At 66.3% G+C, this 54,372-nt stretch carries 58 protein-coding genes (2 of these 58 only partly in view); 26 read left to right on the top strand and 32 right to left on the bottom strand.

Going from position 1 to position 54,372, the window contains the following annotated elements; all coding sequences use genetic code 11:
- The 9 genes from trpS to ACOYW5_RS14660 form a co-directional block, all read right to left on the bottom strand.
- On the bottom strand, positions 1–95 hold the 5' end (the start) of the coding sequence (trpS, locus tag ACOYW5_RS14700) for a tryptophan--tRNA ligase (RefSeq protein ID WP_423065637.1). The gene continues 949 nt to the left of window position 1, outside the view; 95 of the gene's 1,044 nt are visible here — the first part of the coding sequence; the start codon lies at positions 93–95; the stop codon falls past the left edge of the window.
- Between the two features lie 59 nt (positions 96–154).
- Entirely contained in the window at positions 155–1,714 is a 1,560-nt protein-coding gene (gene murJ / locus ACOYW5_RS14695) for a murein biosynthesis integral membrane protein MurJ (RefSeq protein ID WP_423065636.1), read from the bottom strand.
- Positions 1,715–1,735: 21 nt separating this feature from the next.
- Positions 1,736–4,537 carry a [protein-PII] uridylyltransferase gene (locus tag ACOYW5_RS14690; RefSeq protein ID WP_423065635.1) on the bottom strand — a complete coding sequence of 934 codons (2,802 nt, stop codon included), beginning with the start codon at positions 4,535–4,537 and terminating at the stop codon, positions 1,736–1,738.
- On the bottom strand, positions 4,518–7,193 hold the full coding sequence (gene mutS / locus ACOYW5_RS14685) for a DNA mismatch repair protein MutS (RefSeq protein ID WP_423065634.1): 2,676 nt from the start codon (positions 7,191–7,193) through the stop codon (positions 4,518–4,520). The genes ACOYW5_RS14690 and mutS overlap by 20 nt, the downstream gene beginning before the upstream one ends.
- 244 nt (positions 7,194–7,437) lie before the next feature.
- A complete protein-coding gene (locus ACOYW5_RS14680) occupies positions 7,438–9,066 on the bottom strand; it encodes a glycoside hydrolase family 43 protein (RefSeq protein WP_423065633.1) in 1,629 nt (542 codons plus the stop codon).
- A gap of 77 nt (positions 9,067–9,143) precedes the next feature.
- Positions 9,144–9,500 carry a VOC family protein gene (locus tag ACOYW5_RS14675; protein WP_423065632.1) on the bottom strand — a complete coding sequence of 119 codons (357 nt, stop codon included), beginning with the start codon at positions 9,498–9,500 and terminating at the stop codon, positions 9,144–9,146.
- Positions 9,500–10,807 carry a xylose isomerase gene (gene xylA, locus ACOYW5_RS14670; protein ID WP_423065631.1) on the bottom strand — a complete coding sequence of 436 codons (1,308 nt, stop codon included), beginning with the start codon at positions 10,805–10,807 and terminating at the stop codon, positions 9,500–9,502. Before xylA ends, ACOYW5_RS14675 begins: the two co-directional genes overlap by 1 nt.
- The gene (xylB, locus tag ACOYW5_RS14665) at positions 10,804–12,267 is read right to left on the bottom strand and encodes a xylulokinase (protein ID WP_423065630.1); all 1,464 of its coding nucleotides are present in this window, start codon (positions 12,265–12,267) and stop codon (positions 10,804–10,806) included. The genes xylA and xylB overlap by 4 nt, the downstream gene beginning before the upstream one ends.
- Positions 12,268–12,335: 68 nt before the next feature.
- A complete protein-coding gene (locus tag ACOYW5_RS14660; RefSeq protein WP_423065629.1) occupies positions 12,336–13,370 on the bottom strand; it encodes a LacI family DNA-binding transcriptional regulator in 1,035 nt (344 codons plus the stop codon).
- Positions 13,371–13,441: 71 nt separating this feature from the next.
- Here ACOYW5_RS14660 and ACOYW5_RS14655 point away from each other — a divergent pair, with 71 nt between their 5' ends.
- Together ACOYW5_RS14655 and ACOYW5_RS14650 are read left to right on the top strand one after the other, a co-directional pair.
- Positions 13,442–14,443, top strand: coding sequence for an aldose epimerase family protein (locus tag ACOYW5_RS14655; protein ID WP_423065628.1), 1,002 nt, complete (start codon positions 13,442–13,444; stop codon positions 14,441–14,443).
- Positions 14,443–14,982, top strand: a complete 540-nt coding sequence (locus ACOYW5_RS14650) for a DUF1697 domain-containing protein (RefSeq protein ID WP_423065627.1) — start codon at positions 14,443–14,445, stop codon at positions 14,980–14,982. The genes ACOYW5_RS14655 and ACOYW5_RS14650 overlap by 1 nt, the downstream gene beginning before the upstream one ends.
- Position 14,983: 1 nt before the next feature.
- Here the strand turns inward: ACOYW5_RS14650 and ACOYW5_RS14645 are convergent, their stop codons facing one another.
- Both ACOYW5_RS14645 and ACOYW5_RS14640 read right to left on the bottom strand, forming a co-directional pair.
- Positions 14,984–15,274, bottom strand: a complete 291-nt coding sequence (locus tag ACOYW5_RS14645; protein ID WP_423069473.1) for an ArsR/SmtB family transcription factor — start codon at positions 15,272–15,274, stop codon at positions 14,984–14,986.
- 4 nt (positions 15,275–15,278) lie between these two features.
- A complete protein-coding gene (locus tag ACOYW5_RS14640) occupies positions 15,279–15,626 on the bottom strand; it encodes a VOC family protein (RefSeq protein ID WP_423065626.1) in 348 nt (115 codons plus the stop codon).
- A gap of 137 nt (positions 15,627–15,763) precedes the next feature.
- Here ACOYW5_RS14640 and ACOYW5_RS14635 point away from each other — a divergent pair, with 137 nt between their 5' ends.
- The 5 genes from ACOYW5_RS14635 to ACOYW5_RS14615 all read left to right on the top strand — a co-directional run bounded on the left by ACOYW5_RS14635 (position 15,764) and on the right by ACOYW5_RS14615 (position 21,036).
- The gene (locus ACOYW5_RS14635) at positions 15,764–16,888 is read left to right on the top strand and encodes an epoxide hydrolase family protein (protein ID WP_423065625.1); all 1,125 of its coding nucleotides are present in this window, start codon (positions 15,764–15,766) and stop codon (positions 16,886–16,888) included.
- Positions 16,889–16,898: 10 nt separating this feature from the next.
- The gene (locus ACOYW5_RS14630; protein WP_423065624.1) at positions 16,899–17,609 is read left to right on the top strand and encodes a helix-turn-helix transcriptional regulator; all 711 of its coding nucleotides are present in this window, start codon (positions 16,899–16,901) and stop codon (positions 17,607–17,609) included.
- A 94-nt stretch (positions 17,610–17,703) separates the two neighbouring features.
- Positions 17,704–18,585, top strand: a complete 882-nt coding sequence (locus tag ACOYW5_RS14625; RefSeq protein ID WP_423065623.1) for an alpha/beta hydrolase family protein — start codon at positions 17,704–17,706, stop codon at positions 18,583–18,585.
- Between the two features lie 189 nt (positions 18,586–18,774).
- Positions 18,775–20,001, top strand: coding sequence for an epoxide hydrolase family protein (locus ACOYW5_RS14620; RefSeq protein WP_423065622.1), 1,227 nt, complete (start codon positions 18,775–18,777; stop codon positions 19,999–20,001).
- Positions 20,002–20,121: 120 nt separating this feature from the next.
- Positions 20,122–21,036, top strand: a complete 915-nt coding sequence (locus tag ACOYW5_RS14615; RefSeq protein ID WP_423065621.1) for a phosphotriesterase family protein — start codon at positions 20,122–20,124, stop codon at positions 21,034–21,036.
- Between the two features lie 65 nt (positions 21,037–21,101).
- On the opposite strand, the gene ACOYW5_RS14610 is transcribed toward ACOYW5_RS14615, so the two are convergent.
- Positions 21,102–21,659 carry a DinB family protein gene (locus ACOYW5_RS14610; protein WP_423065620.1) on the bottom strand — a complete coding sequence of 186 codons (558 nt, stop codon included), beginning with the start codon at positions 21,657–21,659 and terminating at the stop codon, positions 21,102–21,104.
- Between the two features lie 155 nt (positions 21,660–21,814).
- On the opposite strand from ACOYW5_RS14610, the gene cfa reads away from it, so the two are divergent.
- Positions 21,815–22,930: a cyclopropane fatty acyl phospholipid synthase gene (cfa, locus tag ACOYW5_RS14605; RefSeq protein WP_423065619.1), complete on the top strand. Its 1,116-nt coding sequence runs from the start codon at positions 21,815–21,817 to the stop codon at positions 22,928–22,930.
- Between the two features lie 131 nt (positions 22,931–23,061).
- Positions 23,062–23,574 (top strand): tetratricopeptide repeat protein, encoded by a 513-nt coding sequence (locus ACOYW5_RS14600; RefSeq protein WP_423065618.1) that lies wholly within the window; start codon positions 23,062–23,064, stop codon positions 23,572–23,574.
- A gap of 110 nt (positions 23,575–23,684) precedes the next feature.
- Here the strand turns inward: ACOYW5_RS14600 and ACOYW5_RS14595 are convergent, their stop codons facing one another.
- The gene (locus ACOYW5_RS14595; RefSeq protein ID WP_423065617.1) at positions 23,685–25,205 is read right to left on the bottom strand and encodes a YifB family Mg chelatase-like AAA ATPase; all 1,521 of its coding nucleotides are present in this window, start codon (positions 25,203–25,205) and stop codon (positions 23,685–23,687) included.
- A gap of 274 nt (positions 25,206–25,479) precedes the next feature.
- Here ACOYW5_RS14595 and ACOYW5_RS14590 point away from each other — a divergent pair, with 274 nt between their 5' ends.
- The gene (locus tag ACOYW5_RS14590) at positions 25,480–26,253 is read left to right on the top strand and encodes a GH25 family lysozyme (RefSeq protein WP_423065616.1); all 774 of its coding nucleotides are present in this window, start codon (positions 25,480–25,482) and stop codon (positions 26,251–26,253) included.
- 351 nt (positions 26,254–26,604) lie between these two features.
- Here the strand turns inward: ACOYW5_RS14590 and ACOYW5_RS14585 are convergent, their stop codons facing one another.
- A complete protein-coding gene (locus ACOYW5_RS14585; protein ID WP_423065615.1) occupies positions 26,605–27,246 on the bottom strand; it encodes a MarC family protein in 642 nt (213 codons plus the stop codon).
- Positions 27,247–27,469: 223 nt separating this feature from the next.
- Positions 27,470–28,027 carry a hypothetical protein gene (locus tag ACOYW5_RS14580; protein ID WP_423065614.1) on the bottom strand — a complete coding sequence of 186 codons (558 nt, stop codon included), beginning with the start codon at positions 28,025–28,027 and terminating at the stop codon, positions 27,470–27,472.
- Positions 28,028–28,034: 7 nt separating this feature from the next.
- Between ACOYW5_RS14580 and ACOYW5_RS14575 the strand changes: the two genes are divergently transcribed.
- Entirely contained in the window at positions 28,035–28,478 is a 444-nt protein-coding gene (locus ACOYW5_RS14575; RefSeq protein WP_423065613.1) for a DUF930 domain-containing protein, read from the top strand.
- Positions 28,479–28,500: 22 nt separating this feature from the next.
- Here the strand turns inward: ACOYW5_RS14575 and gshB are convergent, their stop codons facing one another.
- From gshB to rsmI, 3 genes are read right to left on the bottom strand one after another with little or no spacing between them, the layout of a single operon-like run.
- A complete protein-coding gene (gshB, locus tag ACOYW5_RS14570; protein ID WP_423065612.1) occupies positions 28,501–29,445 on the bottom strand; it encodes a glutathione synthase in 945 nt (314 codons plus the stop codon).
- A gap of 8 nt (positions 29,446–29,453) precedes the next feature.
- Entirely contained in the window at positions 29,454–29,861 is a 408-nt protein-coding gene (locus ACOYW5_RS14565; RefSeq protein WP_423065611.1) for a YraN family protein, read from the bottom strand.
- Complete coding sequence (gene rsmI, locus ACOYW5_RS14560) at positions 29,830–30,714, bottom strand: 16S rRNA (cytidine(1402)-2'-O)-methyltransferase (protein ID WP_423065610.1); 885 nt, start codon at positions 30,712–30,714, stop codon at positions 29,830–29,832. Before rsmI ends, ACOYW5_RS14565 begins: the two co-directional genes overlap by 32 nt.
- A gap of 110 nt (positions 30,715–30,824) precedes the next feature.
- Between rsmI and ACOYW5_RS14555 the strand changes: the two genes are divergently transcribed.
- Positions 30,825–32,024: a penicillin-binding protein activator gene (locus tag ACOYW5_RS14555; RefSeq protein WP_423065609.1), complete on the top strand. Its 1,200-nt coding sequence runs from the start codon at positions 30,825–30,827 to the stop codon at positions 32,022–32,024.
- Positions 32,025–32,055: 31 nt separating this feature from the next.
- Here the strand turns inward: ACOYW5_RS14555 and ACOYW5_RS14550 are convergent, their stop codons facing one another.
- The 3 genes from ACOYW5_RS14550 to ACOYW5_RS14540 all read right to left on the bottom strand — a co-directional run bounded on the left by ACOYW5_RS14550 (position 32,056) and on the right by ACOYW5_RS14540 (position 34,220).
- Positions 32,056–32,586: a hypothetical protein gene (locus ACOYW5_RS14550; RefSeq protein ID WP_423065608.1), complete on the bottom strand. Its 531-nt coding sequence runs from the start codon at positions 32,584–32,586 to the stop codon at positions 32,056–32,058.
- Between the two features lie 122 nt (positions 32,587–32,708).
- Entirely contained in the window at positions 32,709–33,317 is a 609-nt protein-coding gene (locus ACOYW5_RS14545) for a hydrolase (RefSeq protein ID WP_423065607.1), read from the bottom strand.
- A 72-nt stretch (positions 33,318–33,389) separates the two neighbouring features.
- The gene (locus ACOYW5_RS14540; RefSeq protein WP_423065606.1) at positions 33,390–34,220 is read right to left on the bottom strand and encodes a YgfZ/GcvT domain-containing protein; all 831 of its coding nucleotides are present in this window, start codon (positions 34,218–34,220) and stop codon (positions 33,390–33,392) included.
- Between the two features lie 52 nt (positions 34,221–34,272).
- Here ACOYW5_RS14540 and ACOYW5_RS14535 point away from each other — a divergent pair, with 52 nt between their 5' ends.
- Complete coding sequence (locus ACOYW5_RS14535) at positions 34,273–35,595, top strand: dihydroorotase (protein WP_423065605.1); 1,323 nt, start codon at positions 34,273–34,275, stop codon at positions 35,593–35,595.
- 3 nt (positions 35,596–35,598) lie between these two features.
- On the opposite strand, the gene ACOYW5_RS14530 is transcribed toward ACOYW5_RS14535, so the two are convergent.
- The 3 genes from ACOYW5_RS14530 to ACOYW5_RS14520 form a co-directional block, all read right to left on the bottom strand.
- Positions 35,599–35,877 (bottom strand): hypothetical protein, encoded by a 279-nt coding sequence (locus ACOYW5_RS14530; RefSeq protein WP_423065604.1) that lies wholly within the window; start codon positions 35,875–35,877, stop codon positions 35,599–35,601.
- A 119-nt stretch (positions 35,878–35,996) separates the two neighbouring features.
- Positions 35,997–36,368 (bottom strand): TIGR02301 family protein, encoded by a 372-nt coding sequence (locus tag ACOYW5_RS14525; RefSeq protein ID WP_423065603.1) that lies wholly within the window; start codon positions 36,366–36,368, stop codon positions 35,997–35,999.
- A 31-nt stretch (positions 36,369–36,399) separates the two neighbouring features.
- A complete protein-coding gene (locus tag ACOYW5_RS14520; protein ID WP_423065602.1) occupies positions 36,400–36,807 on the bottom strand; it encodes an NUDIX domain-containing protein in 408 nt (135 codons plus the stop codon).
- Between the two features lie 67 nt (positions 36,808–36,874).
- On the opposite strand from ACOYW5_RS14520, the gene ACOYW5_RS14515 reads away from it, so the two are divergent.
- Positions 36,875–37,624: an SOS response-associated peptidase gene (locus ACOYW5_RS14515; protein ID WP_423065601.1), complete on the top strand. Its 750-nt coding sequence runs from the start codon at positions 36,875–36,877 to the stop codon at positions 37,622–37,624.
- Here ACOYW5_RS14515 and ACOYW5_RS14510 read toward each other — a convergent pair whose 3' ends face one another.
- Positions 37,625–39,037 (bottom strand): FAD-binding oxidoreductase, encoded by a 1,413-nt coding sequence (locus ACOYW5_RS14510; RefSeq protein WP_423065600.1) that lies wholly within the window; start codon positions 39,035–39,037, stop codon positions 37,625–37,627.
- Positions 39,038–39,144: 107 nt separating this feature from the next.
- Between ACOYW5_RS14510 and ACOYW5_RS14505 the strand changes: the two genes are divergently transcribed.
- The 4 genes from ACOYW5_RS14505 (at position 39,145) to ACOYW5_RS14490 (ending at position 42,616) form a co-directional block, all read left to right on the top strand.
- Complete coding sequence (locus ACOYW5_RS14505; protein ID WP_423065599.1) at positions 39,145–39,948, top strand: enoyl-ACP reductase FabI; 804 nt, start codon at positions 39,145–39,147, stop codon at positions 39,946–39,948.
- 49 nt (positions 39,949–39,997) lie between these two features.
- Complete coding sequence (locus ACOYW5_RS14500) at positions 39,998–40,627, top strand: histidine phosphatase family protein (RefSeq protein ID WP_423065598.1); 630 nt, start codon at positions 39,998–40,000, stop codon at positions 40,625–40,627.
- Between the two features lie 52 nt (positions 40,628–40,679).
- Positions 40,680–41,786, top strand: coding sequence for a chorismate synthase (aroC, locus tag ACOYW5_RS14495; RefSeq protein ID WP_423065597.1), 1,107 nt, complete (start codon positions 40,680–40,682; stop codon positions 41,784–41,786).
- 227 nt (positions 41,787–42,013) lie between these two features.
- Positions 42,014–42,616 carry a hypothetical protein gene (locus tag ACOYW5_RS14490; protein ID WP_423065596.1) on the top strand — a complete coding sequence of 201 codons (603 nt, stop codon included), beginning with the start codon at positions 42,014–42,016 and terminating at the stop codon, positions 42,614–42,616.
- 17 nt (positions 42,617–42,633) lie between these two features.
- Here the strand turns inward: ACOYW5_RS14490 and ACOYW5_RS14485 are convergent, their stop codons facing one another.
- The 4 genes from ACOYW5_RS14485 to ACOYW5_RS14470 form a co-directional block, all read right to left on the bottom strand.
- Positions 42,634–43,371, bottom strand: a complete 738-nt coding sequence (locus ACOYW5_RS14485; protein WP_423065595.1) for a TlyA family RNA methyltransferase — start codon at positions 43,369–43,371, stop codon at positions 42,634–42,636.
- Positions 43,372–43,385: 14 nt separating this feature from the next.
- Positions 43,386–43,988 carry an SCO family protein gene (locus ACOYW5_RS14480; RefSeq protein WP_423065594.1) on the bottom strand — a complete coding sequence of 201 codons (603 nt, stop codon included), beginning with the start codon at positions 43,986–43,988 and terminating at the stop codon, positions 43,386–43,388.
- 98 nt (positions 43,989–44,086) lie between these two features.
- Positions 44,087–44,335, bottom strand: a complete 249-nt coding sequence (locus ACOYW5_RS14475) for an exodeoxyribonuclease VII small subunit (RefSeq protein ID WP_423065593.1) — start codon at positions 44,333–44,335, stop codon at positions 44,087–44,089.
- 28 nt (positions 44,336–44,363) lie between these two features.
- A complete protein-coding gene (locus ACOYW5_RS14470; protein ID WP_423065592.1) occupies positions 44,364–45,293 on the bottom strand; it encodes a histone deacetylase family protein in 930 nt (309 codons plus the stop codon).
- Positions 45,294–45,359: 66 nt separating this feature from the next.
- Here ACOYW5_RS14470 and ACOYW5_RS14465 point away from each other — a divergent pair, with 66 nt between their 5' ends.
- Complete coding sequence (locus ACOYW5_RS14465) at positions 45,360–46,289, top strand: L-threonylcarbamoyladenylate synthase (protein ID WP_423065591.1); 930 nt, start codon at positions 45,360–45,362, stop codon at positions 46,287–46,289.
- A gap of 45 nt (positions 46,290–46,334) precedes the next feature.
- Here ACOYW5_RS14465 and ACOYW5_RS14460 read toward each other — a convergent pair whose 3' ends face one another.
- Positions 46,335–47,294, bottom strand: coding sequence for a DnaJ C-terminal domain-containing protein (locus tag ACOYW5_RS14460; RefSeq protein ID WP_423065590.1), 960 nt, complete (start codon positions 47,292–47,294; stop codon positions 46,335–46,337).
- Positions 47,295–47,402: 108 nt separating this feature from the next.
- Between ACOYW5_RS14460 and pdxH the strand changes: the two genes are divergently transcribed.
- The 4 genes from pdxH (at position 47,403) to ACOYW5_RS14440 (ending at position 51,333) form a co-directional block, all read left to right on the top strand.
- A complete protein-coding gene (gene pdxH / locus ACOYW5_RS14455; RefSeq protein WP_423065589.1) occupies positions 47,403–48,035 on the top strand; it encodes a pyridoxamine 5'-phosphate oxidase in 633 nt (210 codons plus the stop codon).
- Between the two features lie 60 nt (positions 48,036–48,095).
- The gene (locus tag ACOYW5_RS14450) at positions 48,096–49,286 is read left to right on the top strand and encodes a DUF898 family protein (protein ID WP_423065588.1); all 1,191 of its coding nucleotides are present in this window, start codon (positions 48,096–48,098) and stop codon (positions 49,284–49,286) included.
- Entirely contained in the window at positions 49,286–50,422 is a 1,137-nt protein-coding gene (locus ACOYW5_RS14445) for a M48 family metallopeptidase (protein WP_423065587.1), read from the top strand. Before ACOYW5_RS14450 ends, ACOYW5_RS14445 begins: the two co-directional genes overlap by 1 nt.
- 92 nt (positions 50,423–50,514) lie before the next feature.
- Positions 50,515–51,333: a DUF1499 domain-containing protein gene (locus ACOYW5_RS14440; RefSeq protein ID WP_423065586.1), complete on the top strand. Its 819-nt coding sequence runs from the start codon at positions 50,515–50,517 to the stop codon at positions 51,331–51,333.
- A gap of 6 nt (positions 51,334–51,339) precedes the next feature.
- Here the strand turns inward: ACOYW5_RS14440 and ACOYW5_RS14435 are convergent, their stop codons facing one another.
- A complete protein-coding gene (locus ACOYW5_RS14435) occupies positions 51,340–52,242 on the bottom strand; it encodes an MBL fold metallo-hydrolase (RefSeq protein WP_423065585.1) in 903 nt (300 codons plus the stop codon).
- A gap of 87 nt (positions 52,243–52,329) precedes the next feature.
- Here ACOYW5_RS14435 and ACOYW5_RS14430 point away from each other — a divergent pair, with 87 nt between their 5' ends.
- Positions 52,330–52,983 carry a biotin transporter BioY gene (locus ACOYW5_RS14430; RefSeq protein WP_423065584.1) on the top strand — a complete coding sequence of 218 codons (654 nt, stop codon included), beginning with the start codon at positions 52,330–52,332 and terminating at the stop codon, positions 52,981–52,983.
- 120 nt (positions 52,984–53,103) lie between these two features.
- On the opposite strand, the gene ACOYW5_RS14425 is transcribed toward ACOYW5_RS14430, so the two are convergent.
- Positions 53,104–53,667, bottom strand: a complete 564-nt coding sequence (locus tag ACOYW5_RS14425; protein WP_423065583.1) for a hypothetical protein — start codon at positions 53,665–53,667, stop codon at positions 53,104–53,106.
- A gap of 112 nt (positions 53,668–53,779) precedes the next feature.
- On the opposite strand from ACOYW5_RS14425, the gene ACOYW5_RS14420 reads away from it, so the two are divergent.
- Both ACOYW5_RS14420 and ACOYW5_RS14415 read left to right on the top strand, forming a co-directional pair.
- Positions 53,780–54,298: a PepSY domain-containing protein gene (locus ACOYW5_RS14420; protein WP_423065582.1), complete on the top strand. Its 519-nt coding sequence runs from the start codon at positions 53,780–53,782 to the stop codon at positions 54,296–54,298.
- 6 nt (positions 54,299–54,304) lie between these two features.
- Positions 54,305–54,372, top strand: partial view of a response regulator transcription factor gene (locus ACOYW5_RS14415; protein ID WP_423065581.1) — the start only. It continues 598 nt past the right edge of the window; only the first 68 of its 666 coding nucleotides appear in the window; the start codon lies at positions 54,305–54,307; its stop codon lies off the right edge, out of view.

Below are 54,372 nucleotides of genomic sequence, written 5' to 3'. Positions count from 1 at the left end.
AGCGGCACGAAGCGCCGGATGGCGCCGAGATAGTTGCCGAGGTGCAGGTCGCCGGACGGCTTGATGCCGGAAAAGACGCGCGGAGTGAAAGGCATGGAGGAATTCCCGGAATAGAGGCAGGGCTTATCGCCCATCTACCGCGGCCTAGGCAAGCCTAGCGGCGTCGCTGGAGCCGCCGTAGCAACCCGCCAAGCGGCTGCAGGCGGGTGAGGTGGGCGAGCGCGAAGTAGAGCCCCGCACCGACGACGCAGAGCGCCAGCATCGCCAGCGCCTGAGCCGGGAAGAAGTAGCCGGGGTCGAAAACCGGGCCGAGGAGCAGCACCGTGCCCCAGAGCGCTCCGGACATGACGAGCGTCAGCGCCAGGATCAGCCCCTGCTGCTTCCATTCTGCTGCCGAGATGGTGAAGTGGCCGCGACGGGCAAGGAAGGTCGCGAGCAGCGCGACATTGACCCAGGCGGCGATCGAGGTTGCGAGCGCGATGCCGACATGCTTCAGCGGCCCAAACAGCGCCAGCGACAGCAAGATGTTGATGACGAGGGAGATGGCGGCGAACCAGGTCGGCGTCTTGGTGTCCTTGCGCGAGAAGAACCCCGGCTGCAGCACGCGGATGAGGACGAAGGCCGGTAGCCCGGCGGCAAATGCGATCAGCGCCTGCGAGACATTGACGCTGTCGATGGCACCGAAGGCGCCGCGCTCGAACAGCACGCGCACCACCGGCAGCGCCATCGCGATCAGCGCGCCGGCGGCGGGCATCGAGAGGAACATGGAGAGGAACAGGCCGTAGCTCTGGCTCTGCCGCGCTTCGACGTCGCGGCCGGCGCTGAGATGGCGGCTCAGGTCCGGCAGCAGCACCGTGCCGATTGCGATGCCGATGATGCCGAGCGGTAATTGGTAAAGCCGGTCGGCATTGTAGATGATCGACATCACCTCATTGGCGCCCGAGGCGATGATGGTGCCGACGAAGATGTTGATCTGGGTGATGCCGCCCGCGATGATTGCCGGCACGGCCAGGAGCCAGAAGCGGCGCACATCGGCATCGAAGCGCGGCAGGCGGATACGCGGCACCATGCCGGCGCGGCGGATGGCCCACCAGACCAGCGCCAGCTGCGCGATGCCGCCGAGCATGGTGGCGATCGCCACCCAGAAGGCGGTGTCGGGCGCCTCGAGCGTCAGGATGGCCAGCGGGATCAGCGCGCCGATATTGACGATGTTGAGCACGATCGGCGCGAAGGCGGCGGCGAAGAACCGGCCCATCGAGTTGAGGATCGCCGCATAGGCCGCCATCAGCGACATGCAGGCGAGATAAGGGAACATGATCCGGGTGAGAAACACCGTGAGGTCGAACTTTTCGGCGTCGCCGACAAAGCCCGGCACGAACGCCACCATGATCTGCGGCGCGAAGATTTCGACAAGGATGGTGACAACGAGGATCACCGCCACCAGCCAGCTCATGATCCGGCTCGCGAGCTCCTTCGCGCCGTCGGGGCCTTGTGTCTCGAGCGCGCCCGAAAACATGGGGACGAAAGCGGTGTTGAACGCCCCCTCGGCGAAGAGGCGCCGGAAGAGGTTGGGGAACCGGAAGGCGGCGTTGAAGGCGTCGGAGACCGGCGAAATGCCGAGCACGGCCGCCATCAGCGCATCGCGGACGAAGCCGAAGATGCGCGAGACGAGGGTCAGGCCGCCGACGGAGAGAAAATTGCGGGTGAGGCTCATGCGCGGGCTATGCGCCCCGCCTCAGCCATTCGCCACCTTGGCGGCCTTCTCCTCGACCGGCTGGAACACGGCCAGCAGCTCGTCGCGGATTTTTCTCTGGCGGGCCTTGGACTCGATTTTGTGGCCGGTGAGGTCGGTGACGTAGAAGACGTCGACGGCCTTTTCGCCATAGGTGCCGATATGGGCCGAGCCGATGGTGAGGTTGAGGTCACTGATGGCGCGGGTCAGCTGGTGGAGGAGGCCCATGCGGTCGAGGCCCATGACCTCGATGACGGTGAATTTCTCGGAGATCGTGTTCGAGACCGACACCTGTGAGGGCAGCGAGAAGGGTTTGAGCCGCTTGTTGTGGCGATCCTGCTTGCCGAGGTCGATCAGCACCTGGCGCTTGCCCTGGAGCAACTGCTTCACCGTATCGATGATGCGGGTGGCGCGGACTTTTTCGTCCTCGTCGGAGGTGAAGGAGCGGCGCAGGCGGAAGGTGTCGACGGCGCGGCCGTCGCGGGTGCCGAAGATCTGCGCGCCGATGATCGAGGCGTCGCACATGGTGCAGGCGCCGGCGATGAGCGAGAGCAGGCGCGGGTGGTCGGGCGTGTAGAACGAGACCTCGGTGATGCCTTCAAAGGCCTTGATGCGGATCGAGCCGGCGAACATCTGCCCGGCCTGGTCGGCGGCGCGGATCATCTTGGCATGCTCGAACTGCAGCTCGGGCTCTGCGCGCAGCCAGTAGTGGTCGTAGTGGCGGCCGAGATAGCTGTCGACCTCGGCTGGCGGCCAGCCGGAGAGCGCGGTGCGGAGCACGGATTTCGCCGCCTCGATGCGGTCACGCTGCGTCACCTGGCTGTGCCCGCCCGACAGCATCGGTTCGGTGGCATAATAGAGGGCGCGCAGCAGCGAGCCCTTCCAGCCGGTCCAGACGCCCGGGCCGACGGCGCGGATATCGCAGGCGGTGAGGATCATCAGCAGCGCCAGGCGCTGCGGCGACTGCACCACGTCGGCGAACGACTTGGCCGTCTCGGGATCCTGGATGTCGCGCGACTGGGCGATCTCGCTCATCAAGAGGTGATGCTCGACCAGCCAGGCGACGGTATCGGTCTCGGCCGGATCGAGCCCGAGGCGCGGGCAGAATTTTCGCGCGATGCGGGCGCCGGCGATCGAATGATCCTCCGGGCGGCCCTTGGCGATATCGTGGAGGAAGAGCGCCACGTAGAGCAGCCGCGTGTCGTTGAGATGCGGCAGCAGCTCGTGCGTCAGCGGCAGCTGGTCGCGCAAGCCCCCATTGGCGATATCGGCCATGACGCCGACGGCGCGGATCAGGTGCTCGTCCACCGTGTAGTGGTGGTACATGTTGAACTGCATCAGGGCGACGATCTTGCCGAAGTCCGGCACGAAGCGGCCGAGCACGCCCGCTTCGTTCATCTGGCGCAGGATGCGCTCGACATAGGTCGGGGCCGTCAGGATCTCGAGGAACCAGGCATTGGCCTGCCGGTCGTTGCGGAGGTCGTGCCCGATCAGCTTGAAAGCGCGGCGGATCGCCTTGATCGCATCGGGGTGCAGGTGCAGGTCATGCCGGCCGGCCAGCATGAAGCCCTTGATCAGGTTCTTCGGGTCCTTCTGGAATACGTCGGGACCCGCGACATTGAGGCGGCCGGAATCGATGACGAAATCGGTCTCGCCCTTGATCGCCACCTTGCCGCGCTTGAACGGGGCCAGCACCCGCCCGACCATGTCGAGCGGCTTGGCGTGGTCGAACTCTAGCGAAGTACAGAAGATACGGGTGAGGTCGCCGACGTCCTTGGCGACGAGGAAATAGCGCTTCATGAAGCGCTCGACGCCGAGCATGCCGGCCCGATCATTGTAGCCGAGGCGGGCCGCGAGTTCGGGCTGCAGGTCGAAGGTCAGCTTCTCGTCTGGGCGGCCGGTGAGGAAATGGAGGTTGCAGCGGATGGCCCAGAGGAAATCCTCGGCCCGCTGGAACAGCCGGTATTCATCGGCGCTCAGGACGCCCTTGCCGACCAGCTCGGCATTGGACTTCACGCGGTAGAAGTATTTGGATATCCAGAACAGCGTGTGGAGGTCGCGGAGGCCTCCCTTGCCGTCCTTGATGTTGGGCTCGACCACGTAGCGGGTATTGCCCATCTGCCGGTGGCGCTCGTCGCGCTCGGCCATCTTGGCGGCAATGAACTCGGGGCCCGTCTTGGGCATGATCTCGGTTTCGAACCGGTGCACCAGTTCGGCGAAGAGGGCGCGGTCGCCGGTGAGGTAGCGCGCCTCTAGGGTGGCGGTGCGCACCGTCATATCGGAGCGCGCCATGCGGATGCAGTCGTCCACCGAGCGGACGGCGTGACCGACCTTTTGGCCGAGGTCCCACAGCATGTAGAGCACGTATTCGGTGATCTGCTCGCCCCACGGCGTCTGCTTGTAAGGGAGGATGAAGAGCAGGTCGATGTCGGAGCCCGGCGCCAGCGTGCCGCGGCCGTAACCGCCGACTGCTGCCAGCGAGATCATTTCGGCGCCGGACGGATTGTCGAGCGGGTAGACCTCGCGCACCGCGAAAGCGTGGACGGCGCGGAGGATCTCGTCTTCGGCGGCGCTCAGGTTCATGGCGCAGCGCGTGCCCTTGCCGGTGGCCTTCAGTTCGGCCTCGGCACTCTTGCGCGCCGCATCGAGGACGCTGCGCAGGTGCTGCAGCACGATGGCGCGTGAACTGGCGGCCTTGGGGTCCTGGCCGGCGAGCAGCCGGTGCAGGTCGGCGAGAATGGTCTCGGCCTGGGTCAGGTGGAAGGCCGGTTTTCGCGGCCGGGCGTCAATTTCGGCGAGATGCATCGCGGATTTTCTTAAGCTCGTAGATCAGGTCGATAGCCTGTCGCGGCGTGAGATCGTCAGGCCGCACCTGATCGAGCATGTCATGTATCGGGTTAACAGCCGCCTTGGGAGCGGGCGGCTGGTGCGCAAAGAGCGGCAAATCGTCTAGCACGACGCCTTTGTTGCCGGAAGAGCGCTGTTCGAGCACGCCGAGTACCTGGCGCGCCCGGGCGAGCACGCTTTCGGGAAGTCCGGCGAGGCGGGCGACCTGGATGCCATAGCTGCGATCGGCGGCGCCTTCGGCCACTTCATGCAGGAACACCACCTCGCCCTCCCATTCGCGCACCTTCATGGTGTGATTGCTGACGCGCTTCAGCGTCTTCGCCAGAGCAGTCATCTCGTGGAAGTGCGTCGCGAACAGGGCACGGCAGCCGGTATCGTTGTGCAGTGCCTCGACGGCAGCCCAGGCGATGGAAAGGCCATCGAAGGTGGCGGTGCCGCGGCCGATCTCATCGAGGATGACCAGCGATCGGGCGGTGGCGCGGTTGAGGATGGCTGATGTCTCGACCATTTCGACCATGAAGGTCGAACGGCCGCCGCCGATATCGTCGCTGGCGCCGACGCGGGAAAAGACCCGATCGACGACGCCAATATGGGCGGCGGAGGCGGGCACATAGCTGCCCATCTGCGCGAGGATGGCGATGAGTGCGTTCTGGCGGAGGAAGGTGGACTTACCGCCCATGTTCGGGCCGGTGACCAGCCACAGCGCCCCGCCGGTCAGGTCGCAGCCGTTTTCGACGAAGACCTCGTGCTGGGCCCGGACGTTGGTTTCGACCACCGGGTGCCGCCCGCCCTCGATGAAGAAGGCGAGGCTGTCGTCGATGGTGGGCCGGCAGAAATTGCGCGTCATCGCCAGATGGGCGAGTGCGGTCGCGACATCGAGTTCCGCCAGCGCATCGGCGATGGCGCGGAGGCGCTCCTGCTCGACGGCGACGGCGTCGGCGAGCCGGGTGAAGATCGCGGTTTCGAGCGCCAGCGCGGCATCATGCGCCTTGGCAATGCGGCCCTCGAGTTCGGCCAGTTCCGCGGTGGTGAAGCGCATGGCGTTGGCCATGGTCTGGCGGTGGATGAAGGTGTCGCGATGCGGCACTTCGAGCAGCTTGCCGCCATGCCCGGCGGGAACTTCGACGAAATAGCCGAGGACGCCGTTGTGGCGGATTTTCAGCGAGCGGACGTCGGTCTCGTCGATGAGGCGCTGCTGCAGCGCCGCGACGACACCGCGGGTTTCCGAGGCAAGGGCACGCTCGGCATCGAGAGTCGCGTCGTAGCCCTTGCGCACGAAACCGCCATCGCGGGCGAGGAGCGGCGGCTCGTCATCGATGGCGTCGGCGAGTTCGGAGGCGAGGGCGGCCGGTGCGTCGGCGAGGCGGGCGGCGATGGTGGCGATTTCAGTCGGAGCGTCGGCGATGGTCGCAAGACGGTCGGCCAGCGCGATGGCGCCGGAGACGGCCGCGCCGATGGCCCGGAGGTCGCGCGGACCGCCGCGGCCGAGCGCCAGGCGGGTGACGGCGCGGGTCAGGTCGGGCACGGCCTTAAGCTCGCTGCGCAAGCGCTGGGTGATGAGCCCGTCGGCGACGAAGGTGCTGACGGCATCGAGGCGGGCGTTGATCCGGTTCGCATCGCAGAGCGGCGCGCTCAGGCGGCGGGCGAGGAGGCGCGAGCCAGGTGGGGTGACGGTGAGGTCAATCTCGTGGCGGAGCGAACCTTTTTCGGCGCCGCGCTGGGTTTCAAGCAGCTCGAGCGAGACTCGCGTCGCGGCATCGATCGCCATATGGGCGGAGAGACGCTCGGCATTGGGTGGGCGCAGGGCGACGGGGACGCCCTTCTGGCTGTCGCGCACATAATCGACCAGTGCCCCGAGCGCGGCGCGGCCGGCGCGGGAGAAGGCGGTAGGATCGACCTCGCCGGAGGGGAAGGCGGCGGCGATCCGGGTGCCGGCCTGCTCACTGTCGAAGGCGACGGCGTCGAGCACGGTGACGGCCATGTCGGGCAGCGTAAGCCGGGCTTCGTTGATAGTAGTGCGGGCCGCTTCGGTGAGCAGCAGTTCGGCTGGGCCGATGCGGGCCAGTTCGTCGCCGAGCGCGGCGGTGGAAAGATCAAGCACGGCGGTTTCGCCGGTCGAGACGTCGGCCCAGGCGAGGGCGAAATCGGTCTCACCGTGCCGCACCATCGAGAGGGATGCGAGATAGGCCGAGCCGCGCGTCGGGAGGAGGTCGTCCTCGGTGATGGTGCCGCGGGTGACGAGGCGGACGACATCGCGCTTCACCGGCGATTTGCCGCCACGCTTCTTCGCCTCGGCCGGGTCCTCGACCTGCTCGCAGATGGCGACGCGGTGACCGAGGCCGATGAGCTTCTTGAGATAGTCCTGCGCCGCGTGGATCGGCACGCCGCACATCGGGATGTCGGCGCCCTGGTGCTTGCCGCGCTTGGTCAGCACGATACCGAGCGCCTGGCTGGCGATCTCGGCGTCCTCGAAGAACATCTCGTAGAAATCGCCCATCCGGTAGAACAGGATGTAGCCCGGATTGACCGCCTTGATCTCGAGGAACTGCCCCATCATCGGCGTGATGGGCGACGCATCGGCGGCGCTCGGGGCGTGGAAGGGCGCTTGGTCCATGGGCTCGCGGGTGTGGCGGAAGTCCGCGAGATTATGGGGTTTGGGGGGTGGGGGCAACAGGGGTGCTTAGTGCATCCCCAACACCGGCGCCGGTGCGGGAAGAGTACCCCCACCCTGTCCCTCCCCGCAAGGGGGAGGGAGACGCTCTCACCAGCGCCAGTGTGTGTGAGACGATCGGTTGGGAGCGCAGGTCACCTCCCCCCTTGCGGGGGAGGGACAGGGTGGGGGTATCGGGTGAAGTGGCTCAGTACCTGTCGCTCGGGTCCTTCACCGGCCGATACACAAAATCGGTGAACACCGCTTCCTTCGCGGTCCCGTTCAGATCGCTAGCCGCCATCCCCACGAAAGCGCCGGTAAAGCTGCCGTGCTCGGCATGGCCGCCGCATTCGTCGGAGAGGAGCGAAGCGTCGAGCGTGCCGCCGACCGGTTGCCAGTTGCCGCCGGCCGAGGCCGTACCGGTGGCGTAGAAGAACTGCAGTTTCGGGCCGCGGATTTCCAGTTTGAGCCGCACCGGGCCGTCCTGCGGCAGGGGGACCGGGTCGGACGGGAAGGTCAGCTTGCCGTCGGGATGGCTCGCCATCGAGCTCATGATCAGCAGCTCGCGCTTGCCGTCGGAATGGGCGGTGACGGTGAGATAGTGGAAGTTGTAGCGGCTGTAATAGCCGGTGAGGCCGGCGAACTGGCGCTCGTCGACCGGCGAGAAATCGAGCGTCACTTCCGCATCGTAGGAGAAATGGGTCTGGCGGCGGGCGACGAGGGCCTGCTCGAACCACGAACCGATCGCCTCGCGGCCGATCAGCGTCAGCTTTTTGTCGCCGGTGCGGAAGATGCGCTCGGTTTCAGGGGTGCGGAGCCACTGGAAATCCCTGGGCAGCGTGTCGAAGCTGTAGCGCTGCTCGGCCCAGTAGTCGGTGTCGTCGCGCGTGCCGGGGATCTCGACTTCGAGCGAGGGCACTGGGCCGTCCTTGACCCACAGCCAGTCGTCATTGCCCCAATAGGCCTCCTGGATGCCGGTTTCTCGGCCGAGAACGCAACGGCGCTTCTGCGTCGTCGGGCGACCCATCAGGTGGACGAGATAGGTCTTGCCGTCAGGCGTCTCGACGATATCGCCATGGCCCGAGCGCTGCACCGCGTTGAGCGGGGCATCCTTGGCGGTGAGGATATGTTTGATCGGATGGGTCTCGTATGGCCCGTCGATGTTGCGCGAGCGGGCGAAGGTGACGGCGTGCTCGTAGCCTGTGCCGCCTTCGGCGGTGAGGAGGTAATACCAGGGGCGGCCGTCCTTGCCGTTCCGCTTGTAGAGATGCGGGCCCTCGACGAGCTTCAGGTCGGTACCCTGGTAGATGTTCTTGATCGGGCCGACGAGCTTCTTTTGGGCGTGATCGTATTCCTGCAGCGCGATGCCGGCGAACAGCAGCGGGCGGACCCGATGGTCCCATAGCATGTTGATGAACCACTTCTTGCTATCCGTGTCGTGGAACAGCGAGGGATCGAAGCCGGACGAGTTCATATAGACCGGGTCGGACCACGGACCTTCGATCGAAGGCGCGGTGACGAGGTAGTTGTGCGCGTCCTTGAACGAGCCGTCCTTGCGCTTCACGTCGGTGTAGATGAGGAAGAACTGCTCGCCGTCATGGCTGAGGCACGGGGCCCAGATGCCGCACGAATCCGGGTCGCCGCGCATGTCGAGCTGCGACGCGCGGGTCAGCGGGCGGGTGCAGAGCTCCCAGTTGGCGAGGTCCTTCGAATGATGGATCTGCACGCCGGGGTACCACTCGAAGGTGGAGGTGGCGATGTAGTAGTCGTCGCCGACGCGCAGGATCGAGGGGTCCGGGTTGAAGCCGGGGAGGATGGGGTTGCGGATGGTGGGCATACGACAGGGAACTCCAGGCGCGCTCAGACTGCGCCGTTGACTTCGATGATGTTGTAGTCGGGGTCGAGCAGGTAGACCTACGGGAAGCCCGCCGGGCCGTGCCGCCGGATCATGATGCGTTTGCGATTGCCCACGGGCGCGTCTTCGGCAAAGCCACGCGACTGGGCGTGGTGTAGGAAGCCGTCGAAGTCGCTTGTGTTCAGGGCGAAATGTGCGTCGTCCGGCGCAGCCAGCCGTGGGCCCGGCGGCGGTGTTCCCGCCCGATACTGGACGAGGTGCACCTCGAGGTGAGCCGTGGTCAGCCAGGCGCCGGAGGACTTGAAGGCCGGACGGTCAAGCTGCCGCAGCCCGAACACGTCCTTGTAGAACGCGACGGACTGCTCCGTGTCGCTCACCATGAGCGACACGTGGTGCAGCTTCAACTCCGGAGCCATCACACGAACCGGTTGACCAGGTTCTCGAGATATTCCTGCTGGCCGGATTTCGGTTGCGGGTTGATGTTGTCCTTCTCGACCCGCGCTGCGATGTCGGCGAGGCTTTCGCTCGTCAGCATCTTTTGCGCAGCCGGCGATTTCCAGCCGGCGTAGCGGGCTTCCTGGACCTTGTCGAAGGTGCCGTCCTCGATCATCGCCGCGGCGCCCTTCAAGCCGCGGGCGAGGATGTCGAGGCCGCCGACATGGCCGTGCAAGAGGTCGGCCGGATCGATCGACTGGCGGCGCACCTTGGCGTCAAAGTTGAAGCCGCCCTTGCCCAGGCCGCCGGCCTTGAGGATCTGGTAAAAGGCAAGCGCCATTTCACCTGGGTTGTTGGGAAACTGGTCGGTATCCCAGCCGGACTGCAGGTCGTTGCGGTTGGCGTCGACCGAGCCGAGGATGCCGAGCCCGCCGGCGACCGCCAGCTCATGCTCGAAACTGTGGCCGGCAAGGAAGGCATGGCCGACCTCGATATTGACCTTCACGTCTTTCTCGAGCCCGTAAGTCTTGAGGAAGCCGTAGACCGTGGCGACGTCGTAGTCGTACTGGTGCTTGGTCGGTTCCTGCGGCTTGGGCTCGATCAGGATCTGGCCCTTGAAGCCGATTTTCTTCGCATGCTCGATGACCAGCGACAAGAAGCGCGCGGCGTGATCCTGCTCGGTCTTGATACGGGTATTGAGCAGCGTCTCGTAGCCTTCGCGGCCGCCCCACAGCACGTAGTTGGCGCCGCCGAGATCGTGGGTGATCTCGAGCATCTGCTTTACCTGCCCGGCGGCGTAGGCGAACACATCCGGATCGGGATTGGTGGCTGCGCCGGCCATGTAGCGGCGGTTCGAGAACAGGTTTGCCGTACCCCAGAGGAGCTTGGTGCGGCTCGACTGCATCTTCTTGGCGAAGATGTCGGTGATGGTGCGGAGGTTCTTGTTGCTCTCGGCAAGCGTTGCGCCTTCCGGGGCGACGTCCGCGTCATGGAAGCAGAAGAACGGCGCATCGAGCAGGTCGAACAGCTCGAAGGCGACATCGGCCTTGAGCTTGGCGCCTTCGAGCGGGCTGCCAGCGTACCACGGCCGGTCGAAGGTGCGGCCGCCGAACGGGTCGCCGCCTTCCCAGGCGAAGGTGTGCCAATAGGCGATAGCGGGGCGGATATGGTCCTCCATCCGCTTGCCGAGGACGATCTCGTCCTTGTTGTAGTGGCGATAGGCGAGCGGGTTGGAGCTCTGCGGCCCCTCGAACTTGACGGGGCTGATCCCCTTGAAGAAATCGGTCACTGACGTGCCTCCTCGATGGCAGGATAGAGCGCGCGGTAGCGCTCGTATTGACGGGCGTAGGCGTCGGCGAGCGACGCATCCGGTTGGACGACCCGCTGGATGGCGGGGTTGAGCATGATCTCGGCGGGATCGACTCCCTCGGCGGCGCAGAGGCCGAGCCGGGCAACGCCGAGCGCGCCGCCAAAATCACCATCGGCGGGGATGGCGATCTCGGTGTCGAGATTGGTGGCGATCAGCTTCAGCCACAGCTCCGATTTTGAGCCGCCGCCGACGGCGATCAGCTGGCCGAGCGTCGTGCCCGCATCGTTCAGCACGCGCTTGCAGTCGCGGAAGGCGAAGGTGACGCCCTCCATAACTGCCTGGGCGAGACGCGCCGGATCAGAGGAGTGGCTGAGGCCCGTGAAGCTGCCGCGGGCATTGGCGTTGTTGTGCGGGGTACGCTCGCCCGAGAGGTAGGGGAGGAAGATCTCCTCGCCGGGGCCGGTGAACTGCGCCTCGGCGGCGCCAGCGAGCTTCGCCGGGTCCTGGCCGGTGATCTTCGACAACCAATTGAGGCTGTCGGTGGCTGAGAGAATCACGCCCATCTGGTGCCACGTATTGGGGATGGCGTGGCAGAAGGCGTGGACGGCGCCCTTGGTATTGGGGCGGAAGCGGTCGTTCGAAACGAACAGCACGCCGGACGTGCCGAGCGACACGAACCCCTCGCCGGGCTGGATGGCGCCGATACCGCAGGCGGCCGCCGCGTTGTCGCCGGCGCCACCGGCGACGATCACCTGGCCGCTCATGCCCCAGCGATTGGCGAACTCGCGCCTCAGCGCACCCGAGGGCGCCGAGCCTTCGACGAGGCGCGGCATGTGCGAACGGTTGAGGCCGGTGACCGCGAGCAGCGCATCGGACCAGTCGCGCTTGCCGACATCGAGCCAGAGCGTGCCGGCAGCATCGGACATCTCCTCGACATGCTCGCCGGTCAGCAGCAGGCGGATATAGGCCTTCGGCAGCAGCACCTTCGCGATGCGCGCGTAGATGTCCGGCTCGTGCTTCCGCACCCAGGCGATCTTGGGCGCGGTGAAGCCGGGCATGGCGATATTGCCGGCGATATCACGGAGCGACGGGAGCGCTGCTTCCATCTCGGCGCATTCGGCAGCGGACCGGCCATCGTTCCAGAGGATGCAGGGGCGGAGGACATGATCGTTCTTGTCGAGCAGGGTCGCGCCGTGCATGTGGCCGGCAAGGCCGATGCCGCGCACCGCCGCGACGTCCTGTGGATGGGCCTTGGCCAGCTTGTCGACCGCCTCGAGCGTCGCATTCCACCAGTCGGCCGGGTTCTGTTCGGACCAGCCAGGATGCGGACGGACAGGCTCGACAGCTTTCGCCGTCGCTTCGCCGACTGGCTTGCCGTCGCGGTCGATGAGCAGCGCCTTGACCCCGGACGTACCGATGTCGATGCCGAGATAAGTCATGAGGCACGTACCTCATGGCGCGTCGCGCAAGTCATCCGATTGTCCTCCCAGACGGCAATGTTCTTGGATCAAGCCTTGGGGAGATTGTCGCGCAGATAGAGACCGATTTCAATGGGGGCCGGCTGGCGCTCGCTGGCCTGCCCGAGCGCGAGGCTTTGGGCGATACCGAGCGCCGCGGCGATTTCGCCATCGGGGTTCTGGTCGATGACCACGTCGAAGGCGCCGCTGGTGAGCCCGGCCTGAGTTGCCGGCGTCAGTTCGTGCGCGACAACCCGGATCTTGCCGGCATGGCCGGTCTTCTGCAGTGCCCGGATCAGGCCGGCATTGCCGGCGCCGAGATTGTAGATGCCGGCGAGGTGACCCTTCAGCAGTTCGAGCGCCGCTGCCTCGGTGCGGGCGTCATCGTCAAACCCCTCAAGCGGGCCGACGATCTGGTGGCCGGGGAATTCGGCTGCCAGCACCGCCTCGAACCCCTCGCGACGCTGGTGATGGTCGGCGAGGCTGAGCGATCCGGCGATGATGCCGATGGGCCCGGGTTTGGCAAAGCGCCCCATCAGCGACGCGGCGGTGCGGCCGGCGGCGTGATTGTCGATGCCGACGAAGGAGCGGCGGGCCGAATCGGGCAGGTCGGAAACGAGCGTGATCACCGCGATGCCGCGGCGGGTGGCGCTGTCGATGGCGCGGCGGACCTTGTCGTTCTCGGTGGCGACGACCACGGCGCAATCGCAGGTCTTGGGGTCGAGCTCGCCGAGCGCGGTGGCGAGCGCCGTCGGATCGAAGGCGTGGACGAGCCGCGTGGTGATCGAGACACGCTCGCCCTTGCTGGCGCTGGCCCGGCGCTGAATGGCGGCGCCGAGCGCGAACATGAACTCGTTGCGGCCATCGGGGATGAGGAAAGTAACGCCGAGATCGCGCGAGCGGGCGAGGAGCGAGGCCGAGAGGTCGCGCCGGAAATCGAGGGTCTTGATGGCTTCTGCCACCTTGTCGGCCGTCTCGCTGCGGACTCCCGGGCGCCCGTTGAGCACGCGATCGACCGTTGCCAGCGAAACGCCCGCCTCGCGGGCGACATCGTGCACGGTAGCGCGCCGCTTGATCTCGTCCATTTGTCCTCCCCCGCTTCCGCCCGACGCCGAATGCGGCTATCAACCCGTCGCACGAAGAGGAGAGATCGGCAATGAGCGTCGCGGTTGAAAAGTTCGGCGAATATGAGGGCAGAAGCGTCGAGCAGTTCAAGCTCGCGAGCGATACCGGCGTCGAGGTCGACATCATCTCCTGGGGTGTGCTGGTGCGCGACTGGCGCGTGCCCGTAGCCGGCGGCAAGCGTTCGGTGGTGCTCGGGTTCGAGCAGTTCGACTCCTACCCCAAAGCCTCGCCCTATTTCGGCTCGCTCGCCGGCCGCGTCGCCAACCGCATCAAGAACGGCAGCTTCACGCTCGACGGCAAGACCTATTCGGTGGCCCAGAATTTCCATGGACACACGCTGCATGGCGGGCCCGAGGGCATCGGCCGGCTGGTCTGGAACGGTGAGGCCGACAGCGCCAACAACGCCGTGCGCTTTACCCTCGACTCGCCGGATGGCGCGATGGGCTTTCCGGGGAATGTCAGGTTCACCGCGACCTACACGCTGGTTGGCAACCGGCTGCGCCTCGATATCGCTGCCAAAGCCGACCGGCGCACGCCGATCAACGTGGTGCAGCACCAGTATTTCAACCTCGGCACCGGCCCGGACGTGCTCGACCACACCTACCAAGTGGCGGCCAGCGCCTATACCGAACTCGGCGGACCACTAATCCCGACCGGCGCCATCCTCCCCGTCGAAGGCTCGGTCTGGGATTTCCGAACCGGCCGCACCATGCGCGACGCCGCGGGCCAGCCGATCGACTATGACGGCAACGTGGTGCTGGCGACGGACCGCAAGTTCGAGGACGCGGTGGCGGTGGTCACCGGACCGGACAAGGCGCTGACGCTGAAGCTCTGGACCGACCAGCCGGGGCTGCAGATCTACAACTCGGTGACCACGGAGGTGTCAGCGGAGGGCAAGCACTTTGGCCATCACTGCGGCTTCTGCCTCGAAGACCAGGGCCTGCCGGACTCGGTCAACAACCCGCATTTCCCCTCGACGATCTACGGTCCGGACCGCGACTACAGTCACCGGGTCGACATCGAGATCGCCTGATGCAGGTCTATGTCGGACTGATCCGCGCCATTGGGCCTGTGACTCACGCCAAGATGAAGATGGGCGCGCTGCGCGAGGCCTGCGAGGCGGCCGGTCTCGCCGATGTCGCGACGGTGGGGAACACCGGCAACGTGCTGTTCCGGCACGATGGGGACGCCGCTGCAGCGCGGAAAACGCTGCAGGCGGTAGTCGATGGCTTCGGCCTGGGGCCGGCGAACGAGGTGTTCGTGCGCACGCCCGAGCAGATGGCCGAGGTCGTGAAGGCGAATCCGCTGGCCGAGGCGGCGGCGGAACGGCCCAGCGAGGTTGGCGTCAGCTCGTTCCACGCCGTGCCTGAGGACTGGTCGCCGGTGATTCGCGACTATGTCGGGCCGGAGGAAGTCGCCGTGGTCGGCGCGCATCTGGTCGTCGCCTATCCCAGGGGCATCACTACCTCGAGACTGCAGATCGAAAAGGCGCTCGGCGCCCGTATGACGCAGCGCAACTGGAAGGTGTTCGCGAGCCTGGCGGAGAAGGCGGCAGCTTTGACGAAGGGCTGATTCAGATCGAAACAGGCTTCTCCACCAGTCGGGCAACCTCCTTTGCTGCCCACTCCACCACCGCCGCGTCGGTGCGGTAGAACCAGAAGCGGCCGCGCTTTTCGAGCACCAGCAGGCCGGATTTGCGCAGCACCTTGAGGTGCTCTGAGACCGTTGCCAGCGACAGCTCGGAGAGTTCCGCCAGCTCGCCGGCGGCCCTGGCACCATCGCGGCAGGCGGCGACGAAGGCGCGGCGGTCGGGGTGCGACAGGGCGCGGAGGACTTCATCGAGGTCCGTTGGAGCGTCGGCCAGCGGGTCAGCCCTGGATCAGGGTGAGGACATTGCCGGCGGGGTCGCGGACCTGGGCTTTCCTGACCCAGCCATTGTCGAGCGCGGGCATGGCGATCGCGCCGCCATTCGCCTCCGTATCGCTCAACGCCTTGTCGAGATCGGGGACGACAATGCCGATGGTGAGGGCTGCGGTTTCGTCTTCGGCCAGGGCGCCATCCGGGCCACCTGCGGGCGTTGCGAGCATGGCGTAGCCGGGGCCGCGCGGGGTGACCTGCCAGCCTAGGACGCCGGCGTAGAAGTCCTGCAACGCGGCAATATCGGGGCCGGCGACATCGAAATGGCCGATGCCGTACATGGCGTGAGACTTGCTCATCAATGACTCCTGTCCTTGCGTTCCACTTTATTTCGCCTTTTCACGAAATGTCAACAGGCAGCGCCGCCACCTGCTGCTGACAGAAACTGGCAGGGGCGTCGGGCATTAGTCCTCGCGAACCAAACGCGGAGACCAGCATGCCCGCCTTCACGATCGCCATTCCCGACGCCGATATCGCCGACCTCAAGAGCCGGCTGCGGGCGGCGCGCTTCCCTGACGAAGTCGCGGATGCCGGCTGGGAGTACGGCACCAGCGTACCGTTCATTCGGACCTTTGCCGAATATTGGGCCGAGGCGTTCGACTGGCGCGCGGCCGAGGCCCGGCTCAACCGGTTCCCGCAGTTCACCGCCGAGATCGACGGCGAGCTGGTGCATTTCGTCCATGCGCGCGGCAGGGGCAGCAATCCTGTGCCGGTGCTGCTGGCCAATGGCTGGCCGAGCAACTTCGTCGAGCTGCTGCCACTGGTCGATCGGCTGACGGCGGAGGCCGATGGTGTTTCCTACGATGTGATCATTCCCTCCCTGCCCGGCTACGGTTTCTCCAGCCGGCCCACACTCAAGGGCATGAACCTGACGCAGATCGGGCATCTGTGGGCCGGGCTGATGGAGCAGTTGGGCTATTCCCGCTTTCTCGCGTCGGGGTCCGACCTTGGCGGCGGCGCCCTGCTGGGGCTTGTGCGCCACCATCCGGAGCGCCTGCTCGGCGTGCATTACTGCAACGTCTTTTCGGGATATCTGCGGCCGACAGAGCTGACGCCGGACGAGGTGGAGTACTTCAAGAAGGTCGACTACACCGGCTTTGCCGAGGGCGCCTATGCGCTGGTGCACGGCACCAAGCCGACCAGCCTGGCGGTGGGGCTCAACGATTCGCCCGCCGGGCTGGCGTCGTGGATCCTCGAGAAATTCCACTGCTGGGGCGATACCGGCGGCGACATCGAGAGCGTCTTCCCGTTCGAGACGCTGGCGACGCTGCTGTCGGTCTACTGGTTCACCCAAACCATCGGCTCCTCCGTTCGGCTCTACAAGGAGGCCTTCGCCGACCCCGAGATTCTGGCGCCCATGCCCCAACACAATGTGCCCCAGGGCGTGCTGGTGCCGGCCGAATCCGACCTGCCGGCGCCACGGGCCTGGGGCGAGCGTAACCTCCAGAACCTCATCCACTGGAACGATGCCGGCAAGGGCGGTCACTTCCCGGCACTCGAAGTGCCCGATCTACTCGCCGGGGACATCCGGGCCTTTCATCGCGAGATCGGGAGAGGGTAGTGTCCGCGGCATGGACAAGACCGAACGCCTGTTTTCCGTCATGGACGCCCTGCGCCGCCATCGCCGCCCGGTTACGGCGGCCGAGCTTGCCGAGGAGCAGGGCGTTTCGGTGCGCACGCTCTATCGCGACGTGCAGACGCTTATCGGGCTCGGAGCGCCGATCGATGGCGAGGCCGGGGTGGGCTACATGCTGAGGCCCGGCTTCTTCCTGCCGCCGCTGATGTTCTCGCCTGAGGAACTCGAGGCGCTGGTGCTCGGCGCGCGCTGGGTGCAGGCGCAGCCGGATGCGGGATTGGCCGATGCGGCCAAGAACGCTTTGGGCAAGATCGCCACCGCCTCGCCGGACGACCTGCGCGACCGGATCAAGGATACCGGGCTGTGGCCGGTGCTGATGCGCGGGCCGGGCGAACCGCAGCCGGTGCTGGGCCTCGTGCGTGCCGCGATGCGGACCGAGAAGGCGCTGCATATTGGCTATGCCGACGAGAGCGGCCGCGAATCGGAGCGCGACATCTGGCCGGTGCAGCTCGCCTATTACGAGGGCAAGCAGATCGTCGTCGGCTGGTGCTGCATGCGTGAGGCGTTCCGCAATTTCCGCACCGACCGGATCGTCCGGGTGGCGGTGACCGAGGAGCGCTACGGCCGGCGGCGGCTGCAGCTCGCCAAGGAATGGCGCGCGGAATGGGCTCGGCTGCACCCGGATTGGGCGAGCGCGCCGGGCTGAGTTCAGCCTCCTGCCACGGCCTGTCAGGAGGGCCGGGGCAAGGTCCTTTCAGCGGCGGGATTGGCCCGCCTCCTTCGAAAGGATCACCAAGAAAATGGCCTCCGCCCTGCTCAAGAGTTTCTCCCTCGCCGCCACGCTGCTCGTCACCACCGGCCTGACCGCGCTGGCTGCGCCCCGCGAGGAAACCATTCGATTCGAGGTCGATGGGACGACCGTGGTCGGCACGCTGACGCTGCCTGAGGCGGAAGCCCCCGCGCCGGTCGTATTGATGCTCTTCGGCTTTCTCGGCAACCGGGCCGAATGGCCGATCGCAGGCACCGAAGAGGGTCCCTATGCGCGCGCGGCCCGGTTGTGGGCGGAGAACGGCATTGCCAGCCTCCGGATCGACTATCGCGGCTCCGGCGAGAGCGGCGGCGCGTTCAGCGCTGCAACCCTGGATACCGAGACCGCCGACGGGATCGGGGCCATCGAGTGGCTGAAGGCCGAACCGCGGGTCGATGCCGACCGGCTCGGCATTGTCGGCTGGAGCCTCGGTGGGCCGATCGCGTCGCGGGTGGCGATCGAGAGTGGGCCGGATGCCCTGGTACTGTGGAACGGTGTTACCGCCCCGGTCGCGACCTTCACGGGGCTGTTTGGCAGCGAGGTGATGTCCGCCGAGCCGGTCGGCGCGCCACTCGACGTGACGATGCCGTGGGGACAGCCGGTGGCAATCGGCCGGGAGCTGATTGCGCAACTGCGCACGGCCGACCCGGTGGCCGAAATAGCCGGTTATGCTGGCCCGCTGCTGGTGGCGCAGGGCGACAACGACGTCGTGGTGACGCCCGACGGGGCTCCCCGGCTGATCGCGGCGCATCGGGGCGAGCATGACCTGTGGACCGCCAGCATGGACCATGTGTTCAACGCCGAGACCGGGCCCGAACAGCTGGACGCGCTGGTTGCGGCGACAGAGGCGTTTCTCCTGACGCACCTGCGCTGACCGATCCAGCCATGGCTGCACGATCCCCGCGAGAGCGGGGATTTTTTTGTTTTGCGGTCATGCCAGCGGGAGGTGTCGCCGTGCTCGTAACGCGACCGGAACGCTCCTGCCACGCCCTGTCAGCAGGGGTGGGGCAAGGTCATTTCAGACGCCGGGCCACGCTGGAGCGGCGCGACAGAGGAGCCGAAAATGACCGCTATCGATCGCAGAACGTTTCTCGTTGCCGCCGCGGCGGCCGCCATCGTGCCGGCGCTCGGCGCCACCGGAGCCAATGGAGAAAGCCAGATGACCGCCATCACCCCGTTCAGGATCGACGTTTCCGACGACGACATCGCCGACCTCAAGGAGCGGCTCACCATGGCGCGCTGGCCGCACGCGACGACCACGGACTGGAGCCGCGGGCAGCCGGTCGCGTTCATCAAGGAACTGGCCGACCAGTGGCTGAACAAGTTCGACTGGCGCGCCTGGGAATCGAGGCTCAACGCCTATCCGCAGTTCCTCACCGAGATCGACGGGCAGACCATTCATTTCCTCCACATCAAGTCGAAGGAACCCAGCGCCTTCCCGCTGATCCTGACCCACGGCTGGCCGTCGAGCGTGCTCGAGTTCCTCGACGTGGTCGGGCCGCTCAGCGATCCGCGCGCCCATGGGCTCGATCCGAGCCTCGCTTTCGATCTCGTGATCCCATCGCTGCCCGGCTATGGCTGGTCGACGCCGCTCAACGAGGCGGGCTGGGATACGGCCCGCGTGGCCAAGGCCTGGGACGCGCTGATGAAGCGGCTTGGCTACACGCGCTACGGTGCGCAGGGCGGCGATGTCGGCGCGCTGGTCGGCAAGGAGCTGGGCATCTTGAAGCCCGAGGGTCTGGTCGGCACCCATCTGCAGCAGATCTTCGCCTTCCCCACCGGGGCCCCCGGCGAGATGGAAAAGCTCACCCCGTTCGAGATGGAAGGCTTCGCCAATCTCGACCTGTTCACCAAATACAATGGCTACCAGGACATCCAGTCCAAGCGCCCGGGGACACTCGGCTACGGCCTGGTCGATTCCCCGGTGGCCCAGCTTGCCTGGAACACCGAGCTGTTCTTCGGCTTCGAGGGCCAGGGCGTGGAAACGGTCGACCGCGACCGCTATCTCGCCCATGCCTCGATCTACTGGTTCACCGCCTCGGGTGGCTCCGCCGCCAACATCTATCTCGAGGATGCGCGCTCCGGTTCCGGCTTTCGCGAGGAGCGCAACGACACCCCAACCGGTGTTGCCGTGTTCCCGTGGGACTTCCGCTCGGTGCGCAGCTTTGCCGAACGGGCCAACAACATCGTCCACTGGACCGAGATGCCGCGCGGCGGCCACTTCGCCGCGACGGACGCGCCGGACCTGCTGGTCGAGGATGTCAGGACCTTCTTTGGTAAGCTGATCTGATCAGCGCGACACCCCAATAAGGCAGCCCGCCACGCGGGCTGCCTTATCTCCCCAGACGGCCGGGTGGAAGCGTTTACACTGTCGTCTGCCTCGGCGATGCTGCGGCCCGGGGAGAACACTATGAAGCTGCTGCACACGACGCTCGGGCCGATGCGGGCCGATGAACTCGGCATGATCCTGCCGCACGAACACGTCTTCGTCGATCTGCGCACGCCCGACAAGCCGGGCTATGCCGAGGCCGATCCGGCCGACGTGGTGCGGCTGATGGCACCCCAGATCGAGGCGCTGAAGGCACGCGGCGTGACCGCTATCGTCGAGTGTTCGACCGGCGGCGTCGGGCTGCGCGTCGACATCGATCTGGCGGTTTCAAAGGCCACTGGCTTTCCGATCGTTGTGCCGACGGGCAACTATCGCGAGCCGTGGATCCCCCACTGGGTGCGCGAAGCGAGCGAGGCCGAACTCGCGGAGCGGTTCTATCGTGATCTCGCGGTCGGCGTCGGCGACACCGGCGTGAAGGCGGCCTGGATCAAGATCTCGGCCGGCGATGACGGCATAACTCCGCTCGAGGAGGCGATCCTTCGAGCCGCGGCGCGTGCCGCCGGCCGCACCGGCGCGGTGATTGGCAGCCACACGATCAAGGGCAGGGTGGTGATGGACCAGCTCGACATCATTGAGGCCGAGGGCTATCGCGCCGACCGGTTCATTTCTATCCATAGTCAGGCCGAGACGGATTTCGGGCTCAACCTCGCCGTGGCCGAACGCGGCGCATGGATCGAGTACGACCATGTCGGCCGCGAGCCGGACGACGAGGTGGCGGCGCTGATCCTCAGGGCGCTGGACGCCGGCAAGGCGAAGCAAATGCTCATCAGCCACGATCTCGGCTGGTACGACCCGGCGCAGCCCGCCGGCGGTACGCCGCGGCCCTACACCCACCTCAGCGACGTGACGCTACCGCTGCTGCGGACGCGTGGCGTCGACGAGGAAGTGATCCGGCAGCTGACGGTCATCAATCCGTTCGAGGCTTTTGCGCGCTGAGTGGCAGCGTTGAACAGCCGGTGTCTTGCATCGGACCAGTAGCGTGGCGAGAGCGCCCACTCCCATCAGCGCGAGAGATCCGCTTCGCTCCAGCCGAGCGCCGCCATGTCGTCGATGCGATCGCGGAAGTCGCTGGCGGTGATGAATTCGTCGAGCTGCGGTGGCGGCACCGACGAGCCCGAGAGCATGGCGTGGACCTGCCCGCGGTGGTGCGTCTGGTGCATGAAGAGGTGCAGCAGCAGATCGTCGGTACGCTCGACCTGGATGCGGCCGGTGCGGTGGACACGGGTTTCGGCGATGAGGCGCGCCTCGGTGAGCGTGCCGGCGAAAGCGAGCAGGCGCTCGTCGACGGCGACCTGCGCGGCAGTGAGCGGCGCCAGCTCGTCGAACGGCTCCTCGGGGTCCCAGGCCTTCGGCCCGAGCGTGCCGCCCTCGAGGGCATCGACATAGAACCAGTCGACGGTGAGGATGTGGCTGAGCGTCGCCTTGATCGTGGGGAAAAAGCTCGTCCGGGTCGCCTCGAACTCTCCTGGCGCCAGCCGCGCGCAGGCGGCATGCAACCTGTGATTGGCGAGCCGGTTATTCTGCGCCAGCTTGCGCATGATGCGGACGGCAGGACTCATCGGCCTCTCCCTCGGTGCCTTCACTAGCACGTGCTTTCGCCGTTGTCGGCCCGGCGGCCCCGAAGATCAGCCAGTTGCACCATACACTTGCAAGTCACTGCCCTCCGGCGCTAGAATTTTTGGTTAGGATCATACCTATTCCTCGGAGCCGAGCCATGAGTGCCGGAGCAAAGGCCTATTTCAGCAACATTCTCAGGGACGCAGGGATCGAAATCGGCGGCAGCCGCCCCTTCGATGTCACGGTGCATGACGACCGATTGTGGGGCCGGGTCCTGAGCCATGGCACTCTCGGCTTCGGCGAGGCCTACATGGACGGCTGGTTCGATACCGAGGCGCTCGACCAGTTCGTTTACCGGCTGCTCGAATACGACATCTACGCGCATTTGAAGCCCGATCTCGGGCTGGCGCTGAGTTTCCTGCGCGGACGTCTGTTCAACCGGCAACGCAGCCGCGTCACCGAGGTGGGCGAGAAGCACTACGACATCGGCAACGACCTCTATGCCGCCATGCTCGACAAGCGCATGATCTACTCCTGCGGCTACTGGGCCGATGCGCAAACGCTCGACGAGGCACAGGAAGCAAAGCTCGACCTCATATGCAGGAAAGCCGGGCTCGAGCCGGGGATGAAGATCCTCGATATCGGCTCGGGCTGGGGCGGGTTCCTGAAATTCGCCGCCGAACGCTATGGCGTCGAGGGCGTCGGCATCACCATCTCCAGGGAGCAGGCGGCCTACGCCGAGGCGACCAGGGGCAGCCTGCCAATAACGACGCGGCTGATGGACTATATGGGGCTCGAGGGCCAATTCGACCGGGTGATCTCGATCGGCATGTTCGAGCACGTCGGCTACAAGAATTTCGACGCCTATTTCGACAAGGTGCGCTCGCTGCTGAAGCCGGAGGGGCTCTTCGTGCTGCACACCATCGGCAACAATTTCACCACCACGCACGGCGACCCCTGGACCGAAAAGTACATCTTCCCCAACGGACTGCTGCCATCGATCAAGCATATCGCCGCCGCCACCGAAGGCAGGTTCGTGATGGAGGACTGGCACAGTTTCGGCGCCGACTACGACCGGACGCTGATGGCCTGGTGGGCCAATTTCGATGCCGCCTGGCCGAGCCTCAGCGAAAAATACGGCGATCGGTTCTGGCGCATGTGGCGGTTCTACCTGCAGGTCTTCGCCGCCATGTTCCGGGCCCGCAACATCCAGCTCTGGCAGGTGGTACTGAGCCCCGACGGGGTTCGCGGCGGCTACCGGCGCGTCTCCTAGCGACCATCGATCCGTCGCAGACGGAATAAACCTCCCTCCCCGGTGTTGACCCCTCATGCCGACCGTTGCGGCGGCAAGAGGGGCATGGCCAAAGGGAGACCCAGATGCCAGTCACACGTTTGAATTCATCGTTGAAGCTCGCACTCGGCGCGATCGCCGTTATCGGCATGCTGGCGGCAGCGCCTGTCTACGCCGTCGACGGTGGCGGCGGCGGTGGTGGTGGTGGTGGGGGCGGAGGCGGCGGGAGCAGCGACAGTGGCGGCGGCTCGTCGTCGTCGCAGTCGGCCAGCGTTCCGTCGCTCGACGATGCCCGCGCCCTGATCCGCGCCAAGAAGTGGAAGACCGCGGTCACTATGCTCAAAACCATCGTTCGCGCCGAGCCCGGCAATGCCGAAGCCAACAACCTGCTCGGCTATTCGCTGCGTAAGAGCGGCGACTACAAGAACGCGCAGGGCTTCTATCTCAAGGCGCTGAAGCTCAATCCGCGCCACAAGGGCGCGCACGAGTACCTGGGCGAGCTCTTTGTCGAGATCGGCCAGATGGCGAAGGCCAAACAGATGCTGGCCCAGCTCGAAAAACTCTGCGGCAACAAGACCTGCGAGGAATACGAAGACCTCGCGCAGTTCATCGCGGCCAAGAGCTGACCGAGACGTCAGGGGGTGATGCGCGCGACCATGCGCTACGCCGCCCCCTCCACCAGCTTCGCTGGTCCCCCTCCCCCGCCCCGCGGGGGAGGATCATCCCTGCGCCATCTCTAGGCCAAGGCGAAGTTGATGCGATAGCTCAGTGCTTCGGCGACATGCGGGCGGCCGACTTTGTCGACGCCGGCGAGATCGGCCAGCGTGCGGGCGACTTTCAGCACACGGTGATAGGCGCGCGCCGAGAGGTTGAAGCGCCCGGCTGCTTGCAGCAGCAGCGTCTGGCTCTCCCGGTCCGGATCGACCAGTTTTTCGATCAGCGTCGAGCCGGCGGCGGCATTGGTGAAGACGTCCGGATGCCCGGCCTCGGCATAGCGCTGGCGCTGCCGTTCGCGCGCCGCTTCGACCCGCTCGGCGACCCGGGCCGAGGATTCCGCGGTCGAGGGGCCGATCATGTCGGCGGCTGAGACGGCGGGCACGTCGATCCGCAAATCGATGCGATCGAGGAAGGGGCCCGAGACCCGGGCCTGGTAGTCCGAAGCGCAGCGGTCGCCGCGCTTGCAGGTATGGCCCGGTGTGCCGGCCATGCCGCATTTGCAGGGGTTCATCGCCGCGACCAGCTGGAAGCGGGCCGGGAAGTTCACATGCGCGTTGGCACGGGCGATCACCGCTTCACCGGATTCGAGCGGCTGCCGCAAACTGTCGAGCACCTGCGGCTGGAATTCGGGCAGTTCGTCGAGGAAGAGCACGCCATTGTGGGCAAGGCTCGCCTCGCCCGGCCGGACACGCAGCCCCCCGCCAACCAGCGCCGCCATCGAGGCGGAGTGGTGCGGGGCGCGGAACGGGCGCCGGTCGCTGAGCGCGCCACCGGCGAGTTCGCCGGCGATCGACTGGATCATCGATACGTCGAGCAGTTCGCGCGGGTTGAGCGGCGGCAGGATCGAGGGCAGCCGCGCCGCCAGCATGGATTTGCCGGCGCCGGGCGGGCCAACCATCAGGAGGTTATGGCCACCCGCCGCCGCCACTTCGAGGGCACGGCGCGCCACCTCCTGCCCGCGCACTTCGCTGAGGTCCGGCAGTCCCGCCGGATCGGACTGGCGCCGCGGCACTGGGCGCGTACAAAGCTGGAAGCCGCCGAGATGGTTGACCAGCGCGAGAAGGTTCTGCGGCGCGATGATCTCGAGGTCATTGCCGGCCCAGGCGGCTTCCGGCCCCGACGGTTCGGCGCAGATGATCCCCATATCGCGCGACAGCGCCGCGATCGCCGCAGGCAGCACGCCGGCCGTCGGCGCGAGGCGTCCGTCGAGGGCGAGTTCACCCAGCGCCACATAGCCCTCAAGCGCATCGGACGGGATGGCGCCGATGGCGGCCATCAGCCCGAGGGCGATCGGCAGATCGTAGTGGCTGCCTTCCTTGGGGAGGTCGGCCGGCGCGAGGTTCACCGTGATGCGTTTGGGCGGGAGACTCAGGCCGGAGGCATAGAGTGCGGCATGCACCCGCTCGCTCGATTCTTTCACCGCCTTGTCCGGCAGCCCGACGAGCAGGAATTTTGGCAGCCCAGGTGCGATCTGCACCTGCACATCGACCGGCACCGCCTCGATGCCCTGAAACGCCACGGTCGCGACCCGCGTGACCATCCGCCTGCCCCCAATTGCCCGAGGCAACGCTATCAGGACATTTGCGAATGTGGCAAGAACATTAAGGGAACAAGCGTGGCGTCGAAGGCGAGTTGTAAGGATCGGCCCCTCGGGCATTAACCATGCTGGAATTCCAAAGGGTTAGCGCAAGGTTTCGTTAAGCGCGCCATGTTGAATCAAAGGCTTTCAGACCTGATGAAGGCCTTGGTTCCGCATGCCTGTTGCCCGTCGCTCCGCGCTCCCCGTCCTGAGGTCCGCTCTTGTGGTAGGGCTCATGCTGCTGCTTGCCGCCTGCGGGCGCTCGCCGACCAGCTACACCGGCATTCCAGGCGACAACGACCCGCATGACGGCGTGCGGCGCGCCTGGGGCCTGCCGATCCAGGGGCTCGACGTGGCGCGCTACCAGGGCCGCATCGATTTCAACTCGGCCCGTGCCGGCGGGGTGCACTTCGTCTACATCAAGTCGACCGAGGGCAAGGACTACATCGACCCCAATTTCTATGACAACTGGAACGGCGCGCGTGCCTCCGGCCTGGCGCGGGGCGCCTATCATTTCATGACCTGGTGCAGCCTTGCCTCGGAGCAGGCCGAATGGTTCATCCGCAAGGTGCCGAACGATCCCGATGCGCTGCCGCCGGTGCTCGATCTCGAGTGGAACAACCACTCGAGCTGCAAGAACAAGCACAACCGCGCCGATGTGCTCGAGAAGGTGCGCGTGATGCTGGCCGCCATGGAGCGCCATACCGGCAAGGTACCGGTGATCTATACTGACATGAACTTCTACAGCGACGTGCTTGCCGGCGAGCACTTCGATTCCTCGTTCTGGCTGCGCTCGACCGCCGCCGAGCCGCACCTCAAATATGGCGACCGGCCCTGGCTGTTTTGGCAGTGGACGCAGACCGGCACCATGTCCGGCGTGAGGACCGAGGTCGATCGCAACGCCTTTTACGGCAGCGAGACCGAATGGGTGCAGTTCCTGCTCACCGGGTGCGATCCGCGCCTGCTGCAGGTGCTCGGACCGCAGGGCCGCTGCGGCAGCCTGAAGTAGGAACCATCCCTCAACGGCGAGGGAATGCGATTGCGGTGCATATAGGGGTGCTCGCAGGGCGCCTGCACCGCAGTCCTTTGCCATCAACTTGTCACGACTCGCGGCAAGTATTAGTTTTCACAGCGTGATTTACCGGTGCGGACCGGGACACTGCGAGGAGAGAGCAAATATGGCCAAGGGTCAGTTGCGAAAGAACAAGGAAGCCAAGAAGCCGAAGAAGGACAAGGCTGCAAAGCCTGCCGTCGGCGTCACGTCGACGATCGCTGCCGCGGCCAAGAAGTAGTCCTTCCGGCCAATCCAGACGTATCCACCGGGGCCGTGGCGCATGCCGCGGCCTTGTGTTTTCGGGCGCTAGGCTGCGACGCCCGGGATCAGACCGCTCGATTTTAGCCCATCGATGAGGAACTGCACGGCGAGCGCCGCGAGCAGGATGCCGACCATGCGCGACACCACGGCGAGCCCGGTGATGCCGAGGAGCCGCTGGATGGGGATGGCGAGCAGCAGTGTCACCCAGGCCGCCAGCATGATCAGCAGCAGCGCAACGAAAATGAGCCCATATTCGACGCCGTCACTCGCCCCGGTCGACAGCAGCACCATGGCGCTGATCGCGCCGGGGCCCGAGAGCAGCGGCATGGCGAGCGGGAACACCGCGATATCGTCGCGCTGACGCGCCTCGACCTCTTCCTCGGTGGTGGTGGAGCTGGCGCCCGAATGGCGCGCGAACACCATGTCGATGGCGATCAGCAGCAGCAGCACGCCGCCGGCAATGCGCAAGGCCGGGATGGTGATGCCGAAAAGGTCGAGCACCGCGTTGCCGATGAGCCCGAAGACGAAGAGGATCGCCGTGGCGATGGTGACGCCGCGCGTCGCGATGGCAAACCGCTCGGCCTGCGTGTTGTCCTTGGTCAGCGCGGCAAAGATGAAGGCGATGTCGGCGACGCCGACGGTCGCAAACAAGGTCGCCAGCGCGACGAGGAAGTGGTTGAAGCTCACATCAAGGTCCCCGGATTGGCGGAAGCTAACCGAGATTGGAGCGGTAGGCTACGGGCTGCCTCTGTCTCCCGCTTTGCGGGAGCAGCGGAGCTAGGATGGGGAGAGCACGCGTGGGCCACCTCCACCCACCCGCACGCGGGTCCCCTCGCTATTGCCACCAAGTCCCTGGCGAGCCTAAGTGTCGTTTCTCCCTCTCGAAGATGCCTCGCAAACGGCACAATCGTCATGGCAAAGGCTGATCCATGAGCGACGTCACGCCGCCCGAGCCGACGCTGCCCCAGCCGCCCAGCCGTGACCGGTGGATCGTCTGGACCGGGGTGGCCTCAATAATGCTGCATGCGGTGGTGCTGGTGTTCCTGCTCTGGCAGCCGCTGCCTGACAGCGCTGAAGCCGCACCGCCGCCGGCCATCGACGTGGAGCTGGTGCGGCCGCCGGAGGCGGTCAGCGCCAGCGAGCCGCCGCCGGTGGAGGAGCCCGAGGAGGAGGCTTCGGCGGCGACCGCGCCGTCGGGCGAGACGACCTCGGCGGAACCGCCACCGCCCGAGCAAGCAGCCGCTCCAACTCCATCGGCGGCGGAGGCATCCGCGCCCGAAATGCCATCCGATACGGCGGCGCCAAAGACCACATCCGAGGCCGCCGCTCCCGCAGCATCGGAGCCGGTGCGGGGTTCGGAGGCCTCAGCAAAGGTAGCCCCGATACCACTGTCGCGCCCCAGAGTGAGGGGGTTGACTGCCCCATCCAGCGCGCCGGACGTAGGCGGCTCCGCGCTCACCGCAGACACTGGCGAGATGGCGGAGGGAACAGCCGCGCCTGCTCCGCCGGCGGAGCCCGATGTCGCGACCCTTGAGCTAGGCGCGCTGCGCAGCGCCGAGCGCTTCTATCTCAAGGCGATGCTGAGTGCTCCCAGCATGGCGCGGGCGCGCGCCATGCTCGAAACGTTGCCGCCCGAAAAGCGGCTGGCGCAAACCTGCAATATCGAGGCCCTGGCGCAGATCGGCAATGCCGGGGAGGGCTTCGCGCCCGACGTGGTGATGGCGGAAGCCTATGCCAGGTCGGAGATAGCGGGCACGCGCCTCGCGGCGAGCGGCGCGATCTTCCGCTCCGAAGAAAGGTGGTATGGCGTCGCCTTCGACTGCACGCTCAGCGACGACCTCACGAGTGTCACGGCGTTTTCCTATCGGCTCGGCGCCGACGTGACGGAAGCGGTGCTCGCGCGACTGAGCAAGACCTAGCCGCAACGGCAGACGGCCGGGTTCAGCTCCGCCGCCGCTCGATCGCGTCGAGGATCAGGACCGCGATGTCGGGGCCGCCGAAGCGCTTGATTTCGCGGATGCCGGTCGGGGAGGTGACGTTGATCTCGGTGAGATAGTCGCCGATCACGTCGATGCCGACGAAGATCATGTCGCGCGCCTTGAGCGCCGGGCCGATGGCAGCGCAGATTTCGCGTTCGCGCGCCGTGAGCTCGCTGAGTTCGGGGCGGCCGCCGACATGCATGTTGGAGCGCGCTTCGCCATCGGCGGGGATGCGGTTAAGGCCGGCGACCGGCTCGCCGTCGACGAGGATGATGCGCTTGTCGCCCTTGCGCACGTCCGGCAGGTACTTCTGCACCATGAAGGGCTCGCGGAAACTCTGCTCGAACAGCTCGATCAGCGAAGCGAGGTTCTGGTCGCCCTCCTGGATCAGGAACACGCCGGCGCCGCCATTGCCGTAGAGCGGCTTGACGATGATATTGCCGTGCTCCTTCCGGAACTCGTGGATGAGCTTCCTGTCGCGCGTCACCAGCGTCGGCGGCATCAGCTCGGGGAACTCGGTGACGAGGATCTTTTCGGGCGCATTGCGCACCGCGGCCGGCGGGTTGACGACGAAAGTGTGCGGGTGGATGCGCTCGAGCAGGTGCGTGAGCGTGATGTAGTTCATGTCGAACGGCGGATCCTGCCGCATCAGGACGACATCGTAGCTCGCGAGGTCGGCGCGAGCGAAATCGCCGAGCGCGAAGTGCTCGCCTTTGGGCTTGTCGAACACCGTGATCGGAGCCAGCTCGGCCGTGACCTTGTTGTCGCGCAGCGCCAGCGTCTGCGGCACGTAATAGTCGACCTTGTGCTTGCGCTCTTGCGCTTCGAGCATCAGCGCGAAGGTGGAATCCCCCCGCGGATTGATGCTCTCGATGGGGTCCATCTGCACGGCGATCTTCAGGGGCATGGCGCAACCTAGCTGGCGTCGAAGGCGCCCTTCACATGGCGCGGCCACATCATGGGTGCAAGGAAAATCACGTCGAAGCGGAGGGGCGTTGCGGCGAGCCCGGGGTGGCGCGAAACGTAGTGCTCGGCGGCGCGCGCGATGCGGCGCGTGTTCACCGCTTCGAGGGCGATGCCGATCTCGTTGCGCGACATACGCGACTTCACTTCGACGAAGGCGGTGAGGCCGAAGCGGCGGACGACCAAATCGATCTCGCCACCGGGCGTCTTCACGCGCTTGTCGACGATGCGATAGCCCTTGAGCCGCAGATACCAGGCGGCGATGTCCTCGCCGCGGCGGCCGAACAGCTCGGCGCCGAGCCGCGACGAGCGGGTCTGGTGGTTGCGGTTATTCCTGCGATTTGCGGGCGAGGGCGGCATCGTAGACGTCCTTGCGCTTCAGCCCGAAGCGGGCGGTGATTTCGTCGACGGCGGCGCGGAGGGGCTGGGCGGTGAGGGCCTCGTCCAATGCGGCCTGCCAGTCGGCGGCCTCGACCACGACGCCCTCGGCGCCGCCGACGAGGATGACGGCCTCGCCCTTGGTATCGCCTTCGCCGAAATGTGTGGCGAGTTCGCTGAGCGTGCCGCGTTCGACCCGTTCGAAGCGCTTGGTGAGCTCGAGCGCCACGGCGGCGGGGCGGTCGCCGAAGGCGTCGGCCATGGCGCTCAGCGTATCGCCGAGGCGGCGGGGGGATTCGTAGAACACCAGCGTGTCGGCCCGCGCCTTGAGGGCGGCGAGGGCATTGGCCCGGGCGCCGGCCTTAGGCGGCAAAAAGCCGATGAAACCGAAGGCATCGGTCGGAAGGCCGGCGGTGGCGAGGGCGGCTAGGAGCGCCGAGGGGCCGGGGAGGGCGTAGACGGGCAGGCCGGCTTCGCGCACGGCACGCACCAGCGGGAAGCCGGGATCGGAAAGCAGCGGCGTGCCGGCATCGGAGATCTGGGCGATAGCCTTGCCGGCCGCGATGTCGGCGACGACCTCGTGGGCCCGGGCGCGCTCATTGTGCTCGTGCAGCGACCGGCGGGCCGTGCGGATGCCGTAATGATCGAGCAGGGTGGCCGAATGGCGAGTATCTTCGCAGAGGACCTGGTCGGCGGCGGCGAGCGTTTCGAGGGCGCGCAGCGTAATGTCCTTGAGATTGCCGATCGGCGTCGCGACGACATAGAGCCCGGCGGCCAGCGGCGGCGCGGCGAAAGCGGTCCCGGCGATGAAGTAGCTATGCGGCCGCTCGTCCAACGGACCTCCGAATGTAAACGCAAAGTTAAGCCCGGGCTTTATGCAGCGGGCCCGATTCTGTATAGACGCCGCAGGGATTACGGCGCGGCGGCGCCAGAGTGCGGGACTTCATGAAGCCAGGGCAAGTGCGAATAGCGGGCGGGTTGCGGCTGTTGGGGCTTGGTATCCTTGCGGCGGCGCTTCTCGCGGGCTGTTCGGCCGGCAACTTCAACTTCGGTCCCGGCTCGACCACTGGCGGCTCGACCATGCCGACCGCTGCTGGCAAGACGTTCGGCAAGGGCCCAGTGAAGGTGGCGCTGCTGCTGCCTCTGTCGGGGGATGCGAACATCGCTTCGGTCGGCCAGTCGCTGGCCAATGCGTCAGAACTAGCGATCAGCTTCGTCGAGACCAACCCCAATATCGGCGAGAACATCACCGTTACGCTGAAGGACACCGGCACTTCGGCCGCTGGTGCGACGCTCGCGGCGCAGGCGGCGCTGAGCGAGGGCGCGAGCCTGATCCTCGGGCCGCTGCGTGCCGACCAGGTGACGGCGGCGGGCCAGGTGGCGAAGGCCGCTGGCGTGCCGGTGATCGGCTTCTCGAACAATTCCGGGGCCGCGAGCCCCGGCGTGTACCTCCTCAACGTGCTGCCCGAGAGCGAAGTCAGGCGCTCTATGGGCTATGCGAAAAAGCTCGGCAAGAAGGCCTTCGCCGGCGTGTTCCCGACCACCGATTTCGGCCGCATCCAAGAAGGCGCCTTCCGGCAGGCGACCGCCGACCTCGGTCTCAATGCGCGCGCCGTCTACAATTTCTCCTCCGAAGCCGAGGCGCGCAGCGTCGTGACGCAGCTGGTGCCGATGCTGCAGGCGGGGCAGGTCGACGCGCTGTTCATCCCGGACCGGGCGACGGCGCCATCCATCGCCAACCTCCTGAACGAGGCGGGCATTCCGCCTGGCAAGGTGCAATTGATCGGCTCGGCCGACTGGGACGGCGATCCGGCGATCCTCAATACGACTACGCTGGCAGGTGCCGTGTTCCCGGCCGTGGACGATGCCGGCTACAACGCGCTGCTGGCGGAGTATCAGGCAAAGTTCGGTTCGGCGCCGCACAAGCTGGCGACCATCGCCTATACGGCGACGATCCTCGCCAATGCCGGCTCGCTCGCCAACGGCTCGCCCAAATACGATCGGGCCCAGTTGACGCTGGCCGCTGGGTTCAACGGCCGCGACGGCGTGTTCCGGTTCCTGCCGGATGGGCGGAGCGAATATGCGCTGGTGATCAAGCAGGTGGCGATCGGTGCGGCCAGCGTGGCGGAAGCGGCGAAGCTGTAGCGCTCGCCGCTAGCCGCCTGCGTCAGTCAATTCAGCAGTAGACCGCGTTTTCGCGCACGACGCAGAGGTTGTCGTCGGTGACCACCAGCCTGCCCTTGCCGCCGTCCGTCGGCGTGACCACGACGAACGAGCCGGCGGAATAGGCGCTGGCGCTGGCCCAGCGGCCGTCGCCCCAAAGCCAGAGCATCGGCGACGGCGCCACGGCCTTGGGCTCCTTGATGATGCCGGGATACTGGACATTCGGGCTGTCCAGCCCGTCGCTCGAATAGACGCCACTCTCGGTCTCCATGACGGTGACGAAGGTGGTGCGGCCATAGCCGATCTTGCGGATGGTCGATTCGGCGATCGGCTCGATCGAGATACCGGGCTGGGTGTAATAGTCCCACCTCACCAGTGTCGAGGGATCGAGGGTCGAGGGCCAGAGTTCGCTCGCCGACTTCAGCAGCGTCTTCATCGGCTGGTCGTCGGCAACGGCCGGAGGCAGCAGGTCGGGCACGGCCATCAGGACTGCGGCGCCGAGGCCGATGAAGCCCCCGAGCATAAGCGCACGTGACGTCTCCACGATTTTACCTCCGGTTAACCGTTCTCGTTAACTGAAGATCAATCATGTTGTTAAAAAGCGTGTCAAAATGAAACACGCGTTAAGGTTAACTTAACCACGTTGCAGTGGTGCGACCGACCGTTTCAGAGCGCGGCGGAGAGCTTTTCGACCACCTCGACGAAGCGGTCATAGGCCTCGCGCGTCGGCCACGGCCGGATCAGCTTTTCGAACGGCTCGAATTCGAACACCGGAAAGCTCGGCTCGCCGAAGAACTTTCGCGCTTCCTCGGTGTCGAAGCCGGCGAGATGGGTGGCCTCGAGGAAGGCGGCCTCCCGATCGGCCCGCTTGATCAGCTTGCCGAGGGCGGCGGACGGCGTGGCGGGCAGCGAGAAGTGCAGGTGGACCGCGCCCAGGAGGCGGTTCTCGACTTCCTTGTAGTTGCCGCCCATCGCCGCCTTGAACGGCGAGATGATGTCGCCCATCACGTATTCAGGGGCATCGTGCAGCACCGCATAGAGCAGGGCCCTGCTGTCGGCGTCGCGATTGGCGGCTCGGAACAGTTCGAGGACAAGGATCGAGTGCTGCGCCACGGTGAACGGGTAGTCGCCGATGGTCTGGCCGTTCCAGCGCGCCACGCGAGCAAGGCCGTGCGCAATATCGGATAGCTCGACATCGAGCGGCGACGGATCGAGGATGTCGAGCCGCCTGCCCGACAGCATACGCTGCCACGCCCGCTCCTTGCCCCGCGCCATCGTTCGCTCCGTCACTGAAAGGGAGGGAACGTAGTGGGAACGGGGGTGATTCGCCAATTTGTGATTGGGGCCTTACTCCTCGCTGCCAGCTTCGCCGAACTGGTACGGCGCGTAGGCCGGCAGCTCCACGGTCACCGGCTTGCCACCGACCGTGACCGCCGAGACATCGGTGATGCGGTCGAGCCGGATGATCGCCACGGCCTTGCCGTCGACCACTTCGCCGATCGTGCCGGCTTCACGCGTTCCCGCCACCACCGGTGTCCCCGCCGGCGCCTCGATGCCGGAGACGATCACCGGGCGGCGGCGGGCGGTGCCGCGGTGTTTCATGCGGGAGACCACTTCCTGGCCGATATAGCAGCCTTTGACGAAGTCGATGCCGTCGAGCAGGTCGAGGCCGATATCGTGGGCGAAGACTTCGTCGATACCGAAATCCGGACCCTGCTCGGGGATGCCGGCGGCGATGCGGTGGCGCGCGAAACTGTCGTCCGGCGGCAGCCAGCCGGTGGTTGCCGCGTTCTCGGCGATAACGCGCTCGCCGAGCCCGCGCGGATCGGCGTGGCCGACGCCTTCGGTCCAGCCGTCAAACGTCCAGCCGACCGAATGCGTCTGCCTGAGATCGTCGATCTCGACCTTGGCGCGCAAGCGATAGAGCTTCATTCTCTTGAGGAAGGCATCGGCGACGCCGGCATCGACATCGAGCCAGAAGGCATCGTCATTTTCGTCTTCTTGCCAGCCGCTGAGGCCCTCGGCCTGGACCTTGCCCTGTGGCGATAGCAGCGCCCACCAGACGGCCGGACCGGGTTCGGCGAGGAGCCGCCCCGTCACCACATCGAACAGCAGTTTCTGCGCCTCGGGCCCGGCAAAGCGGAAGGCGGCACGGGACGGACGGAGGATTGTGGGCATGGGTGGCTTTCCGCTACACCGGGCCACACGCGGATGGCCGGGGACTAGAGACATGGCGCAGTATCAGACGATCTTCAAGAACGGCACCGTGGCCAATCACGACGGCATCCATTTGACCGACATCGCCGTGAATGACGGCCGCATCGTCGCGCTCGGGGATCTCGACGCCAGCAGCGCCGGTGAAGTCGTCGACTGCACCGGCCTCCATATCCTTCCCGGCGTCATCGACACGCAGGTGCATTTTCGCGAGCCAGGGCTGACGCACAAGGAAGATCTCGAGTCCGGTTCGCTCTCGGCGGTGATGGGCGGCGTCACCGGCGTCTTCGAGATGCCGAACACCAACCCGCTGACCACCACGGTCGAGACGTTCGAGGAAAAGATCCGGCTCGGCACCCGCCGCATGCATTGCGACTTCGCCTTCTATGTCGGCGGCACTCACGACAATGTGGCCCAGTTGCCCATGCTCGAACGCCTGCCCGGCTGTGCAGGCGTAAAAGTGTTCATGGGCTCGTCCACCGGCTCGCTGCTGGTGCCTGATGATGACGGGGTGGAAGCGATCCTCACCGCCATTTCGCGCCGCGCCGCGTTCCATTCGGAGGATGAATATCGGCTCGAGGAGCGCAAACCCCTGCGCGTGCCCGGCGATCCCTCGTCGCACCCGGTCTGGCGCGATCCTGAAGTGGCGCTGCGCTCGACCCGGCGACTGGTGTCGCTGGCGCGCAAGACCGGCAAGCGTATCCACGTGCTGCATATCTCGACTGCCGAGGAGATGGTGTTCCTCGCCGCCCACAAGGACGTGGCGAGCGTCGAGGTGACCCCGCATCACCTGACGCTGGACGAGACCGCTTACACCCGGCTCGGCACCTATGCGCAGATGAACCCGCCGGTGCGCGACAAGGCGCATCGCGAGGGCATCTGGGCCGGGGTGACGAACGGCGTCGCCGACATTCTCGGCTCCGACCACGCGCCGCATACGCGCGAGGAGAAGGACCATCCCTATCCTGCTTCGCACTCGGGGATGACCGGCGTACAGACGCTGGTGCCGATCATGCTCGATCACATCAATGCCGGCCGCATGAGCCTCGAACGCTTCGTCGACATGACCAGCCACGGCCCGAACCGGCTGTTCGGCATCGCCAACAAGGGCCGGATCGCGGTGGGCTACGACGCCGACCTGACGGTGGTGGACCTGAAGCGCACCGAGACCATCACCAACGAGTGGGTGAAGAGCCGCGCCGGTTGGACGCCCTATGATGGGGTATCTGTCACCGGCTGGCCGGTAGGCACGATCGTCCGCGGCAATACGGTGATGTGGCAGGGTGAGCTGGTGACACCGAGCGTCGGGCAGCCGATGCGGTTCCTCGAAGCGCTGTAGCGCTTACTGCAGCGACCGGCCCAGCGTGTAGTCGCCCGACTGTATCCGCTCGGGCAAGCTCGCGATCAGCTCCGCCACCGCGACCTCACCGTGGTGGTCGACCAGCGAGGTGATGGCGGCGAACAGCGAGGCGTGTGCGAGCGCCAGCGTGGCGACGCCGTCGTCCTCGGCGTCGTTCCAGGCCCCGGCGATGTATTCGAGCGCGACCTGGCGCTCTTCGCGATCGGCATCCGCCATTGGTTCGAGACTGGCCCGGGCCTTGAGGGTCTTGGTGAGTTTCATGAAACTCGCCTAGCACGCGCCGGGGCGCCTGCGCGCCCCACTCGTCGCCAAACGGTTAATTTGCACTCTTCAATTATTCTTAATCCGCGAACGGCCCGGGAACAGGGCTGGATTGCGCCCTATTCGGCGTAGCGGGCGTGGATGTCGCGCGCTGTCTTTTCGGCCTCGACGAGGAGGCGCGTCATGGCCTCGTCGGCCGAGGTGGTGCAGACGCGGTAGAGCCGGGCATAGGCCTCGTAGCCCGAGTTGAAGGCGCCGCTGAGCCGCTGGCGCCGGTCGTCATCGGGTTCGTCGAGATTGATCAGCTCGGCCATCTGGCCGCGCCAGTCGGTGCCGGCTTCTGGCCGGCAGAGCGGACCGAGGAAGTAGAGGCTGCCGAGGATCTCGCTCAGCCGTTCCATTTCCGCCTGGTAGGGCGGGTCGATGGCCCGCACCGGCCCGGCCGCGAGGCAGGCGACAACGATGGCGAATGCGAGCGGGCGGAAGCGCATGCGGCATCCTTATGGGAAAGGCCGAATTGCCTCAACTGCAATCGAAGATGCGGAAGGCGCCGGCCACGACTTCCCCCAGATCGGGCGTCGTGTGCATCAGGCCGATCTCGTCGAGGCGCACCCAGCGATGCGCCGTGATCTCTTCGGCCGCAACGGCGATCTCGCCCTCGAACGCCTCGGTGGCAAAGACCTGCAGCACGAACCTGCCCTCGGCGAGGAACATGCGGCGGATCGGGTGCAGCCGCCAGACGCGGAGGCCGACCTCCTCGAGGATCTCGCGCTCCGCCGCCTGCTCGGCGGTTTCGCCCGATTCGAGCCGGCCGCCGGGCAGGCTCCACATCCCGAAATAGGGCTTTTTGGCGCGCTGGATCAGCAGCACCTTGTCGCGGTCGATGAGGGCGACGGACGCGGCATTGGGTGGGCGGCGCGAGTCAGGCATTTGCCGATGTTCGGGGTTTGCCCTCGGGCCGGCAAGGCCTTAACTGAGGGGTGAAGGAGACTCGCTGATGTGCGGACGCTATGCGGCTACCCTGCCGCCGGAAATGATGGTCGAGCTGTTCAACCTGCTCAACAAGATCGATTTTCCGCCGCGCTACAACATCGCCCCGACCCAGCCGATTGCGGTGATCTGGGAGCAGCAGGGCCGCCGTACCATCCAGCTGGTGCGCTGGGGGTTCGTACCCAACTGGGTGAAGGACCCGCGCGAGTTCTCGCTGCTGATCAACGCCCGCGCCGAAACCATGGCGGAAAAGCCCTCATTCCGCGATGCGGTGCGGCATGGGCGCTGCATCATCCCGGCCTCCGGCTACTATGAGTGGATGAAGGGCAAGGATGGCGTGCGCCGGCCCTACTACATCACCATGGCCGACGGCTCGCCCATGGTGTTCGCCGGGCTCTACTCGAACTGGTCCGGTCCGTCCGGCGAGGAGGTCGACACCGCCTGCATCGTGACGGTGGAGCCGAACCTCGAGATCTCCTCGATCTACGACCGCATGCCGGCAATGCTGACGGGCGAGGCGGTGGAGCTGTGGCTCAACACGCGTGAGGTCGACGTCAAGGCCGCGACGCAGCTTGCCCTGCCCCTGCCGCCGGGCTCGCTGAGATATCACCCGGTGGGCAAGGCCATCGGCCGCGCCGATGCCGAGGGGCCGGAGCTGATCCGGCCGCTGAGCGACGAGGAACTGGCGGCCGAAGAGGTGAAGCCCGTGAAGCCGAAGAAGGTCGCGAGTGGCGGCGGGCAGCTGGACTTGTTCTAGCTACAGCACCTTGCCCGGGTTCAGTATCCCGTTGGGATCGAGCGCGGCCTTGATGGCGCGCATCATGTCGAGCGCCACCGGGTCCTTCACCTCTTTGAGTAGCTCGCGCTTCAGCTGGCCGATGCCGTGTTCCGCCGAGACCGAGCCACCGAGCCGTTTCACCACCGTGTAGATGGCCGCGTTCGCATCGGCCTCGCGCGCCATGAAGTCCTTGGGGTCGGCGCCGACGGGCTGGCTCAGGTTGAAGTGGATATTGCCGTCGCCCATGTGCCCGAACGGACAGGGCCTCACGCCGGGAATGACCTTTTCCACTGCGGCGATGCCGACGGCGATCAGCTCCGGCACGGCGCCGATCGGCACTGAGACGTCGTGCTTGATCGACGCGCCTTCCTTCGACTGCACTTCGCTCATCTGCTCGCGCGCCGCCCACATCAGGGTGCGGTCGGCTTCGGATTCGGCGACCACGGCATCGGCGACGAGGCCGGAGCCCAGCGCTTCCTCGAGCGCCGATTGCAGCGCGCCGGGCACGCCGCCCTTCATGCGGTTGACCTCGACCAGCGCATACCAGGGCGAAAGGCTGGCGGTCGGATCACGCGGCAGGAGGCCGTACTTGAGCTGCAGATCGACGCCGAAGCGGTTCATCAGCTCGAAGGCGGTGAGTCGCGAGCCGGTGCGTTCGCGGAGGAGGTAGAACAGCTGCAGCGCCGCGGCGGGATCGGTGACGTTGACGATCGCCGTCTCGTGGCCCTCGGGGATCGGGAACAGCTTCACCGTCGCCGCGGTGATGAAGCCGAGCGTGCCTTCGGCTCCGACCAGCAGATCCTTGAGGTCGTAGCCGGTATTGTCTTTATTCAGCGCATTGAGCCCGTTGTAGAGCCGCCCATCGGCCAGCACGGCCTCGACGCCCAGCGTCAGCTCGCGCGCATTGCCGAAGGCCAGCACCTGCACGCCGCCGGCATTGGAACTCAGGACGCCACCGATGCGGGCCGAGCCCTGCGAGGCCAGCCAGAGCGGGAACATGGCGCCTGCTTCTTGCGCCACCTTGTGCGCCTCTTCGAGGATGACGCCGGCTTCGAGCGTCATGTGGCCGGCGGCGGCATTGACCTCGCGCACCTTGTTGAGGCGGCTGATGTTGACGATCACCTCGTTGCCGCTCAGCGGCACCTGCCCGCCGACGAGGCCGGTATTGCCGCTCTGCGGGATCAGCGGCACGCCGTGCTGGTTGGCCCAGCGGCAGAGCGCCTGCAATGCGGGGATGTCGGCCGGCAATGCCACCGCCACGGCCCAGACCTTGAAGCGCTTGCGCGGTTCGGTGACGTAGCTCGTCATCGGCACCGGGTCGGAGATGACGCCCGCGTCCCCCAAGAGGGTTTTGAGGGCACGGACGATCTCTTTGGGGCTGAGTGCGTTCATGGCGCCGGAAGATAATCCGGGGCAGGCCGGGCGCAAGGGCGAACTTGCCCGCCTCAAGGCGCTATGCGAAAAGCGGCGCCAACGAGACATCCAATAGGAGCACGACGATGGCGAACGGGCTGATGGCCGGCAAGAAGGGCCTGATCATGGGCGTGGCGAACAACCGCTCGATCGCCTGGGGGATCGCCAAGGCCCTCGCCGACCAGGGCGCCGAGATTGCCTTCTCCTACCAGGGCGAGGCGCTGAAGAAGCGCGTCGAGCCGCTGGCTGCCGAGATCGGCGTCACCACGCTGGTCGAGTGCGATGTCAGCAACGATGCGGCGATGGACGAGACCTTCCGCGTGCTCAAGGAGAAGTGGGGGACGATGGACTTCCTCGTCCACGCTATCGGCTTCTCCAACAAGGAAGAGCTCGAGGGCCGCTACATCAACACCAGCGCCGACAATTTCGCCCTGACCATGAACATCTCGGTCTACTCGTTCACCGCTGTGGCGAAGCGCGCCGAAGCCATGCTGAACCCCGGCGGTTCGCTGCTGACGCTGACCTATTACGGCGCCGAAAAATACGTGCCGAACTACAACGTCATGGGCGTCGCCAAGGCCGCATTGGAAGCATCGGTGCGCTACCTCGCGCATGACCTCGGCCCGCAGAATATCCGCGTCAACGCCATCTCGGCCGGTGCCATCAAGACTCTCGCCGCGTCGGGCATCTCGGGGCTGCGCACCATGCTGCACTACCAGGAGAAGGCGGCGCCGCTGAAGCGCAACGTTACGCAGGAGGAAGTCGGCTCGGCCGCGCTCTATCTCTTGAGCGATTTGAGCTCTGGCGTCACCGGCCAGATCCAGTATGTCGATTGCGGCTTCAACATCATCGGCATGCATGTCGACGACGAAGCCGAAGCCACCGCGTGATTTTGAGGGGCTGCCGCGAGGCGGCCCCTTCTGTTTTTCGAGACCGACAATGTCCCTGAACTGGCCTGAACTGTATTTTATCCGCCACGGCGAAACCAACTGGAACGCAGAGGGTCGGTATCAGGGGAGCAAGGACATTCCCCTCAACGACATCGGCCGCGGCCAGGCCGATCTCAACGGCAGGCTGCTGCGGCAGCTGTTCGAGCGCGACGGGCGCTCGCCGGCCGAGTTTGCCTGGCACGTCTCTCCGCTGGGACGCACCATGGAAACGATGCAACGCGTGCGAGCCGCATTCGAAGGGCAACTGCCCGAGGCGGTACCCGACAAGCGGCTGGTCGAGGTGTCGTTCGGCGTCTACGAGGGACGCCTTCATACCGAGCTTAGCTCGGGCGAGATGGCCATTGCCGGCGAGCGGGATGCCGACTTCTGGTTCTTCCGTCCGCCTTCGGGCGAAAGCTACGAGGATGTCTCGCAGCGCATCCAGGACTTTGCCGCTGACAAGCTGACGGCGCCCGCCGTCATCGTCGCCCATGGCGGTATTTTGCGCATCCTCCGTCGCCTGATCGAGGATTTCCCCGCCGACCGCGCCGTCAACTGGTTCCCGCCGCAGGATTCCGTGGTCCACTTCATCGACGGCAAGAGCGTGGTCTATCCGGCCGGGCACAGCTGGGACGATTGACCCAGGCACTTCCTCTCCCCTAGAACGCCCACAACCTCGGGGCGCGCACTCCATGTCGTTCAACACCTTCGGTCATCTCTTTCGTTTCACCACCTGGGGTGAGAGCCATGGGCCGGCGCTTGGCGTGGTGGTGGATGGTTGTCCGCCGGGCCTGCCGATTTCGGCCGAGGTGATTCAGCGCGATCTCGATCGGCGGAAGCCGGGGCAGTCGCGGTTTACGACGCAGCGGCGCGAGGATGATCAGGTCAAGATCCTGTCGGGGGCGTTCGAGGACGAGCGCGACGGGCTGCTGAAGACCACGGGCACGCCGATCTCGCTGATGATCGAAAATACCGATCAGCGCTCCAAGGACTATTCCGAGATCAAGGACAAGTACCGGCCGGGTCATGCCGATTTCACCTATCACCAGAAATACGGGGTGCGCGACCACAAGGGCTCGGGCCGGGCTTCGGCGCGCGAGACCGCGGCGCGGGTGGCAGCGGGTGCGGTGGCGCGGCTGGTGATCCCCAATGTGACGGTGCGCGCCAGCCTCGTGCAGGTCGGCCCGCATAAGATCGACTATGGCCGCTTCGACTGGGCCCAGGTCGACCAGAACCCGTTCTTCTGCGCCGACCCGGTGGCTGCCAAGGACTGGGAAGTCTATCTCGACGGCATCCGCAAGGACGGTAACTCCGTCGGCGCGGTGATCGAAGTCGTGGCCGAAGGCGTGCCGGCCGGCTGGGGCGCGCCGATTTACGGTAAGCTCAGTGCCGATCTCGCCTCGGCGATGATGTCGATCAACGCCGTCAAGGGAGTCGAGATCGGCGAGGGCATGGGTTCGGCGGCGCTGACCGGTACCGAGAATGCCGACGAGATGCGGGCCGGTAATGCCGGGCCGTATTTCAAGTCGAACCATGCCGGCGGCATCCTCGGCGGCATTTCGAACGGCGATCCGATCGTCGTTCGTTTTGCGGTGAAGCCGACCTCCTCGATCATCACCCCGCGCGAGACAGTGACGACGCATAACGAGAACACCGAGGTCATCACTAAGGGCCGGCACGATCCCTGCGTCGGCATCCGGGCCGTGCCGATCGGCGAGGCGATGATGGCGGTGGTGCTGGCCGACCATTTCTTGCGCCACCGGGGCCAGACCGGGCGCGAGGGCGGCATCGGCTACTGAGCCTATCCGGACCGCCGCTGATGCCGGCGCGCGGTGACGCGTAGTTTGGCCGGCAATTGAGAAAAATCCTCGGCCCGAACCGCGCGCAACCCCTCATTGCGGGCAGCGCTGAGTCGTGGCTCCATGCTTGTCACATGGTGTAACCTATTGCCGGTGCTTGATATTTCATACGGATAAGGTGCTGGTAGACTACGCGGTTGCGCTCGGGGAGACCGAGGAGAATTCCAATGTTCGGACAGTGCCGCGCCTTCATTATTGCCACCAGGCCGGCCGAGAGCCGGGTGCTGGAACTGACGGCGGCACGTCTCGGCTTTGGCGAGATCGTAAGCTCGATCGGCGGCGCGACCGGGCGTCCGCTGAGCAACCTCACCTTCTTTTTCATCGATTACCGGGTGGACGACCAGTCGATGGCCGACATCATCGCCACGATCCGCGCGGATCGTCGCGGCAAGCTACGCTACTCGCCGATTTTGCTGCTCATTGAGGACGGCTCAACCGCCCGGCGGCTCAAGTATGTCCGTTTTGGCTTCGATGACGTTATCGCGCTTCCGCTGTCATTGGATGCGCTGGCGTCGCGCCTCGCCATTCAGCTGAACAGCGATCGGGTCTATCTGGAGACCAAGGACTATTTCGGGCCGGACCGGCGGCGCCTCGACGCGGGTGCCGAGCTCAGGATCGGCACGTCGGCCTACACGCGGGTATTGTTCGAGCGCAATCCCAGCGGGGGCGTGCATGTCATCCAGCGCGAGGAACGTGGATATCGGTTCCGGCCGCAGCCGAGCGCTGACACGCATTTCATGCCGAAACTGTTCGGGGAGGCGGCCCGCTAGCGCGCCAGAAGCAGGACCTAGCTCCGGCGGAACCCGGCGACGAACTCCCGGTTGCCATCGCCCCCGGCAATCGGTGAGCCGAGCGTGAAGAGGCTCTTCCAGCCTCTTTGCGCAAAATGAGCGGTGATCCGCAACACCGCATCGGCGGTGGCGGCATCGTCGGTGACGATGCCGCCCTTTCCGATATTTTCGCGGCCCACCTCGAACTGCGGTTTGATCAGGATGATGGCCTCGGCACCTGGCGCGGCAAGAGCGAGCACGGGGTCGATGACCTTGAGGATCGAGACGAAGCTGACATCGGAGACGAGCAGTTCGATGGGGTCGGGGATGATCTGTGGGTCGAGGTACCGCCCGTTGACGCCTTCGAGCGAGATGACGCGCGGGTCGGCCCGCAGGCTCTCGTGCAGCTGGTCGTGCCCGACATCCACGGCATAGACCTTTGCCGCGCCGCGCTCGAGCAGCACTTGGGTGAAGCCGCCGGTGGAGGCGCCGAGATCGAGGCAGGTCTTGCCGGCCGGATCGATGTCGCTCGCATCGAGGCCGGCGACGAGCTTCAGCGCCGCGCGCGAGACGTAGCGCGCCGCCGGATCGTCGAGCGCGACAATGTCGTCCCGACCGACCTGCTGGTTGGGTTTGACCGCGACAGTGCCGTTGACCGTCACCGTGCCGCGCAGGATCGCGTCACGAGCCCGGGCGCGGCTGGGGAGCAGACCGCGGGCTTCGAGTTCCTGGTCGAGCCGCCGGCGGTCGCTCACGAGGCCAGATTCCTTCAGGAGGCCATGAGTTTCTTGATCTTGGCGACCGCGGTGTCCTTGGGCTCGCCATAGGCGATGGTGCCTTCGAACTGGCCGTCCGCGTTGATCAGGAAGACGCTCGCCGTGTGGTTGACGAGGTAGAAGCCGTCGGCATCCGGCGCTGTCGCTTCCGACATGGCGCCGAACGATGCCTTGGCGTCGGCGGTCTGCTGCTCGGTGCCGACAAGGCCGATCACGCCGGGGAAGGAGCCGAGATAATCGGCGAGGACTTCCTTGGTGTCGCGCGCCGGATCGACGGTCACGAAAATCGTGCGCAGCTGCTCGGGCGAGAGGCCGAGTTCACTCTTCCAGGCGTCCGATTCCGCCAGCGTCGTCGGGCAGACATCGGGGCAGTGCGTATAGCCGAAGAAGACGAGGCTCGGCGTGCCCTTGAGGCTGGCTTCGGTGAAGGTGCTGCCATCTGTCGACTCGAGTGCGAAGGGCTTGCCGGTGACGCCGAGCGGTGCCGTGGGCGGCCGGAAGATGAACAGGGCCGTGGCGCCGAGCGCGGCGATGACGACGAGCGTCCAGAGGATGATGCGGAAGCGCGCGAGTGCGGGCGAAGTGGTGTCGGCCATGGTCCTGACGTCCGGAAAGCTCGTCCGCTTATAGCGCTGTTGGAGCGCGCCGGGCGAGCGGCGATGTCGCAGTCACGGAGGGGTGAGGGGCGTTCGGCCTACTGCGGATCGAGCGGTTCGGTGCCGGTGGGCTGGCCGTTGCGCAGGGTGATCTTTTCGATCCGCATCTCGGCGGCCTTGAGCAGCGCCTCGCAATGCGCCTTCAGCGCCTCGCCGCGCTCGTAGATGGCAATCGACTCGGCCAGCGGGGCCTGCCCGCTCTCAAGCTTGCCGACGATGGTCTCGAGTTCGCGCAGCGCGGCCTCGAAGCTCATTTCCTTGATGTCGTCGGCGGGGGAATCGGCCATGTCGGCTCCTCGGGAACAGGTCCCTCTGCTAGCCCGCGCCCATCAACATTTCAACATGCGCGGCAACTCCGGTGCCCAGGCCCTGCCGGTCGTAACCGCCTTCGAGCATCGAAACGATGCGGCCTTCGCACACCCGGGCTGCCACCTCCATCAACCGCCCGGTGACCCAGGCGAAATCCTCGGGGCGCCAGTTGAGGCCGGCGAGCGGATCGCGATAGTCGGCGTCGAACCCGGCGGAGATGAACAGGAAATCGGGCTGGAAGGCCTCGAGCGCGGGGAGGATGCGGCTGTCATAGGCCTCGCGCATGGCATCGGTCCCGGAGCCAGCCGGCAGCGCCGCGTTGCAGATATTGCCGACGCCGGTGAAGTCGGGTCTGCCGGTGCCGGGATAAAGCGGCATCTGGTGGCTCGAGCCGTAGAACACGGTTTCGTCGGCCTGGAAGATATCCTCGGTGCCGTTGCCGTGGTGGACGTCGAAATCGACGATCGCCACCCGCTCGGCCCCATATTTGCGCTGCGCCTCGCGCGCCACGATGGCGATGGTGTTGATGAGGCAGAACCCCATCGGCCGGCTGCGCTCGGCATGGTGGCCGGGTGGCCGTACGGCGCAGAAGGCGTTCCTGGCCTCCCCCAGGGCCACGGCCTCGAGCGCCGCCAGCCCGCCGCCGAGTGCGGTGGCGACGGCTTCGAGCGAGCGCGACGAGATGAAGGTATCCTCGTCGATCTGCCCGATCCCTTCGGCCGGGCGGGCCCGGGTGAGGATACCCAGATAGTCGTCGTCATGGACGAGGGTAGCGAGGCTGAGATCGCCTGATGGCGCGTCGCGCCGGATGAGCCGGTCGAAGCGCTCACGGCTCAGGGCCTCCTCGACGGCCCGGATGCGATCCGGCCGTTCGGGGTGGCCCGGCGGGGTAACGTGGCTTTCGAAATTGCGTTCGGAAACGAGAAGGGTGGCCATTGATCGGTTGCTGCTGCACTCCGGCAAGCTTGACGTTGCGCACGAGAGCTTGTCAAACCTCGCGCCATGGCCAGCGCCGTCCATTCCCGCACCGATCTCGCGATTCTCGCTGCGCGCCTCGTAGCCGGCGAGCTCGTCGCGTTCCCGACCGAGACGGTCTACGGGCTCGGCGCCGATGCAACGAACTCCGATGCGGTGCTCAAGATCTACGAGACCAAGGGCCGGCCGCGCTTCAATCCGTTGATCGTGCACGTCGCCGATCTGGCGATGGCGGAGCAGTTGGTGGCGTTCAGCCCGCTGGCACACAAGCTTGCCGCGTTCTGGCCGGGACCGCTGACGCTGGTGCTGCCGCGACTGCCAGACGCGGGCCTGTCGGACATCGTCACCGCCGGGCTCGATACGGTCGGCATCCGCATCCCCGATCATCCGCTGGCCCGCGACCTGATCCGGGCTGCAGGGCGGCCGCTCGCCGCGCCCTCGGCCAATCCGTCGGGCAAGCTCTCGCCGACGACCGCGGCCCAGGTCGACCGTGCCTTTGGCGGCAGGGTGCCGGTGCTCGATGGCGGGCCGTCGCAATCGGGGGTGGAGTCGACCATTCTTGCGGTCGAGGGCGAGGTCGTCACGCAGTTGCGTGCGGGGGCCTTGCCGCGCGAGCAGATCGAGACCGCGATTGGCCGTCCGGTGGCGCAGGCGGCGCCCGACGCCAAGGTGGCGGCGCCCGGGATGCTGGCGAGCCACTACGCGCCGAACGCGACACTGCGGCTCGATGCGGAATGGCCGGAACCGGGCGAGACATATCTAGGTTTCGGGCCAGGCCCGGAAGGGGCGAACCTTTCGCCGAGCGGCGACCTGCGCGAGGCGGCGCGAAACCTGTTCTCTATGCTACACCGGCTCGACGAGACGGCGACGCGGATCGCGGTCGCCCCGATCCCACACACGGGATTGGGTGAGGCGATCAACGATCGGCTGAAGCGCGCTGCGGCGCCGCGAGGCTGACGGCCCCCGCCAGCGCACGGGGCGCCAAGGACCCTGGACCAGCCCTTACTCCCGCACCTTGTATGGCTTCTGGTCGCGCCAGAAGCGCATCAGGCTTTCGAGGTCGGGGTCGGATTGCTCGGGCAGCACGATCTTCAGCGTGACGTAGAGGTCGCCGGTGCCGTGAAGGCCCTTGCCCTTGAGGCGCAGCGCCTTGGTGGTGTTGACCGAGGGCTGGAGGTTGAGCTCGGCCGAGCCGTCGAGAGTGGGGACGCGCACCTTGCCGCCGAGCACCGCCTCGTAGAGCGTGATCGGTACGTCGACGCGCAGGTCCGCGCCGTCGCGGCGGAACTGCTTGTGGCGCTCGAATTTCACCGTGACGATGGCGTCGCCCGGCGGGCCGCCCATCGGCGAGGCGTGGCCCTGGCCCTTGAGGCGGATCTGCTGGCCGTCCTCGACCTTGTCGGGCAGCTTGACGTTCAGCACCTTGCCCGTGGGCATGCGCAGCGGCACGCTGCCGCCCTGGTGCGCCTGTTCGAGCGTCACGGTGGCGGTCGCGTTGATGTCTTCGCCGCCCATGCCGGCGCCGCGGCCCTGGAAACCGCCGCCTGCGGCGGAACCGGTGAACGGGTCCCAGCTCTGGCCGGCGCCCCCGGCGCGCGCGCCGCCGCGCGGCTGGTTGCCGAAGCCGGACATGAATTCCTTGAGGATGTCCTCGGCGGAAAAGCCGCCGGCACCGGCCGAGTAGCCGCCCGCACCGGGGCGGGTGCCGCCATTGCCGCGGCCGAAGCCGGCAAAGCGCGGGTTGCCGTCGGCGTCGATCTCGCCGCGGTCGTAGCTGCCGCGCTTCTCCTTGTCGGAGAGAAATTCATAGGCGGACGAGATCTCCGCGAATTTCGCGTGAGCCTTGGGGTCGTCCTGGTTCTGGTCGGGGTGGTGTGCCTTCGCCAGTTTGCGATAGGCCGCCTTCAAATCCTTCTCGGAGACGGACTTGGGCACCCCGAGCACGCTATAGGGATCGCGCATGGGTTCCTTCAAGATGGCGCGGGTTGGGATTTGCTTTCGCCCCCTGCCATATCCTATATGGCGACGCGCCCGATGCTTGTCCAGACCGGCGCGAGACGGGGGTAAACCATGTCGGCAACAACACTTACCGAGCGCCTGTTCGACGATTCGGACAAGGCCCCGATCGACCCCTGCTCGCTGTTCGAGGAATGGTTCACCCTGGCGCAGGAGAGCGAGCCGAACGATCCGCATGCCATGGCGCTGGCGACGGTCGATGCGAACGGCATGCCCGATGTGCGCATGGTGCTGCTCAACGCTCGCGACGCGCGCGGCTATTGCTTTTTCACCAATTTCGAGAGCGACAAGGCGCTTGAACTGCTGGCCAATCCCAAGGCTGCCTTCGTCATGCACTGGAAGTCGCTGCGCCGGCAGATCCGGGTGCGTGGTCCGGTCGAGGTGGTCTCGGACGGCGAGGCCGACGCTTATTTCTCGACGCGCGCCCGCATGAGCCAGATTGGCGCCCACGCGAGCAAGCAGTCGCGCCCGCTCGCCAACCGCTACACCCTGCTCGAGCGGGTCGAGACGTTGAGCAAGAGCTTCCGCGAGGATGAGCCGGTGAACCGGCCGGCCCACTGGAAGGGTTTTCGCGTCGTGCCCCAGGTGATGGAGTTCTGGAAGGACGGCGCCAACCGGCTGCACGACCGCGTCCGTTTCACCCGGGCTGCCGATGGCAGCTGGACCCGCCAGCGCCTCTATCCCTAGCCGCCCGATTGCCAAATCATCGGGCCCCTGCAACAACATAGGCGGGGCTCGGAGCAGGCTATGGACGGACCGTGGGGCGAAACCCAAAGTCACGAAGCGGTGGTGTTTCGTGGCAAGCGCGCAGAATTCCTGCGCCTGCTGCTCAAGGGCTACCTCTTGATGGTGCCGACGCTCGGCGTCTACCGCTTCTGGCTGACGACGAACAAGCGCCGCTACTACTGGCAGAATACGACCATCGGCGGCGATGCGCTTGAATACACCGGCAGCGCGCGGCAATTGCTGTTGGGGTTCCTCTTCGCGCTGGCCTTCTTCCTGCCGGTCTATGTGGGCTTCTTCGTCCTCTCGACGCAGGCCGGCATCGTCACTGTCATCGGCTACGCGGTGCTGACCGCGTTGTTCTGGTTCTTCATCGGTTATGCCCAGTATCGCGGCCGTGATTTCCGCCTGTCGCGGACGCTGTGGCGCGGCATCCGCTTCGACCAGAAGGGGAGCGCGCTGGCCTATGCCACGCGCCGCTTCCTGTGGAGCCTTCTCGTCATCGTGACGCTCGGGCTCGCCTACCCCTTCATGTCGGCGAACCTCTGGCGCTATCGCTACAGCCACACCTGGTTCGGCGACCGGCAGATGAGCTTTGTCGGGACCTGGAAGACCGTGGCGGGGCCGTTTTACCGGGCCTATGCGACGATCGTGGCCCTGATTTTGCTGATGATCCTAGTGGCGACAAACGGCGGTGCTGGTGACATAGTGATCCAGTTCGCGCCGCTGGCACTCCTGACCTTCATTGGTCTCGCCACTCCCTACTGGCGCGCCCGCGAGGCGAGCCGGATGTTCTCGTCAATCCGGCTCGGCGAGGCAGCTGTTGCGACCCGGATAAAGTTCCGAACGCTGTTCGGCCAGTATTTCGGTCTGGGCAGTTTGCTGCTGTTGCTGCTCGTTGTCGGCATTGCAATCGCAACAGCAATTTTCGTCGCCTACTATCGCGAGACAGGCGAAATGGCGGTCGGCGACCTGCGCTCGCTCGCCTTTACCGGCTGGGGCGGGGCGGCGATCGTCGTTGGCGGGTATCTGCTCGGCTTCGGCGCCTTCTCGCTGCTCGTTGAAGCGATCATCGATTTCGGCTTCTGGAAGGCGGTGGCCCGCGGCACCACCATCACCGGGCTTCAGAGTCTCGAGAGTGTCCATGCCACTGGCGAGGATACGGCGCTGGTCGGCGAGGGTCTCGCCGATGCCCTCAACGTGGGGGCGTTCTGATGCAGCTGCCCATGGCCCGTTACTACGACGGACACACCGCCGCACCACACAATGTCACCTTTGCCATTGGCCGCGACACCGACCCGCAGCTGATGATAGCGGCGCCCGATGGCGTACAGCTCGACGGCTGGCCGCTCGCCGAAATATTCGAGGTGGCGGCGCGGCCGGGGGAACTGCGCCTCGGCGCCACCAGCCGGCCCTACGGCGCCCGCCTGATCATGAGCGGCGACGGTCTCGTCACGGCGGTGCGAAAGCTGCTGCCCGATCTCGTCAAGCGGCAGCGCGCCGACCAGGGCGAGCAGTTGCGCCTCATCGGGCTCGCCACCGGCGCGCTGGTCTCGGTGATTGTCGCCTACATTTTCGGCGTGCCGCTGCTGGCGCGCAACATCGTGCCGCTGGTGCCGGCGCAATGGGAAGCCGATCTCGGCGAGACAGCGCGCCAGCAGATCGACCAGATCGTTGGCTTCGACGGGATCGCGATCCGCTGCGACACCGATCCGGACAGCCTCGCCAGCCGGGCCATCCGTTCGTTTGCAACCGAAGTCATGGAAGGGACGGGCTCACCCTTCGCGCCGGACATCCAGGTGGTGTACTCGGACATCCCCAACGCCTTCGCCCTGCCGGGCGGGTCGAGCTACTATTTCTCGGCTCTCCTGGCGCAGACCGAGAGCGCCGACGAGTTTGCCGGCGTGATGGCGCACGAGCTGGGCCACGTCTATCACCGCCACGGCCTCGAGGGCCTGATCGAGAGTTCCGCCACCGGCCTCCTCGTCGGCTTCGTCCTAGGCGATCTTACCGGCCTCTCGGTTGCCGGCGGCCTCGGCGCGGCGCTGATCGATACTCGCTTCTCCCGCGATGCGGAGCGGCAGGCCGACCAGTTCGCCGCGGCGGCGGGGCAGCGCATGGGCTTCAACCCCGCCGCGCTGGCCGACCTGCTCGAGCGGGTCGCGGGCGACAGTCACGCCAGCCAGATGCTGCAGATCTTCTCGTCCCACCCGCTGACCGCCGACCGGCGCGCCGCGCTCGAGGCCGCGCCACCGGCGCCTGCCGGCCGGCAAGTGTTCAGCCCCGACGAGTGGCAGGCGATCAAGACCATGTGCGATCCGGCTCGCCCGACCGAGCGCCTGGACCCCTGACGCACTCCAGCTAACAGTTTTCTCCGTCAGCCCTTTGCATCGGGCGGTGCGGCGTGTTTATCGGTAGGCGTCAGTTTTTCCCTGCGGCGGCGATGCGTATTCTCATCCGGACCTCGAAATGGGCGATCTGGGCCCGGCGGTTGGGCAGCCTCGCGCTGCCCATGACCATCATCCCGATACTGCTGCACCGCGAGCAGCTGGTGTCGTCGTCCGATTTCGCCGTCATCGAGGCTGTGGCCGCCGCCATCGCGGCGTTGGCCGTGCTGCTGGCGCTCGGTGCCTTCGCGAGGCTCTGGATGACCGGCGACCGCGGCTGGGGCCGCGCAGTTTCCGGGCTGCTGTTCGGTCTCATCTGCCTCGCGCCCTTCGGTTGGTTCGGCTACCAGGCGCTGCACTACCCCATGGTCAACGAAGTGACGACCGACATCGCGGTTCCACTCGCGCTGACCAGCGATGCCCAGGTGGCGCCGACCAGTGCCGCCATGCGCGACAAGATCGCCGAGACCTTCCCCAATGCGCGGACCCGCTCCTACCCGGTAGATGCGACCGAGATGTTCGCCATTGTCGAGAACCTGGTCGATGCCCGCGGCTGGGATGTCCGGGTCCGGCGCGCGCCGCCGACTGCGCTCGACACCGGAACCATCAACGCCATCGCCATGAGCCTTATCGGCTGGCGCGACGAGGTGGCGATCCGCGTCGCCGGCACGGCGCAGGGCTCGACCATCGACATGCGATCGGTGCCGCTGGTCCGGTTTCATGATTTCGGTGAGAACGGCCGGCGTATCGAGGAATTTCTGCTCGCGCTCGACGAAAAGATCACCCTCACCCTGCGCGACGCACCGCAGGCACCCGCTCCGACCGATACCGAAGCGCCGCCGGCACCGGCGACAGAAGAGGATGAGGCGGAGTAGCCCGCCTTATCTGCTCGCTGGAGAGATACGTGTGCCGAGTACGCCGTGATCGGCGCGGATCAGGCCGCGATCGGCGAGATATTCGACATGCGCCTTGAGCGTCATGGCGGCCGCGCCGCGCAGCAGCGGATCGAGCCTGGGATAGATCGTCGTCAGCAGCTCGCCGATCCGGCGAGCTCCGGCCTCGACGGCTGCGACCACCTGCCGGTTGCGCTCCTGCCGGTGCGCCAGGAGGGCTCGGGCATAGTCAGGGCCGTCGGCAATGGCCGCGCCATGCGCCGGCAGGTAGCTCGAATAGCCGAGCCCGATCACCTTCTCGAGCGAATGGAGATAATCCGCCATCGAGCCGTCGGGCACGGCGACGAGGGTCGAGTTCCAGCCCATGATGTGGTCGCCGGTGAGCAGCCACGGCGTGCCGAGAAGGCCGAAGGCGAGGTGGTTGGCGCAGTGGCCGGGCGTCGCGATCGCCTCGAGCGCCACGCCTCCCACGGTGATCTGTTCGCCATCCTGCAGCACCCGGTTCGGGCGGTGCTGCCAATCGCTCTCGCGACCAACCGGGTTGCGCTCGAACTGGCGCCGCGGGCGGCTGAGGCGGTGCGGACCGCCCGACCAGACCGGGGCGCGGACCGCGGCCTTGAGTTTCGGCACGAGCGCCGAATGATCGAGATGGGTGTGGGTAACAATGATCGCTTCGACATGCCGCCCGCCGATCGCGGCGATGAGCGCTTCAAGATGCGCGTCTGAATCGGGGCCGGGATCGAGTACGGCGACCGAATCGGTGCCGACGATGAAACTGTTGGTGCCCTTGAAGGTGTAGGGTCCGGCGTTCGGCGCCGTCACCCGCATCGTGCCATGCGCGACTGCCACGGGACGGCCCGTTTCGGCCTCGAACTCGGTGTTGAACTGCAACGCTGGCACCCGTCCCGGCCATTGCGCTCTCCCGGGGGAGCGACTACTAAAGGCGCTGGAAAATCTGCTCTTGTTGAAGGATTGGCAATGGCCTTGACGCTCACCACGCCGAACACCGTTCTCGGCGTGCTTTCGCCCAAGTCGCAGTCGGCACGTCTCGTGGCAAATCTGGTCACGGTCGTCCTCGGCTCGTTCGTCCTGGCCCTCGCGGCCCGCACCAGCGTGCCGCTCGAGCCGGTGGCCATCAACCTCACGACCCTCGCGGTCGCGGCGCTTGCCGCCGGCTTTGGCTGGCGCATCGGCGTCGCCACGGTGGCGCTCTACATCGTCCAGGGCCTCGTCGGCCTGCCGTTCTTCGCCTCGCCTCCCTACGGCGGCTTCGAATATGTCATGCGCCCGTCCTTCGGCTTCATCGTCGGCTACCTGCCGATGGCCTACATCATCGGCCGCGCCGCTGACCTCGGCGCTTCGGGCCGTCCGGCCCTGCTGTTCCTTGCCATGCTGGTCGGCGATGCCGTGCTGTTCGCCTTCGGCTTCACCTGGCTGCTGGTGGTTGCCAACATCATCACCCAGTCGGGCGCGGCGCTGCCGAGCTGGCTCGATGCCGGCAACCTGATCGGCACTGCCTGGAACGGCGCGGTCGCTCCGTTCCTGCTGTGGGACGTGCTGAAGATGGCTTTCGCCGCGCTCAGCGTCGTCGGCGTCTGGAAGCTGCTGCCCAAGGGCGACAAAGCCGCCTGATACGCTTCTGGCATCCTGAAATGCAGAAAGGGCCGGTCACTGACCGGCCCTTTCGCTTTGCCGCAAGATCGACGCGGCCAGGGGCGATGGCCGCGCCGAGTTGCGGTGATTTGCTGGTTCTTAGTTCGTGAACACCGCGAGCGATCCGTCGGCAGCGACGCCTATCGCGACTACGTCGGCTGCCGTCGCGTTGTTGGCTTCGAGCCAGCTCTCGAGCGACGCATTGGCCGCGATCGCGGCATGGAGGTCCGCGATCTCGCCGGCATTGGCGGCGAGCGCGGCATCGAGCGAGGTTGCGGTGCCGGCATCGAGCCATGCCGCAACGTCGTAGACGGTGGCGCCCTCGGTCGAGGCGCCGGCGAGGCTGAGTTCGGTCCAGACGCTTGCGTCGATCAGCGCGATGACCTGCGAGAGGTCGTCACCGCCTGTTAAGGACGCAGCCCCGGAGGCGTTGGCGGAGAGGGCGGCTGACGTGGTATTGGTAGCGGCAGTTGAATCGAGGCCATCAAGGCCGAGACCGGCATTCGCCGAGGCGTTGAGGCCGACGGACAAGCTGCTCGCTCCGCCCGTCGAAGCGGACGCGCCTCCGCCGACCGAGGCGCCCAGTCCGATGTCGAGGGCAAGGACTGGCGCCGACATGGCGGCGAAGCAGGCGAGCGCTGCGGCGAGTGTGTTTGCTTTCATGACTCTGGCTCCTTCTGGGATCATGCGAATCGGAGTCTGGCGGTCGCTGCCTGACACCCTCGTGAGGTCGTTGTCAGCGATCGGTAAGCTCTCCGCCGCTACAGAGCCGCCTATGTTCCGTGCGGTGCCGAATCACCTGCTGCTTGCTCTTGCCACTGCCGTCCTGCTGGGGCTGGCTGGGCCCGCCAGTGCGCAGGGACTGGGGCTCGACCTCGGCGGGCTCGGCAGTGTCGATGTCGACGTGGGCAGCGATAGCGGGATCGACGTGGATGTGAATGTCGGCGGCGACGACGGGCTCGATGTCGATCTCGGTGTCGGTGGCGATGACGGTCTGGGGGTCGATGTCGACCTCGGCGGGACCGACGACGGCGTTTCCGGGCTCGACCTGGCGCCCGATGGCCTGGCACTCGGCCAGCAGGCGGCGTCGGCTGCGGTCAAGAACGGGCGTGCCCTGCCGCTCGAAGACATCCTGCTCCGCGCCAAGCTGCTGATCGATGGCGACGTCATCGACGCCCAGCTGATCGCCGTGCAGGACGTACTGCTTTACGAGTTGAAGGTACTGGGCAGGGCTGGTGACGTGAGCGAGCTCTACTTCTATGCTCGCTCCGGCCTGCCGGTGGAGACGAACTGATCAGCCATGCGGATCCTCGTTGCCGAAGACGACCGACGCATAGCCGAAGCGCTGGCTGCCGCACTGAAGGCGGC

This window comes from Devosia sp. CN2-171, assembly GCF_049354815.1.
Taxonomy (GTDB): domain Bacteria; phylum Pseudomonadota; class Alphaproteobacteria; order Rhizobiales; family Devosiaceae; genus Devosia_A.
The sequence above is the reverse complement of the archived record's forward strand: the minus strand, read 5'-3'. Positions and strand labels throughout refer to the sequence as shown.

Coding starts and splice junctions, on each gene's coding strand:
- ACOYW5_RS14460 (WP_423065590.1), bottom strand. CDS start 47,294: ATGCGCGATCCCTATAGCGTGCTCGGGGTGCCCAAGTCCGTCTCCGAG.
- ACOYW5_RS14610 (WP_423065620.1), bottom strand. CDS start 21,659: ATGAGTCCTGCCGTCCGCATCATGCGCAAGCTGGCGCAGAATAACCGG.
- gshB (WP_423065612.1), bottom strand. CDS start 29,445: ATGCCCCTGAAGATCGCCGTGCAGATGGACCCCATCGAGAGCATCAAT.
- ACOYW5_RS14680 (WP_423065633.1), bottom strand. CDS start 9,066: ATGCCCACCATCCGCAACCCCATCCTCCCCGGCTTCAACCCGGACCCC.
- ACOYW5_RS14470 (WP_423065592.1), bottom strand. CDS start 45,293: ATGGCCACCCTTCTCGTTTCCGAACGCAATTTCGAAAGCCACGTTACC.
- aroC (WP_423065597.1), top strand. CDS start 40,680: ATGTCGTTCAACACCTTCGGTCATCTCTTTCGTTTCACCACCTGGGGT.
- pdxH (WP_423065589.1), top strand. CDS start 47,403: ATGTCGGCAACAACACTTACCGAGCGCCTGTTCGACGATTCGGACAAG.
- ACOYW5_RS14490 (WP_423065596.1), top strand. CDS start 42,014: ATGTTCGGACAGTGCCGCGCCTTCATTATTGCCACCAGGCCGGCCGAG.
- ACOYW5_RS14465 (WP_423065591.1), top strand. CDS start 45,360: ATGGCCAGCGCCGTCCATTCCCGCACCGATCTCGCGATTCTCGCTGCG.
- ACOYW5_RS14565 (WP_423065611.1), bottom strand. CDS start 29,861: ATGCCGCCCTCGCCCGCAAATCGCAGGAATAACCGCAACCACCAGACC.
- ACOYW5_RS14595 (WP_423065617.1), bottom strand. CDS start 25,205: ATGGTCACGCGGGTCGCGACCGTGGCGTTTCAGGGCATCGAGGCGGTG.
- ACOYW5_RS14530 (WP_423065604.1), bottom strand. CDS start 35,877: ATGAAACTCACCAAGACCCTCAAGGCCCGGGCCAGTCTCGAACCAATG.
- xylB (WP_423065630.1), bottom strand. CDS start 12,267: ATGACTTATCTCGGCATCGACATCGGTACGTCCGGGGTCAAGGCGCTG.
- ACOYW5_RS14545 (WP_423065607.1), bottom strand. CDS start 33,317: ATGGCGCGGGGCAAGGAGCGGGCGTGGCAGCGTATGCTGTCGGGCAGG.
- ACOYW5_RS14540 (WP_423065606.1), bottom strand. CDS start 34,220: ATGCCCACAATCCTCCGTCCGTCCCGTGCCGCCTTCCGCTTTGCCGGG.
- ACOYW5_RS14555 (WP_423065609.1), top strand. CDS start 30,825: ATGAAGCCAGGGCAAGTGCGAATAGCGGGCGGGTTGCGGCTGTTGGGG.
- ACOYW5_RS14655 (WP_423065628.1), top strand. CDS start 13,442: ATGAGCGTCGCGGTTGAAAAGTTCGGCGAATATGAGGGCAGAAGCGTC.
- ACOYW5_RS14615 (WP_423065621.1), top strand. CDS start 20,122: ATGAAGCTGCTGCACACGACGCTCGGGCCGATGCGGGCCGATGAACTC.
- ACOYW5_RS14440 (WP_423065586.1), top strand. CDS start 50,515: ATGCGTATTCTCATCCGGACCTCGAAATGGGCGATCTGGGCCCGGCGG.
- ACOYW5_RS14630 (WP_423065624.1), top strand. CDS start 16,899: ATGGACAAGACCGAACGCCTGTTTTCCGTCATGGACGCCCTGCGCCGC.
- ACOYW5_RS14590 (WP_423065616.1), top strand. CDS start 25,480: ATGCTGCTGCTTGCCGCCTGCGGGCGCTCGCCGACCAGCTACACCGGC.
- ACOYW5_RS14450 (WP_423065588.1), top strand. CDS start 48,096: ATGGACGGACCGTGGGGCGAAACCCAAAGTCACGAAGCGGTGGTGTTT.
- ACOYW5_RS14525 (WP_423065603.1), bottom strand. CDS start 36,368: ATGCGCTTCCGCCCGCTCGCATTCGCCATCGTTGTCGCCTGCCTCGCG.
- ACOYW5_RS14660 (WP_423065629.1), bottom strand. CDS start 13,370: ATGGACGAGATCAAGCGGCGCGCTACCGTGCACGATGTCGCCCGCGAG.
- ACOYW5_RS14625 (WP_423065623.1), top strand. CDS start 17,704: ATGGCCTCCGCCCTGCTCAAGAGTTTCTCCCTCGCCGCCACGCTGCTC.
- ACOYW5_RS14520 (WP_423065602.1), bottom strand. CDS start 36,807: ATGCCTGACTCGCGCCGCCCACCCAATGCCGCGTCCGTCGCCCTCATC.
- ACOYW5_RS14640 (WP_423065626.1), bottom strand. CDS start 15,626: ATGAGCAAGTCTCACGCCATGTACGGCATCGGCCATTTCGATGTCGCC.
- mutS (WP_423065634.1), bottom strand. CDS start 7,193: ATGGACCAAGCGCCCTTCCACGCCCCGAGCGCCGCCGATGCGTCGCCC.
- ACOYW5_RS14425 (WP_423065583.1), bottom strand. CDS start 53,667: ATGAAAGCAAACACACTCGCCGCAGCGCTCGCCTGCTTCGCCGCCATG.
- ACOYW5_RS14620 (WP_423065622.1), top strand. CDS start 18,775: ATGACCGCTATCGATCGCAGAACGTTTCTCGTTGCCGCCGCGGCGGCC.
- ACOYW5_RS14480 (WP_423065594.1), bottom strand. CDS start 43,988: ATGGCCGACACCACTTCGCCCGCACTCGCGCGCTTCCGCATCATCCTC.
- murJ (WP_423065636.1), bottom strand. CDS start 1,714: ATGAGCCTCACCCGCAATTTTCTCTCCGTCGGCGGCCTGACCCTCGTC.
- ACOYW5_RS14635 (WP_423065625.1), top strand. CDS start 15,764: ATGCCCGCCTTCACGATCGCCATTCCCGACGCCGATATCGCCGACCTC.
- ACOYW5_RS14575 (WP_423065613.1), top strand. CDS start 28,035: ATGGCGGAGGGAACAGCCGCGCCTGCTCCGCCGGCGGAGCCCGATGTC.
- ACOYW5_RS14475 (WP_423065593.1), bottom strand. CDS start 44,335: ATGGCCGATTCCCCCGCCGACGACATCAAGGAAATGAGCTTCGAGGCC.
- ACOYW5_RS14500 (WP_423065598.1), top strand. CDS start 39,998: ATGTCCCTGAACTGGCCTGAACTGTATTTTATCCGCCACGGCGAAACC.
- ACOYW5_RS14445 (WP_423065587.1), top strand. CDS start 49,286: ATGCAGCTGCCCATGGCCCGTTACTACGACGGACACACCGCCGCACCA.
- ACOYW5_RS14420 (WP_423065582.1), top strand. CDS start 53,780: ATGTTCCGTGCGGTGCCGAATCACCTGCTGCTTGCTCTTGCCACTGCC.
- ACOYW5_RS14675 (WP_423065632.1), bottom strand. CDS start 9,500: ATGGCTCCGGAGTTGAAGCTGCACCACGTGTCGCTCATGGTGAGCGAC.
- ACOYW5_RS14515 (WP_423065601.1), top strand. CDS start 36,875: ATGTGCGGACGCTATGCGGCTACCCTGCCGCCGGAAATGATGGTCGAG.
- ACOYW5_RS14690 (WP_423065635.1), bottom strand. CDS start 4,537: ATGCATCTCGCCGAAATTGACGCCCGGCCGCGAAAACCGGCCTTCCAC.
- ACOYW5_RS14650 (WP_423065627.1), top strand. CDS start 14,443: ATGCAGGTCTATGTCGGACTGATCCGCGCCATTGGGCCTGTGACTCAC.
- ACOYW5_RS14535 (WP_423065605.1), top strand. CDS start 34,273: ATGGCGCAGTATCAGACGATCTTCAAGAACGGCACCGTGGCCAATCAC.
- ACOYW5_RS14430 (WP_423065584.1), top strand. CDS start 52,330: ATGGCCTTGACGCTCACCACGCCGAACACCGTTCTCGGCGTGCTTTCG.
- ACOYW5_RS14505 (WP_423065599.1), top strand. CDS start 39,145: ATGGCGAACGGGCTGATGGCCGGCAAGAAGGGCCTGATCATGGGCGTG.
- cfa (WP_423065619.1), top strand. CDS start 21,815: ATGAGTGCCGGAGCAAAGGCCTATTTCAGCAACATTCTCAGGGACGCA.
- ACOYW5_RS14510 (WP_423065600.1), bottom strand. CDS start 39,037: ATGAACGCACTCAGCCCCAAAGAGATCGTCCGTGCCCTCAAAACCCTC.